Below are 54,931 nucleotides of genomic sequence, written 5' to 3'. Positions count from 1 at the left end.
AGCCCGTCCGGCGACGGCTGTACCGCGTATTGAATATTCATGCCCCACTGGTTGCCGTCGCCGAGCATCGACTCGAAGCGAGGCGTGTCCTGCGGCGTCGAGATCACGAGCACGTCACGAATGCCCGCGATCATCAGCGTGGACAGCGGGTAGTAGATCATCGGCTTGTCGTAGACCGGCAGCAGTTGTTTCGACACTGCATGCGTGATCGGATACAGCCGCGTGCCGGACCCCCCGGCCAGAATGATGCCTTTGCGCGCCATGATCAGCCCCTCACGCGCGCTGCGCGTAGTTTGTCTCGACCCATTTCCGGTATTCGCCGGAAGCCACTTCCTCCGCCCACGCCTCATTGTCCAGATACCACTGAACCGTCTTCGCGAGACCGGTCTCGAACGTTTCGGCCGGTTTCCAACCGAGCTCGCGTTCGAGCTTGCGCGCATCGATCGCGTAGCGGCGATCGTGGCCCGGACGGTCCTTCACATAAGTGATCTGATCGCGATACGAGCCGCTCGACTTCGGCTTCGCCTTGTCCAGCAGGTCACACAGCGTGTGCACTACCTCCAGGTTCTTTTTCTCGTTCCAGCCGCCGACGTTGTAGGTCTCGCCGGGCGTGCCGCGCGCAAGCACTTCGCTGATCGCGGAGCAGTGGTCGCCCACGTACAGCCAGTCGCGCACGTTCTGGCCATCGCCGTAGACTGGCAGCGGTTTGCCCGAGAGCGCGTTGGCGATCATCAGCGGAATCAGCTTTTCGGGGAACTGGTACGGCCCGTAGTTGTTCGAGCAATTGGTGGTCAGCACCGGCAGGCCGTACGTGTGATGATACGCGCGCACGAGATGATCGGAGCCGGCTTTGGTCGCCGAGTACGGACTGTTCGGTGCGTAAGGTGTGGTTTCGGAGAATTGTGGGTCGATTGCGGAGAGCGAGCCGAACACTTCGTCCGTCGAGACGTGCAGAAAGCGGAATGCCTGCTTCTCGTCTTCGTGCAGCTTGCTCCAGTACATCCGCGCGGCTTCGAGCAGCGTGAACGTGCCGACGACGTTCGTCTGCACGAACTCAGCGGGCCCGTGGATTGAACGGTCGACGTGGCTCTCGGCCGCGAAGTGCAAGACCGCACGCGGCTTGTGATTCGCGAGCAACGCGTCGATGGCGGCGCGGTCGCAGATGTCCGCGCGCGCGAACACATGACGGTCGTCATCCTTGAGCGACTTGAGCGTCCCCAGATTACCCGCGTACGTCAGCTTGTCGACGTTGAGCACGGGTTCATCCGAAGCTTTGAGCCAATCCAGAACAAAATTGGCGCCGATAAAACCGGCGCCTCCCGTCACGAGAATCATGAATATCCCTTTGAATTGCCTGCACACAGACTCCACCGCGGACTTGTCTGACCAGAGAGTGCGCCAACGCGCTCGAGCGCACCATGGTTTCCGGTGTCCCCCGGTCAACCTCTAAGTATAAAGCCAACCCATGCAGATGCCACACGCATAACAACTTGATACAGCCTGCGACTTATGTTGGACGCGTTGCGAATGTGTAACTGCCACCCGTATTTGTTTGAGCAAAACGGCAATTCAACGTCTGTTCCATAATGCGCGCATATTCCACATTTGAGCCGGCTGCGCCGCTTCTCATTTCGTTCACTTCCGATGACCGACGCCCTGACCTCCAGCATCGACGCCTCCCTTGCTCCCCTCGTCTTCGGCGACCTCCAGGGCTGCTGCGATCCCTTCAAGCGCCTCCTGAAAAAAGCCGCCCCCGCCCCCGACACACCGCTCTGGTTCGCGGGCGACCTCATCAACCGCGGTCCGAAATCATTGCAGACGTTGCGCGAGGTAATCGCCCTCGGCACGCGCGCGACGGTCGTACTCGGCAATCACGACCTGAATCTGCTGTCCGTCGCCGCCGGTCTGCGCAAACCGAAGAAAGGCGACACGCTCGACGAAATCCTCGAAGCACCCGACGCCGCCGATCTCATCGAATGGGTGCGCCACAAGCCCGTCGCGCATTTCGAGAACGACATCCTGATGGTCCACGCAGGCGTGCTGCCGCAATGGGACGCGACGATGACGATGGAACTTGCCCACGAACTCGAACAGGCTTTGCGCGCGCCGAACTGGAAAGAAACGCTCGCGGCGCTCTACGGCAACGAGCCGCATCGCTGGGACGATTCACTGAAGGGCGCGGACCGGCTGCGCGTAATCTATAACGCGCTGTCGCGCATCCGCTTCTGCACGCCCGAAGGTGCGATGGAGTTCGCGAACAACGGCGGCCCCGACGCCGCGCCGCCCGGCTATATGCCGTGGTTTGACGTACAGAACCGACGCACGCAGGACGTGACAATTGTGTTCGGCCATTGGGCCGCGCTCGGCCTGATGGTCCGCGAAAAAGTGCTGTGTCTTGACTCGGGCTGCGTGTGGGGCAACAAGCTATCGGCGGTATTGCTGACCGCTGATCCGGCCCAACGCGTAATCACGCAGGTGAGCTGCTCGGTCAATCACCCCGGCAAAGCCCGGAGCTTTTTGAAGCACTCGAAAGCTCGAGATTGACCAGACCTAGCACTGTAAGGCGCTACGTTGTGCAGAGACAGCAAACCCACCGTCGAATGCTTCCTCAGTTCGACGCTCTGGAACTCGCAGCAGCAGACAAGCCCCGGGTAGGTACGAAACGGGCTGCGACGGAAGCGAAGGCTTCACCTGCTGCACAACATGGTCGAGGGGAGCCATACCCGAAGGTGCGTCACTAGGCCCGTAAGGGCAACCGCGCCGAACGGACTTCGGCGGTGATCAAATAGGGGCTGCCTTGGCTGTTTTTGTTCTCGATCGGAATGGCAGAGCGTTGATGCCGTGCAGTGAAAAGCGCGCGAGATTGCTGCTCGCGCGGGACCGCGCGCGCGTGCATCGAGTGGTGCCGTTCGTTATTCGGCTCAGGGACCGCAACGCCAATTGCAGCGAATTCCAGCCGTCGCGCCTCAAGCTCGACCCCGGTAGCAAGACGACCGGTCTCGTGCTTGTGCGCGACATCGTAACGCCGAGCAAGGAGTCCGGCGAACTCATCCGCGGCGCAGCCGTACTCAATCTATTCGAACTGGTCCACCGCGGCCGGCAAATCAGTGAGGCGCTTACGGCGCGTCGGGCCATGCGTTGCCGGCGACGCGGTAAGCTGCGCTACCGTGCACCACGTTTCTCGAACCGCACGCGCTTTATCGGTTGGCTTGCCCCCTCGCTCCAGCACAGGGTTGATACTACAAAGGCCTGGGTTCATCGTATCATGCGCTGGGCACCGATCAGCGCATTCTCCAGCGAGCTCGTGCGCTTCGACACGCACCTGTCGAAAACCCTGAAGTCACTGGGGTGGGCTATCATCGGGGAACGCTGGCAGGCTACGAAATACGCGAATACCTTTTGGAGAAATGGGGCCGGCGTTGCTCATACTGCGACGCAAGTGGTACGCCGCTGCAAGTAGATCACATCGTCGCTCGGGCTCGCGGTGGCACCGATCGAGTGTCGAACCTGACGCTGGCCTGCGAACGTTGCAACCGGGCAAAGGGTGCGCTGCCTGCCGAAGTATTCTTAGCAAGCGGCCAACGCGATTGGCGAAGATCCTGTCCCAAGCGAAGCGTCCGCTGAAAGATGCTGCAGCAATGAACGCCACGCGCTGGGCATTGACCAACGCACTGGACACGATCGGCCTGCCCTTGGAACTTGCCTCAGGCGGGCGTACCAAATTCAATCGCTTGGCATTCGGTGTACCGAAAACACATGCACTCGACGCCGCTTGTGTCGGGGCACTATCTGTCGTAACAGACTGGATTAAACCGATCCTGTCTATCAACTGCACCGGTCGCGGCAGTTACCAGAGGACAAGGCTCGACCGCTATGGCTTCCCGCGCGGATATTTGACAAGGGCAAAGCGTGTACACGGATTTCAGACCGGCGACCTCGTGCGCGCCGACGTACCCTTTGGCAAGAAGGCTGACACATACGTCGGCAGGGTGGCGATGCGTGCTACCGGTTACTTCAACATTCAAAGAGCTGGGAAAGTTGTGCAGGGCGTCGCGCATCGGCATTGCCGGTTGGTTCAACGTAGCGACGGCTTCGCATACTCCCAGACAAGCCCGGCCCAGGCAGGCGCCCGCAGACGCGGTGATGGCCCGTCGCCCTATCCTTTGTGAACGTGAAGCCCTTGGTCTCTGGCGCAAGTGGTTCGAAGCTCAGCGGCGCGATCACTAAGGGCGACATCGGTCACAATAGCCGACGCGCCACACATGCGATCCAGCGCACCCTGCACCGCCGCCTGCGCCTCGCTCGCGAGTAAGCGCCGGTCCGCGCCCGGCGCAAGCGGATCGCATACGTACAGATGCGCGGTGATCGCCCCCGCGCGCAACAGCGCGTTCAGCGAATCGTCGAGCGACATATCGCCGATATACGCAGGCGCGGTCGATTGCCGCCCTTGCGCGTCCTCGTACATCAGGCAGATCGGCTGCACCGGACACGACGCCGACACCGCCGCCTGAAACATGTTGGCGTGAAACGGCAGCAGCGACGTGCCATCGGTGGTCGTGCCTTCCGGGAACACGCACATCATTTCGCCCGCGAGCAGCCGGTCGGCCAGCTCGTGCATGATGCGCTTCGCATCGCTACGCTTCTCGCGCTGCACGAACACCGTGCCGAGTTGCTGCGCCAGCCAGCCGACGACCGGCCACTTTCGAATCTCCGCCTTCGACACGAACGGTGTCGGGCGCCACGCGTTGATCACGTAGATATCGATCCACGAGATGTGATTGCCGACGACGAGCACGCCCGCATCGAGCCGCGCCTCGTCGTTATGCACGACGAGCTTCATCCCGGAAAGCCGCAGCATCTCGAGCGACCACACGCGATTCATCCCGGCGCGCTCGCTCGCGGACGCGCGCGGAAAGCGCCTCGCGACAACCCACATGCCGTACAGCAAGTGGGTAACGAGCCGCAGCTTGCGCCCAGCGAACATGATCAGCGGCTCTCGTACGCGACGTGACCGCCGACGATCGTCGCACGCACGCGCGCCGGCAACTCGTAGCCGAGGAACGGCGTGTTGCGGCCCTGGCTCTTCAGCTTCGTCGGATCGACGCGCCATTCGCCTGCCGCGTCGAACACGCAGAGATCCGCGATCGCGCCGGTCGCGATGCGGCCCGCGGGCAGCTTGAGCACATCGGCGGGCGAAGACGAGATGCGCGCGAGCGCCTTCGCGAGCGGCACGTTCGCGTCGAGCGCCCACTTCACCGTCAGCGACAGCAGCAGTTCTAGACCGGTCGCGCCCGGTGTGGCTTCGGCGAAGGGCAGCAGCTTTTCGTCGTCGTCGAGCGGCGTGTGGTCGGAGCAGATCGCGTCGATGGTGCCGTCCGCGAGGCCCGCGCGGATCGCGTCGCGGTCGCGCTGCGAGCGCAGCGGCGGATCGAGACGGAATTGCGAATCGAAGTAGCCGATGTCGATATCGGTCAGATGGACATGATTGACCGTCACGTCGCACGAGACCGCGAGACCCTCGGCCTTCGCCGCGCGCACGAGTTCGACGCCCGCAGCCGACGACAGATGCGACAGATGCACGCGCGCACCGGTCACGCGCATCAATTCGAAGATGGTATGCAGCGCGATGGTTTCCGCCGCCACCGGCACGCCCGACAACCCGAGCCGCGACGCCACCGCGCCGCTCGCCGCCACGCCGCCCTTCGACATGTAAGCGTCCTGCGGGCGCAGCCACACCGTGTAGCCGTACGTGGTCGCGTATTGCAGCGCGCGTTGCAGCGTGCGCGTATCGACGATCGGGTTATCGGCCTGCGAAAAGCCGATGCAGCCCGCCTCGGTCAACTGGACCATCTCGGTGATGGCTTCGCCCTTCAAGCCGACGGTCAGCGCGCCGAGCGGATACACATGCGCGAGATGCAGCTTCTGAGCGCGAAACTTGAGCATTTCGACGAGGCCCGGCTCGTCGAGCGTCGGGTCGGTGTCGGGCGGACACACGAGGCTCGTCACGCCGCCGGCCATCGCGGCGGCCATTTCGGATTCGAGCGTCGCCTTGTGCTCGAAGCCCGGCTCGCGCAACCGCGCGGACAAATCGACGAAACCCGGCGCGACGTAAAGCCCCGACGCGTCGATGATCTTCGCCGCGTTGAAATCCGCGGGCGCCGCGCCGATGCCGACGATCCTGCCCGCCGCGATGAAAACGTCCTTGCGTTCTTGCGTGCCCGCGGCCGGGTCGATGATCGTGCCGTTTTGAATCTGGATCTTCATGTCGTCTTCTTCAGTCGCTGTTGCCGGCCACGATGCCCATCACCGCCATGCGCACGGCGATGCCGAAGGTCACCTGATTCAGGATCACCGATTGCGGGCCGTCGGCCACCTGCGAGTCGATTTCCACGCCGCGGTTCATCGGGCCCGGATGCATGACGATCGCATCGGGCGCGGCGAGCGCGAGACGCTCGGGCGTGAGTCCCCAACTCTTGAAATACTCCTGCGCGGACGGCAGGAGCGCGCCGCTCATGCGCTCGTTCTGCAGGCGCAGCATGATGATCACGTCGACGCCCTTCAGGCCTTCGTCGAGATTGTGATAGACGTGCACGCCCATCTGGTCGAGGTTGCCCGGCAGGAGCGTGCGCGGGCCGATCGCGCGCACTTCGGGCACGCCCAGCGTGGTCAGCGCGTGAATGTCCGAGCGCGCGACGCGCGAATGCAGAATGTCGCCGACGATCGCCACGCGCAGCTTCGTGAAGTCGCGCTTGTAATGGCGGATCGTGTACATGTCGAGCAGGCCCTGCGTCGGATGCGCATGGCGGCCATCGCCCGCATTGATCACATGCACGTGCGGCGCGCAATGCTCGGCGATCAGATACGGCGCGCCGCTCGACGCGTGACGCACGACGAACATGTCCGCGTGCATCGCGGAGAGGTTGTTGATCGTGTCGAGCAGCGATTCGCCCTTGCTCGTCGATGACGCGTTGATATTCAGGTTCAGCACATCCGCCGACAAGCGCTTCGCCGCGATTTCGAACGTGGTGCGCGTGCGCGTCGAGTTCTCGAAGAAGAGATTGAACACCGACTTGCCGCGCAGGAGCGGCACCTTCTTCACTTCGCGGTCGGTCACGCTCACGAACTGCTCGGCGGTATCGAGAATGTGCGTGACGATCGAGCGCGGCAATCCTTCGATGGTCAGCAAGTGCTTGAGCTCGCCGTTCTTCGTGAGCTGCGGATTGCCCTTGAGGAAGCCGTACCGGAACTTGTCTTGGGTAGGCGCGCCCGTCTCGGTTGCGCCCTGAGTGGCGGTGTTCATGGTGATCCCGGGTGTTACTGGAAAGAAGCTGCGAGCGTCGCTCAGCGAGCTTCGGTCGTGAAAGTGAATCCGCCGTCCTCGCGACGCGCGAGCACGAGGTTCTGGTTCGCGGGCACTTCAACCGTCGCGCCCGTGAAGCGCGCGCCGATCGGCATTTCGCGCCCGCCGCGATCGGCGAGCGCCGCGAGGTCGATCGACGCCGGGCGGCCGTAGTCGTACAACTCGTTGATCGCCGCGCGCACCGTGCGCCCCGTCGACAGCACATCGTCGATCAGGATGATGCGGCGGCCGTTCACATCGAAAGGCAACTCGGTCGGGCGGGCCTGGCTGTGCAGGCCCTTTTTCGCGTAGTCGTCGCGATGCAGCGCGACATTCACCACGCCGAAGTGCGGTGCGTTCAGGTCCTTCGCGAGCCGCTCGGCAAGCCAAACGCCGCCGCTGTAGATGCCGGCGAGAACGGGGCCATCCGGTGCGGCAAGCGATTGTCCGAATGCAGCGCGAATCTGGTCGACCAGCGCGCGATAGAGCGACTCGGCGTCAATGGAACTCATGATCGTCGGGAAGTCCGTCGAGATATTGTTGAAGAATGACGCGGGCCGCTTCGGCGTCGATATCGTCGAAGCGGCCGCGTGCGTTGGTGCGCACGCCGCGTTCGCGCAAATCGGCTTTGGCGTCGACGGACGAGTAGCGCTCGTCCACCCATTGCACGGGCACGTTGAAACGGCCGTTCACCTGATTGCCGAAGCGCTTCGCGAGCGCGCTCATTTCATGCGGCGTGCCGTCGGGATGCATCGGCATGCCGACGACCACGGTATCGGGCTTCCACTCGTCGAGCAGCTTGCCCACTTCGACGAAGCGATATTCGCGATCGCGATTTTCCAGCGTGACGAGCGCACGCGCGTGTTTCGTGAGCGTATTGCCGACGGCGACTCCAATCCGCTTCTCGCCGTAATCGAATGCCAGCAGCGTGGCTTCGCGGCTCATGCGTGCCCTGCTTCGCCGGACAACATCGAGCGCGACACGCCGAGCAGCGAGAGCGCTGCTTCGAGGCGGTCTTCGGCCGGCACGTCGAAGATGATGCGCGGATCGGCTTCCACCGTGAGCCAGCCGTTCTTCGAGATTTCCTCTTCGAGCTGTCCCGCGCCCCAGCCGGCGTGACCGAGCGTGAGCAGGAAGCGTTCGGGGCCCTTGCCGCTCGCGACCGCTTCGAGCACGTCCTTCGACGTGGTCATGGCGAGACCGCCGGGCACGCTCATCGACGAACTGTACGGTTCGCCCTCGCCCGCTTCGTGCAGCACGAAGCCGCGCTCGGTCTGCACGGGACCGCCGAAATACACGGGCAAATGGACGAGCGGCTCGATCTCCAGCTTGAGATCGATGCGGTTGAAGAGCGACTGGAGATCGATATCGGTCGGCCGGTTGATCACGAGGCCGAGCGCGCCTTTCTCCGTGTGATCGCACAGGTAGACCACCGTTCCTGAAAACGTCGGATCGGCCATGTTGGGCATGGCGATCAGGAACTGATTCGTCAAATTGATGCGATCGGAAGTCTTGGACATAATTCAGAATTTTAACAAAGGCGCTGCGAGATGGCCGACTTTGATGTAGGTCTGGTCTGGTTTCGGCGGGACCTGCGCGCGGCAGACAATGCTGCACTCTATCATGCGCTTACACGGTGCCGCCGCGTGCTGTGTGCGTTCATTTTCGATCGCGATATTCTCTCGCCGCTCGAAAAAAAGGACCGGCGCGTGCCCTTTATCCATGCGAGCATCGTCGAACTGGATCGCACGCTACGCGAGGCCGGCGGCGCGCTGATCGTGCGGCACGGTCATCCGGTTCACGATATTCCGGAGCTCGCACGCGAATGCGGCGTCCATGCCGTGTTCGCCAACCGCGATTACGAACCGGCCGCGAAGGCGCGCGACGAGGCCGTCGCGAAGCAACTCGCGAGTCAGGACATCGCTTTTTTCACTTTCCGCGATCAGGCCGTTTTCGATCATTACGACGTGATGACATTCGCAGGCAAGCCCTACACCGTCTTCACGCCATACAAGCGCAAGTGGCTCGCCGCGCTCACGCCGGATGCGCTGAAGCCGTATGCGTCGGAGGATCATCTGAGCGCGCTCGCGAAGCCGCCGTCGGGCGTGAAGCACGCGGTTCCGTCGCTCGCCGCGCTCGGCTTTCCCGATGCGCACGGTCCCGCGTTTCCCGCGGGCACGAGCGGCGCCTATGAGCTATTCGACGATTTCCGCGACCGCATGACCGATTACGGCCGCACGCGCGATTTCCCCGCGCTGAAAGGCCCGAGCTATCTCGGCGTGCATCTGCGGCACGGCACCATGTCGATCCGCGCGCTCGCCCGCAGCGCGCACGATGCGCAGCGCCACGGCGACAAGGGTGCGGAAACCTGGCTCGGCGAATTGATCTGGCGGGAGTTCTATTTCTCCGTGCTGCACCATTTTCCGCATGTCGGCGTGGCGGACGATCATCGCGCGTTCAAGCCGGAATACGACCGCATACGCTGGGAAACGGGCGACGCCGCCGACGCCAGCTTCGCCGCGTGGTGCGCGGGTCAGACGGGCTATCCGCTCGTCGATGCGGCAATGCGGCAGATCAACACGTCCGGTTACATGCACAACCGGTTGCGCATGGTGGTCGCGAGTTTTCTGACGAAGGATCTCGGTATCGACTGGCGGCGCGGCGAGGCGTATTTCGAAGCGCTGCTGAACGATTTCGAGCTATCGAACAACAACGGCGGCTGGCAATGGGCCGCGTCGAGCGGCTGTGACGCGCAACCGTATTTCCGTATCTTCAATCCGGTCACGCAGTCGCGGAAATTCGATGCCGCGGGCAAGTTCATCCGGCATTACGTGCCGGAAATCGCGGGCCTTTCAGATCGCGATATCCACGCGCCGTGGCTCGCGAAGCCGGATGCGCTGAAGGCCGCGAAAATCTCGATCGGCGCGGATTATCCGCAGCCGATCGTCGATCACGACGCCGCCAGAAAGCGCACGCTCGCGCGCTATGACGTCGTGCGCAAGCCCGGCGCGAAAGACGCCGCGCCGCCCGAGGACGACTAACGCGCGACGAGCGCCGGCTTCTCGATCATCGCGGTGAGGGCGACGATCGACCCGCGCCCTTCCGAAGGCGCGATGCCGGCCGCCGCCTGATGCAGCATCGAACGCAGCATTTGCGCGGCGCGCTCGGGCACGGTGGCATCGATGCCGCGTGTCGCGCCTTCGGCGCCATCGGCGTGCGTTTCTCCGTGATGCGCGACGCGCCGCCACGCCAGGCCGAGCGTGTCCGCGAGCAGCGCGACATGCCCGAGGCCCAGCGCGCACGCCGCCGCGCCCAGCCGATGCGACGCGTCCGCCGCGGAAAGCGCCGCGGCTTCGTCGACCGTGCCGGTTTCGCTCGCCTGCGTGCCGCGCTCGACGAGCGCATCGATCGATGTCTCCGCGCTCTGCAGGAAATCCTCGTAGGCGGCCGCGTTCACGCGCAGCACGCCGAGATCGCGGGTCGCGGCATCGCGCGAGGCTTCCTCGCTCGCCTGCGCGGCGCCCGCTTCCCACGCGGCCTCCGATGCCGGCGTCGCGGCGACGTGCCATGCCACGGTCAGGCCGTAGTCGCGCAGCACGTCGACGTGCTCGGTGTCTTCGGGCGCCGCGCCGTATAGCGCGAAATCGCGCCACAGCAACGCGAGCGTCGCGCGCACGAGCGAACGCGGCGCGTACGTCAGCGCGTGCGCCTGGTCCGCCAGCACGAGGTTGAAGCGCGCGTAGAGACGCTTCGCGTCGGCGATATGGTCGAGCGCGCCGCCGCTGCGTTCGGCGCGCTCACGCAGCGCCCGCACCGTCGACGACGCGAGCCGCCAGAAATCGTAGGGATCGGAACCGCGCAGCTCGTCGAGACAGGTATCGAGGCGCGCGAAGGCATTGGCGGATTCTTCGGCCGATCCGCGCAGCAGCTTGAGCAGCGTCGCCTCGTAATGCGCCCGCAGGTGCGCGAGCCGCTCGGGCGCGATGCCGCGCAGCGTCGCCGGCGCGATCGCGCGGCCCGCGAGCGCGAGGTCGTCGTAGGAAACCGGCGCGACCCGCGTGTGCGCGGCCAGGAGCGCGTGCAGCCCGCGATAGTGATCGAAAAGCCCGGTCGAGCACGAGAGTTCGCGCAGATTGTGGCGCTCGACCGCGCCGCGGAACACCGCGATCGCTTCGGCGATGCGCGCGTGGCTTCCCTCCGATTCGTCGCCGAGCGGCGCGACGAGCGCGAGCGCCTCGGCGAAACGCTGCCCGGGCAGCCAGCCCGCAGAATGCAGCGCGGCGATGGCGCGCTTCAACGCGGCCCCGGTTTCGCCCTGGCGCTGGAACGCGTGCAGCGCGTCGGTCAGCGCCATTTCGGCGAGTCGCACCGACCCGCCGCGCGGATTGGGCAGGGCTTCGATGGGAACGGGCAGATCGGGACGAGATGTCATAACAAGCGCTCACAAGCCGGTTCGCGGGCGCGGTGATCGAACGCCGCCGTCGCACGCCGTTGAAAATGCGTCATCGGTAGGCGGGACGAGTGTCGCCGCGCCTGCTTCAAGCGTATGCCTCATCGAGTGGGAGCGGAAATCGAATGCGCCCGCCGAGGCTTTTCGCACCTTTCACCTTTGTTCGCCAACATCGCGCGACGCCGGAATCGCCGCAACGAACTTGCCTTACGCCACAAAAACCGAAAAATCGCGCAAACCGCACGGCGGCGGCACGCGCGCGGCACGCGCGCGGCACGCGTTGTCATATTCGAACGCGGTCCGCAAAAAACGCGCGCCGCATGACGCGAGTCATGCGGCGCGGCAGAACGACAAGATCAGATCTGAACCATCTCGAAATCTTCCTTGCGGGCTCCGCATTCGGGACAGGTCCAGTTGATCGGAACGTCCTCCCAGCGCGTGCCCGGCGCGATGCCCTCTTCGGGCAATCCCGCCTCCTCGTCGTAGATCCAGCCGCAGATCAGGCACATCCAGCTTCTGTATTCCATACTTATGCCGCGTCGATAGGTCGGTTGAAATTAGGACATGATGGTACCGTGTTGCCGTGTCGATGCCTAGCAAGCGGGCCGTCCGGGGTGCGCGCATCGTGATATCGGTCGAAACGGTCACCGCGCCGGCTTTCTGCGACCCAAGCTCGCACGCCCGAAAAAAGTGCGCAAAGAGAACAGCCGGGCGACATTAGGCCGCATAATCAGACATGACCGAGCGGGCATTCGCTCACGCGCACAAGGCGCGGGCGAGTGCCCTTAGAGCCGACCGTCCAATCAAGCAATCAATACCATAATGTCCGTTTTTGCCATGACCGGCGACTCCCCTCCGATCGTACTCACCTTCGGCCTTTTCGATCCCACGGGCGGCTCGGGCCTGCAAGCCGACCTGCTGACGCTCGCGAGCATGGGCTGCCACGGCGCGACCGTGCTCACCGGTTATGCGGTGCGCGACTCCGCCACTTGCGATGAAGTGACCGGGCTCGATCCGGACACGGTCGCGACCCAGGCGCGCATGTTGCTGGAGGACATGCCGATCGCCGCGTTCAAGATCGGTGCGGCGACGCGCGCGGAGCTGGTGTCGGCCATCGCCGAAGTCGTCTCTGATTACGACGATGTGCCGCTGATCCTCGCGCCCGATTTCACGCTCGACGACGAACACGTATTGTCCGCCGACGAACTCCGCGAATCGCTTGCCGATCTGCTCGTGCCGCAGACCACCATGCTGATCGCCGATCACGCCACGCTACTGCAACTCGCCCAGCCGGACAGCGACGCCGAATCGCCGACGCTCGATTCCGCGATTTCCCACATCCTGGCGCAAGGCTGCGAGTACGTGCTCGCGATGGAAACCGGCACGCACCGGCATGTGAACACGCTCTACAGCGAAGAGGGGCAAGTGCGGCAGGACACGTGGGAGCGCGGCGTGCAGCGCATCATGGGCCTGACCGATACGCTCGGTTCGGCCGTCGCCGCTTTGCTCGCGAACGGCCAGGAGCCCGCCGAGGCCGCGCGCGAGGCGCAGGAATACGTGTTCCAGGCCGCGCGCGCCGCTTTTCGGCCCGGCATGGGCGCGTATCTGCCGGACCGCTTCTTCTGGGCGCGCTCGAACGACGCTGACGAAGACGGCGAAACATCCGCGCTACCTGATGATCCGACGGGGCTGCCCGGAGAAGCCCGACACTGACACCCGAACAATAAGGGAGGCGACGCGAGCGCATGCCATATCGACTGCCCCATCTGCACAAGCCCGGCCCGCAAGGCGCAATCCGCATCGGCTGCGCGGGCTGGGGCCTGTCGAGCGCCGTCTCCGCGAGCTTTCCGCACGAAGGCACGCACCTCGAACGCTATTCGCATGTGCTGACCTGCGTCGAGATCAACTCCAGTTTCTACAAGCCGCATCGCGAGCAGACCTACGCGCACTGGGCGGAGAGCGTGCCCGAATCGTTCCGCTTTTCGGTCAAGCTGCCGAAGGCGATCACGCATGATGCGCGTCTCGTCGATACCGGTTCCCTGCTCGATGAATTCCTTCAGGCAGCCGGACACCTGGGCGACAAGCTCGGCTGCTGGCTCGTGCAATTGCCGCCGAGCCTGCCCTTCGATCACGACATCGCCGAAACTTTTCTCAAGGCCCTGCGCGAGCGCACGAAGCTGCCGGTCGCATTCGAGGCGCGCGAGCATAGCTGGTTCACGACGCACGCGGCGGCGCTGCTGAAGGCGCATCACATCGCGTACGTGGACGCCGATCCGATCCCCGATGAATGCGAGATCAAACATCGCGCGGACGCGTCGCTGGTTTATGTGCGGCTGCACGGCTCGCCCGAGCTCTACAAGTCTTCCTACGACTACACCTATCTCGACGACCTCGCGCGCACCCTGCATAATCGCGCGAAAAAAACGCCTGAAGTCTGGTGCATCTTCGATAACACCGCCGAGGGCCATGCGCAGCCCAACGCGCTGCATCTGATGGAACGCTTGCGGATTCATCACAAAGTCTGACCACGTTCGACGCTACGGAGGGTTTCCCGATGCATAAGCCGGCAGCACGAATCGCCCGTTTGCTTGGAGCCACGCTGTTCGTTTCGCTGTTCAATCTTGCCCTGCCCGCTCACGCCCAGATTGCCGCGCCGCCGCCTGGCGCCACGCCGGCGGGCGACGGCACGTTCCTGCTGACGATCTTCCTCAAGCACGATGAATCGAAGACGCTGCCGCAAATCAATCAGCAACTGAAGGAACAAGGCTACTTCAAGCAGTTTCCGCCGCCGGGCGTGGAAGTGGTGTCGTGGTACGTGATGATGGGCATCGGGCAGGTGGTGACGCTGCGCGTGCCCGCCGACCGGCTGCGCGAAGTGAACCGCGCGATCGAGACCACCGCGTGGGGCGGCTATCGAACGGAGTTTTATCCGACCTACGACTACAAGGCCGCCGCGCAGAAACTCCGCGACGAGATGAACAAATAGCCTTTGCATGGACGAAAAAAAACCCGCATCGCTGCGGGTTTTTTCTTGGCACGGCGCGAAACCTCTTTCGAAGTCCGCGCCGATGCAATCGGCCAAAGCCAGATTACATGTCCATGCCCATGCCGCCCATGCCGCCGGGCATGCCGCCAGGCATCGGCGAGTCTTCCTTCGGCAGTTCGGCAACGGCTGCGTCGGTCGTCAGCAGCAGGCCTGCCACCGATGCCGCGTTTTGCAGCGCGGTGCGCGTGACCTTCGTCGGGTCGACGACGCCGGCTTCAACCAGGTCACCGTACTCGCCGGTGGCCGCGTTGTAGCCGTAGTTGCCCGTACCTTGAGCAACAGCCGCCACCACGACGGAAGCTTCTTCGCCGCCGTTCGTGACGATCTGGCGCAGCGGCTCTTCCATTGCACGCAGAACGATCTTGATGCCTGCGTCCTGATCGGCGTTGGCGCCCTTCAGGCCGTCGATCGCACGACGAGCACGGATCAGCGCAACACCGCCGCCCGCCACGATGCCTTCTTCCACAGCTGCGCGCGTTGCGTGCAGTGCGTCTTCGACACGTGCCTTCTTTTCCTTCATTTCGACTTCGGTCGCAGCGCCGACCTTGATCACCGCAACGCCGCCAGCCAGCTTGGCCACGCGTTCTTGCAGCTTTTCACGGTCGTAGTCCGACGTCGCTTCTTCGATCTGCGTGCGCACTTGCTTCACGCGCGCTTCGATGTTCGCGGCTTCGCCAGCGCCATCGATGATCGTCGTGTTTTCCTTGCCCACTTCGATGCGCTTTGCCTGGCCCAGTTCAGCCAGCGTCGCCTTTTCGAGCGTCAGGCCGGTTTCTTCCGCAATCACTTGACCGCCGGTCAGGATCGCGATGTCTTCCAGCATGGCCTTGCGACGGTCGCCGAAGCCCGGAGCCTTGACGGCGACGGTCTTCAGGATGCCGCGGATGTTGTTGACGACCAGCGTAGCGAGCGCTTCGCCTTCGACGTCTTCCGCGATGATCAGCAGCGGACGGCCAGCCTTCGCGACTTGTTCCAGAACCGGGAGGAGGTCACGAATGTTCGAGACCTTCTTGTCGTGCAGCAGCACGAACGGGTTGTCCAGAACGGCGACTTGCTTGTCCGGGTTGTTGATGAAGTACGGCGACAGGTAGCCGCGGTCGAACTGCATGCCTTCCACGACGTCCAGCTCGTCTTGCAGCGACTTGCCGTCTTCGACGGTGATGACGCCTTCCTTGCCGACCTTGTCCATCGCTTCAGCGATGCGCTCGCCGATCGACGTGTCGCTGTTCGCCGAGATCGAGCCAACTTGCGCGATTTCCTTGTTGGTCGTGCAGGGCTTGCTGATCTTGCGCAGTTCTTCGATTGCTGCGGTGACGGCCTTGTCGATGCCGCGCTTCAGGTCCATCGGGTTCATGCCCGATGCGACGTACTTCATGCCTTCGCGAACGATGGATTGCGCGAGCACGGTAGCGGTCGTGGTGCCGTCACCTGCGTTGTCGCTGGTCTTGGAAGCCACTTCCTTGACCATTTGCGCGCCCATGTTCTGGAGCTTGTCCTTCAGTTCGATTTCCTTCGCGACCGAAACACCGTCCTTGGTGACCGTCGGGCCGCCGAACGAGCGCTCGAGCACGACATTGCGGCCCTTCGGACCCAGCGTGACCTTGACGGCGTTGGCCAGGATGTTCACGCCTTCGACCATCTTGGCGCGTGCGGAATCGCCAAAAGTGACTTCTTTAGCTGCCATATCCAAACTCCTTGATTCGATTCGATTTTCCGGCTTCGCCCAGCGCGCCCGAAACGGGCTGCGGCTTGTTGGCGAAGCCGAACGTGCAGGAAGGATGCTTACTTGACCAGAACGGCCATGATGTCTTCTTCGCGCATGACGAGCAGTTCCTGCCCGTCGACCTTGACGGTCTGGCCAGCGTACTTGCCGAACAGGACGCGGTCGCCGACCTTCACGTCGAGGGCGTTCTGCACGCCCTTGTCATCGCGCTTGCCCGGGCCGATGGCCAGGACTTCGCCTTGATCCGGCTTCTCAGCCGCTGCTTCCGGGATCACGATGCCCGATGCGGTCTTGGTTTCCTGGTCCAGACGTTTGACGATGACGCGATCGTGCAAAGGACGAAGGTTCATACACACTCCTCTCTTGATTGAGACTGAAACGCGGGAAAACCCGTCCGTTGAGAACAATCTCGCCGGACGGCAATCTTGTTAGCACTCTCGTGCAGTGAGTGCTAATTATATGGACCGAGTTTGACAATTTCAAGGAGGGTACGAGCGGGGAATCCCGTAGTGGCCGGATTTATCGAACTTTGCGCTTCGTGTTCGGGACGTGGCGCGGGGACTTCGTCGGACATTCCGCGCCTGAATAAGTTTTCGACGGAGCGCGAATGATCGGCATAGCTAGGGTAAACCTTGGGTACCACCGTGACTTTGCTATGCGGCGTTCCACGCCAGACGCATGAAGTTCACGCTCTCGCGCATCGACGCAAGCGGTTCATCCTTGAAGCCGCACTCCGCACTGAGCAAACCCTGATAGCCACATGCTTTGAGATGACCGAAAAAGCTCGGGTAATCGTAGGAGCCCGTGCCCGGATTCAGCCGGCCGGTGTCGGCGAGATGAATATGCGCGAGCCACGCGCAATGTTCGCGTAACTCGTCGAGCGGCTCGTTCTCTTCGTCCATGTGATAGAAGTCCGCCAGTCCGCGCACTTCGGGTCGGTTCAGCTTCCTCGCGAGCCGCGCGCCATCGCCGACGCTGTTCACCAGATTCGACTCCTTGCGATTCAACGGCTCGATCGCGAGCGTGGTGCCGCTGCCTCGCAAGGCGTCCGCGCACCATTCGAGCGCGCTCAGGAATTCGTCTTCCGCCTGCGCCTGAGTCCAGCCTTCGGGAATGTTGCGCGTCCAGCCGCTGCCGAGCACGACCACGCGCGCTCGCGCAATCGTCAGCAATTCGACGACGCGATCGAAATACGCACGATTGCGACGCTCGTCTTTCTCCGGACCGACGATGCGCGCATCGTGCGGGAACAAATAGCTGAAGGCGCTCGCGGGCAACGGCAGGTCAGCAACCCTCGTCTTTGCATCGGCGAACGATGCGTCGTCTTCGAGTTTCATCGGCACGAGCTGCGCCTCGATGTAGTCGAGCCCGGCCTCCTTCATCAAGCTCGCGTTTTGCAGCGGCCCGCACCAGCCGAATTGGGGTGTCGTCGTCATGTCGCTTTCTCGTAAGAGGATGGGCTCAAGCGCAGCACTTCCGGCGTCGTCGTCGGCTGCGCGCGCCGCGCAGTTGCCAAATGTGCGCGTTTGCATCGACTTCCTCAAGCAGGAACTTGCGCACGGCGAATTTGCCTTGTGGCAGGCGGCGTCGGCAACTGACGAACGCGACGCCTGATCGCGGCGCGATCTCGCTCACTCAGCGCAGGCTGCTGAATAGCTGCGCCATCAGATCGCGCAGCCAGCGATTGCCCGCTTCATGGTGATACCGCGCGTGCCAGTGCTGCCGGACCGCAAAACCCTCCACGGGAATCGGGCACGGATGAAGCGAAAGGCCATTGACCTTTGCGAGCGTCTGCCCGATGTGCCGCGGCAGCGTGGCGATCAAATCGGTTGTCTGGATGATCGCGCCCAGTCCGAGAAAGCCGGGCAGTTCCAGAACGACATCCCGCTCGATCTGCTCGCGCACGAGCGCCTGCTCCAGCAGTTGAGCGCCGGTGCCGGCCGCGATCGCGACGTGGCTTTCCGCACGGTACTGCTTCACACCGAGCTTTGCGCGCACACGCGGATGATGCGGATTGGTCAGGCACACCCAATCCTGCGTATAGAGCTGTTGCTGATAGATGCCGCAGCCTAGCCAGGGCACATGGCCGACGGCCAGATCGGCCTCGCCCGACTCCAGCGCACGTTCCGTGTTGCCGTCGATTCTCGCCGCCTCCAGACGAATGCCCGGCGCCTGGGCGCGGACATGCGCAAGCATTCGCGGCAGTAGCGTGATATGGCTCGCATCGGTCATGCAGATGCGAAACCGTCGCTTCGCCGTAGCGGGATCGAACGCGATTTCCCACGCGGTGAAGCGCCGCAACGATTCGAGAATCTCCCGGCACGGCCCGATCAGCGCATCGGCCTGCGGGGTCGGCGCCATGCCGCCTGGCGTACGGATAAACAACGGGTCTTGCAGATGCTCGCGCAGACGTCCGAGCCAGATGCTGATGGTCGGCTGACTCTGGCCAAGCTTCTCGGCCACGCGCGTGACGTTGCGAGCGTCGTAAAGAAGGTCGAAAAGCTGCAGCAGCTTCAGGTCCGGCAGTTCGGTCGGAATCATGGCGTTATTACCGTACGCAATGATGTCATTGTAGCCATTGCATTGCCATGATGAGCGGCAACTCCTATCGTGGCGTCAACACATCAGGGAGACGCCATTGAAGATCGCAATTCTCGGGGCCGGCGCGCTGGGCTGCGCCATCGGTTCCACACTCTCGCAGGGCGGTCACGAAACCTGGCTGATCGACCGCTCGCCGGCGCACGTCGATGCGATGCGCCGCGACGGCCTGCAAGTCGACGATACCGATGGTTCCCGACGCGTCAAAGTCCGCGCGGCCACTAAAGCCGCCGAAGTCGGCGCGGTGGATCTTGTCGTCGTGCTGGTCAAGTCCTTCCATACCGATTCGGCCATGCGCGGCGCGCTCGATCTCATCGGGCCTGAAACGCTGGTGCTTTCGTTGCAGAACGGCCTCGGCCATGAAGACGTGCTCGCCGACGTCGTGGGCCGCGAGCGCGTGCTGGCGGGCAAGACGTATGTCGGCGGCGTGCTGCGCGGGCCGGGACATATCCAGTCCGGCGTGAAAGGGAAACTGACCTACATCGGCGAACTCGACGGCCGGCTCACCGCGCGGGTGCAGGCGATTGCCGACGCCTTCAATGCGTCGGGGCTGATGACCACGGTGAGCGACAACATCCTCGGCACGATGTGGGACAAGCTGCTGATCAATGTCGCGACGGGCGCGATAACGGGCATCACCCGTCTCACTTACGGACAGCTCTACGAGGAACCCGTTCTCAAGGCGACCGCGCTCGCGGCCGTTGCCGAAGCGATGGCTGCAGCGAAGGCGGCGGGCGTCACGCTGTCCATCACGGACCCGGAACAGGCGTGGACGCTCGCGTCCGAAGGACTGCCCTCGGCCTTCAAGACGTCGATGCTGCAAAGCCTCGAAAAAGGCTCGATCACCGAGATCGACTTCATCAACGGAGCAGTCGTGCGCTGGGGTGAACGCCTCGGCGTGCCGACTCCGGTCAACGCCACGCTGGTTGCATGCATCAAGGGCATCGAGCGCGCCATGACGGACCTTCAACGTGAAGGAGCGCGAGCATGAGCGCATCGAAAGCCTATCTGGAGCATGTCGCCATCTTCGTGAAGGACATTCACTGGCACATCCGCTTCTTCGAAGACGTGCTCGGCATGACGATGCGCGAAGTCGACGGCTCCGTCGATGAACCTCGCCAGTACTGGACGCTCGGCGGCCTGCAATTCATTCATGACCCGAAGCACGAAGCGCCGGAAGGCCGGCTCGCGCATCTCGGCGTGATGTGCGAAGACCTCGAAGCCGCGTTGAGCGCCGCGGAACGCTACGACGCCACGGCGATGGCGCAGGGCCGCAACTGGCTGCGTCTGCCCGACGGTCTCGCCGTCGAACTGATCCAGGCGAAGCCGGCCTCGTGCGTTGCGCGGACCCTCGAAATCAATCCGCGTGCGGAGGCTTGAACATGAACATCATCGATAAATACTGGGACGATGCGCGCGAAGGCGACGAGTGCGTAAGCCCGACATACACCGTCACAAAAGCGCGCATTCTGGCGTACGCGGATCTCACCGGCGATCACACGCCCGTGCATGTCGACGAGGAATTCGCCAACGCGAGTCATTTCGGTTCGATCGTCGCGCATGGCCTCTTCGGACTCTCGATCGCCGATGGCCTCAAGACGCAAAGCGACTATCGCTTTCTGCCGGGCATGTCGCTCGGCTGGACGTGGGACTTCAATCTGCCGATCAAGGTCAACGACGTGCTGCACGTCAAATTCCGCGTGGGCGCGATGCGCGCGAGCAGGAGCCGGCCTGACTGGGGCATCGTCGTGTTGCCGTCCGAGCTGATCAATCAGCATGGCGAGGTCGTGCAGCATGGCGAGCATCGTCTGATGGTGCCGCGCCGTCCGGGAGCGTTCTGATGCAAGCCCGTCCTCTCGAAGGTATTCGCGTCGTCGATTACAGCCACTTTCTCGCCGGTCCGTATGTCGGACGCTGCCTCGCGGCGCTCGGCGCGGAAGTCATCAAGGTCGAACGTCCCGGCAGCGGCGATGCCGGACGCCAGCACGCCACCGTGCTCGACGATCAACAAAGCGCCTACTTCCTGCAGCTCAACATGGGCAAGCGCGGCGTGAGCGTCAACATGAAAGACCTGCGCGGCAAGGCGTTCATGCAGCGTCTGTGCGACTCGGCGGACGTGTTCATCGAAAACTACCGGCCCGGTGCGCTCGACAAGCTCGGGCTCGGTTATGCGGCGTTGTCGGAACGCAATCCGAAGCTCGTCTATTGCTCGATCTCGGCCTACGGTCATACGGGACCGGATGCGCATCGCGCGGGCTTCGGCCTGATCGCGGAAGCGAAGAGCGGCATCATGCAGATGATCGGCAATCCCGGCGAGCCACCGCCCTTGATGCGCATCTCGCTCGGCGACATGTACACGGGCATTCACGCGGTGGCCGCGATCAACGCCGCGCTGCTCGGCCGCGTGAAAAGCGGGCGCGGTCAGCACATCGACATGGCGTTGTACGACACGCTCGTGTCGATGCACGAATACGCCGTGCAGTGCTACACGACGCAAGGCGTGCTGCCCGAGCAGACCGGTCACGACATGCCGACATCGACACTCTACGGCGTATTCCGCGCCGCCGATGGCGATCTCGTGATCGCCGCTCAGGTCGATGATTCGTGGAAGCGTTTCGCCGCGCTGATCGAGGCGAACGGCGGCCCGGCAGGCTTCGGCGTCGATGCGCGATTCCACACGCTCAACGGGCGCAATGCGCATCGCGTGGAAATCCTCGACGCGGTGAAGCCCTGGGTGGCCGCGCGAGCGGTCGCGCAAGTGCTCGCGTTGCTGGACAGCGTGGATGTTCCATGCGCCAAGGTGCAGCGCATCGACGAAGTGCTGGCCGATCCGCAGATCGTCGCGCGCGGCATGGTGATCGAGCAGCAGCATCCGCGCTTCGGCACGCTGCGCCTGCCGAACTTGCCCTTCCGCTTTTCCGATTGCGACACGACGATCCGCGAAGTCGGGCCGGACCTCGGTCAGCACAATGCGGAAGTCGCGGCGTCACTCGGTTTCGATGCAGCCGAGATCGACGCCATGCAGACCGAAGGCGTTCTATTTTCGAAGTGAGGCGACGATGACGGACCAGTACGCGGTGATCGGCAATCCGATCGGACACACCAAATCTCCCCTGATTCATGGCCTTTTCGCCGAGGAAACGCAGCAGGACATGGCTTATACGGCGATCGAAGGACCGCTGGAACCCGAGCAAGCCTTTGCCGAAACCGTGCGCGCGTTCGCGGCGGCGGGCGGCCGGGGCATGAACGTCACCGCGCCGTTCAAGCTGAAGGCCTTCGCGATGGCGGACGAACGCAGCGAGCGCGCGGAACTCGCCGGTGCCGTCAACGCGATGAAGTTCGAGGGCGGCCGCATCATCGCAGAGAATTTCGATGGCATCGGACTCGTGCGGGACATCGAAGTCAATCTGGAACTGCCGATGGCAGGCAGGCGCGTCCTGCTGCTGGGCGCAGGCGGCGCGGCGCGCGGAGCGTTGTTGCCGTTCCTGTCGGCGCGGCCGGCCGAGCTTGTCATCGCCAATCGTCACGTGGACAAGGGCCAGGCGCTTGCGGCGCAGGTGGCTGCGCGCGGTCCGATCGTCGCTTGCGGCTACGGCGATCTCGAAGCAATGGGACGCTTCGATCTCGTGGTCAACGCGACATCGGCCAGTCTCACGGGTGACCTGCCGCCGGTTCCGCCGAGCGTGTTCAGCCATGAAGGCGCGGCTTATGAACTGGCCTACGGAAAACGGCTGACGCCCTTTCTGCGGCTCGCGCGCAATGCCGGTGTGCGCAACGTCGCCGACGGCGTCGGCATGCTGGTCGAACAGGCAGCCGAAGCGTTCGACTGGTGGCGCGGCGTCCGTCCGAAAACGCGAACCGCAATCGATCGGCTCACGGTGCCACTGGACTAACGCGTACGACGGAGCGACGAATGAAGAACATCCTGATGCTGCACGGTATCAACCACAACATGTTCGGCAAGCGCGACCCGGTGCAGTACGGCACCATCACGCTGGCTGAGATCGATACGCGGCTGCGGGCGCTCGGCGCCGAACTCGGCGTGCAGGTCGAATCGTTTCAGACGAATAGCGAAGGCGCGATGTGCGAGCGCATTCACCAGGCGTTCGAACAGCGTTGCGACGCCGTGCTGATCAACGCCGGTGCATGGACCCACTATAGCTACGGCATCCGCGATGCGCTGGCCATTCTCACGTGCCCGGTCGTGGAACTGCACATGTCCAACATTCACGCGCGTGAGGCGTTTCGGCATCACTCGGTATTCGCCGAGGTCGTCGATGGGCAGATTTGCGGCTTCGGCGTGGAGAGCTATCTGCTGGCGTTGCGGGCAGCGGTCGCTCACAGCAAGAGCAACTAAGGTAATCGCGCCTCACTTGCTCATGTATTTGAGCGCCAATGCCTCGTACAGCGGCGGCGCGAAGAGCCGCGACACCTGACTCGAAATCAACGCGGTGGCCATCAGCGACAGCACGAGCGCGTGACCATTGATCATCTCGATGACGATCACGAATGCCGTAATCGGACTCTGCGTGACCGCCGCGAGATAGCCCACCATGCCGAGCGCGATCAGCATCGGCAACTGCATGCCGCCGAAGACCTGGTGAAGCGCGTTGCCGATGCCCGCACCGATCGCGAGCGACGGCGCGAAAAGGCCGCCGGGCGCGCCGGGAAGATACGAACCGACCATCGACGCCATTTTCAGCAGCGGATAGCTCGCGCCGAGCGTGGAATTGCCTTCGAGCATGCCGCGCGCTTCCGCGTAGCCGCTGCCGAACGTGTGACCGCCCGCGACCACACCGATCACGGCGATGAACAAGCCGCACGCCGCGCCGAACGCCACCGGATGCGACTGACGCCAGCCGACGAGCCACGCGGGCATCCAGCGCTGCGTGTTCAGCAATAGCCAGCAGAATATCCCGCCTGCGACGCCCGTCACGGCGCCGAGCAGGATGACCGCGAGCGCGAGCGAATCGGGGAAATGCCCGTCCAGACTGATCGTGCCGAAATAGGTGTAGTTGCCTTGCAGCGCGAGCGACACGATACCGGCGAAGATGATCGCCGTGATCAGCACGCCGCTCGTGCGCTGCTCGAAGCTGCGCGTGAGCTCTTCGATGGCGAAAACCACGCCGGCCAGCGGCGCATTGAACGCGGCCGACAATCCGGCGGCCGCGCCCGCAAGCGCCAGCTTGCGCTCCATCGCGCCGCCGCGAATGCTGAGCAAGCGCGACGGATAGAAACGACGCAGGCTGTACATGAGCGCCGCGCCGACATGGATGGTCGGCCCTTCGCGCCCGATCGTGAAGCCGCCGAGAATCGACAGAAACGATATGGCGATCTTGCCAACGAGAATACGGATGGTAAGCAGCCGAGGCCCGAGTTCCCGCCCTTCATGCAGTGTCGCGATGACCTGCGGAATGCCGCTGCCTTCCGAACCTGGGAAAAAACGGCGCGTGAGCCAGACGCAGAACGCGGCGATGGCAGGCGTGATCACCAAAGGCAGCCACCAGTAGATGGCCGTGAAGCGCAGGAACGTGTCGTACCCGAAGTCGATCAGCCGCGCGTACATGACCGCGATGAGCCCGGTCGCGACCGCGCCGAGCCAGAACACGCCGTAGTGCAGCCATAGCCGCCTGCCGCGCAATATCGTGCGTCGGTCGATCAATCCGGGAATGCGCATCACAAATAGTCGAACTTGAATTTAAGGCACATTGTGACATAAATTCGAATCGGCCCGGCGCGTGCGCTATCGGCTCATTCCTGTCTTTCGTTGAACACCCAGCCGAACGATCCGTAGTGCGTCTTGTGCTCGGCCGCGAGCTTGAGCAGACATCGCTCGCCTTTTGCCGTCAGATGCACTTGCACCTGCCGGCGATCGGTCTTGTCGGTTTTGCGCGTGACGAGGCCCGCCGCCTCGCAACGCGACACCAAGGCAGCGGTTCCGTTGGGCGCGGCCTGCAAACGTTCCGCGAGTTCGCCGACGGTCGCCCACTGCCGCTCGGGAAATCCGCGAACGTGCAGAAGCAACTGATATTGAAGCGACGTGATTCCGGCGACATTGGAGATTTCTTCCGACACACGCAGGAACTTGCGCAGCTCGTAGCGGAAGAGGGACATCGCTTCCAGATCGTGCTTGTCCGGAAGCGTGGTTTTGGGTTTGGTGCTCGATGACATAGGTGATCCTGATTCGACATCATATCGGCGGATCATACCTAGTTTTGATTCGCGGCCAGCAGCGCCCGCAACTTTGCTTCGTCATGCAAAATTTTAGTGCGGGAACCCGGACGTGCAACGCCCGGTCCCGCTCTCCTTCGTCTTACTGCGACATCGCGCCCGATGCGGGATGATCCATGCCCATCGCATCGTTCTTCTTCATCTTGTCGCCCTTGCCCATCGAGTCCTTGGACATGGCACCCTTTTTCATCGATTCGTGAGACATGTTGTCTTTCTTCATCGTGTCGTGGGACATCGCGTCGTTCGACATCGCGCCGCTTGCCTGTGCGAACACGGACGATGCACCCATTGCCAGCGCCGCTGCGAATACTGCCGTCATCAGTTGCTTCATGGTTTCTCTCCTTGGTGAGTCAAAAATGGCATCCGGACAATCCGGAACCGTTGATCGATTCGGCGCTCAGGATCCGCCGAACCAGTTGTACCCCTGGTCGACCCAATAGCCGCCCGGATAGGTGTTGGTCACGAATATCTCGACGATGTGCTTCGGGTTTTTGTAGCCGAGCTTGGTCGGCATGCGCAGCTTCATCGGATAGCCATATTTCGCCGGAAGACGCTGGCCGTCGTACTCGAACGTGAGGAGCGTCTGCCGATGCAGCGCCGTCGGCATGTCGATGCTTTCGTAGTAGTCGTCGGCACAGCGGAAGCCGACGTACTTCGCCGTCGTGTCCGCGCCCACGCGCCGCAGGAACTCGGAGAACGGCGTGCCGCCCCAGCGCCCGATCGCACTCCAGCCTTCGACGCAGATGTGCCGCGTGATCTGCTCCTCGTGCGGCAGCGCATACAGTTCCGGCAACGTCCACACGCGCTGTCCCGTCACGAGCCCGCTCACCTTCAGGCGATAGTCGCTGCCGTTCACCGCAGGCACCTCGTCGATCCCGTAGAAGGCATTGAACGGAAACGGCCGCGTGAGCTGCGCTTCGGTGTAGGTCGGCGCGAGCTGCTTCGGGTCGAAGAGAAGCGCCTGCGCGCGATCGTTCAGGCGCGATACGGCGGTGAGAAACTTGTTGACGGAATCGTCGTCCGTGATCGAGCAGCCGGTCAGGAGCGAAAGGCCGCCCAAGGTCAGCATGCGCTTGCCGAAGAGCCGTCGCGACGGCATGTCCAGTTCGCGGCGCGCATCCGCCAGCACGGAAGCACGATCGACCGTGATGATTCGCTTGTCGTTGGATTTCATGGCATGTTCCTGAAATACATCAGCGGCCGCGCAACATCGTCAGGAGCGAGCGCGGCACGAGCGCGACCATCGCCACATGCACGACGACGAACGCCGCCATCACCGCCATCGCGCAGAAGTGCACGACGCGCGCGCTGTCATAACCGCCCATCAGTTCGCGCAAGAGCGGGAATTGCACGGACTTCCAGATCGCGAGCCCCGAAAGCACGAGCACGATCAGATCGGCGACGACCACGAGATACGCGAGCTTCTGCACCGCGTTGTACTGGCGCAGATCGGCGTGCGCGAGCTTGCCGCGCAACGCCGCGACGAAATCGCGCAGCACCGCGCGCGGCGACAAGGGAAAGAACTTCGAGAAGAACCGGCCGCTCGCGACGTTGAGCGCGACATAGACGATGCCGTTGAACACGAGCAGCCACATCGCCGCGAAATGCCACTGCAATGCGCCGCCGAGCCAGCCGCCGAGCGTGATCGAAGGCGGAATGACGATGTCCCGGAACACGGGCGACGCGTCGTAAATGCGCCATCCGGACAGCATCATGATCAGCGCCGCGACTGCATTGAGCCAGTGCGTGACGCGCAGCCACAGCGGATGGATCGGTGTTGTTTCGGACGCTGACGCCAGTGGCGCTTTCATCGTTTCCATGTCGGTCCCCTGAATCTCGAACTACCAGTTAATTCGTCGCCGAGGCATCGCCGGTTACAGCGTTCGATCGATTAATTCGATGCGCGAAAAATTACAGACCATGTGTAACCCGTGGAGGGCAGAGAACGAACTAGCGATAGGCAGGAGGGAACTGACGAACATGAATCAGGACGGCGTCATTGCAGCGCACCACGGCTTCGGATACTGTGTGATGACCGAACCAAAGCACAGCGCGGCGCTCGCTCCGGCAGCGGCGCGCAAAACTTCGTCCCGTAATCCCGCCCATACAGGAACCATGTCGCACGACGCGGAAAGCCGGCTGAAAGCGTTGTTCATCAGCGGACTCGATGGCGATCAGAACGCATATCGCGGCTTTCTGCAGGCGCTCACGCGGCATTTGCGGGGCTATCTGCGAAAGCGCATTCCGCATCGGCTCGACGATGTCGAGGACCTCGTCCAGGAAATTCTGCTGGCCGTGCATAACGCGCGACACACCTATCGGCCGGACGAGCCGTTGACGGCGTGGCTGCACGCGATCGCGCGCTACAAGCTGATGGACTTCTTCCGCTCCCACGCGCGACGCGAGTCGCTGAACGTTCCGCTCGACGATCACGAGGAACTGCTCGCCGCCGCCGACGATGAACCCGCCGAGGCGCGGCATGACATCGGCAAGCTGCTTGAACATCTCCCGGACAAGCAGCGTCTGCCGATCGTTCACATGAAGCTCGAAGGGTTGTCGGTGACGGAAACCGCGCGCCTCACCGGGCTTTCCGAATCGGCGGTCAAGGTGGGCGTGCATCGCGGACTCAAGGCGCTCGCGGCTAAAATCCGGGGACTAAGATGAAGACCGACGAACTCATCTCCCTCCTTTCGAATCAGGTGACACAGGTCGACCGTGCGGCCATCGCACGCCGGTTCGTCCAGGCGTTGCTGATCGGCGCGGCGGGCTCGCTGGTTTTGATGAGCATCGTGTTCGGCATTCGTCACGATCTCGGCAGCGTCGCGCGTACGGGCATCTTCTGGGCGAAGCTGGCGTTTCCGCTGGCGGTTGCCATCGGCGCGATGTTCACCATCGCCCGGATCGGCCGGCCCGGTGCACGCGCGGGGTATTCGTGGGCGCTCGTCGCGTTGCCGTTCGCCGCGGTGTGGATCGCGGGCTGGATGGCCGTCGACAGCGCCGGCGCGAATGCGCGCGCAGCGCTGGTGCTCGGCCAGACGTGGCGCACCTGCCCGTTCAATATCCTGCTTCTTTCGATACCGACCTTCCCCGCCGCGTTCTGGGCCATGCGCTCGCTCGCGCCGACGCGGTTGCGGCTCGCCGGTGCCGTCGCCGGGTTGCTGGCAAGTGCGACGGCGACGATCGTCTATTGCCTGCATTGCCCCGAAATGAGCCCTGCGTTCTGGGGCGTGTGGTACGCGATCGGCATGCTGATGCCGGCGCTCATCGGCGCATGGCTGGGCCCAAGGCTTCTGCGCTGGTAATGCGCTAGCCGAAGACGCGCGCCCATGCCACCCGGATGCGGCGCGCCCGATCTTCGAGAAGATACGAAGCGAGCAGCGCCAGAAGTCCCGAGACGACGCCCGTCAGTACGTGCTCGACGTAGGGCAAACGGTAATGGCTCGCGTGCGCGTAGGTATCGCCGATCGCAGTCAGCAAGCCGACGATCGCCGCATTGCCATAGCGGTTTTCATAGAGCTTCGCGGCGGGCGTGAAAGTCAGAAGCACCGCCAGAAGGCCCGTGAGCAGTCCGGTCTTGAAGGCTACCGACCAGTGCGCCATGCTCGCGATGTTGCTCCAGCTTCCCGGCATGCAGGTCATGCACGCGCTGGTCGGCTGCCAGAAACGTTGCACGAACAATTTGACCCGACGCTTCAACTCGATTGACATGATCGACGTCCCACACTCGTTGATCAATGAAGATTCGACTCGCCCGAGAGCGCGCCATCGATGGCTTCCAGCGCGTAAATGAAACCGGACTTCCGGCCCTCGTGCCCGATCCGCTGAAGCTCGTTCATCAGCGCAGCGTCCCTATCACCCCTTCCATACGAGACGAGCGCATGTGCGCGCGCCACGTAGAACCGGGAAAAGAGCGATGGTTCACGGCACGCATATTCCTCGAAAGCCGCGGCGTGATGCGCGGCCGCATCCCAGCGACGCCGGTCGATGCACGCTTCTATCGCGTCACGTCGAAAGAGAAAGTGATTGTGGCTGACCGCACCGGCCGCGAGCAGCGCCTCGCCTTCCGCCAGCGCGTCTTCGAAGACATCGATGTCGTCTGTCGCACGCGCGAGGACGCCGAGATAGTGTGCGCCCAGATAAGCCATGCCGGTCTCGCGGCTGATCGACAGCGCTTCTGCGATATCGTCCAGCGCTTCGCGCCTTCGCCCGGCGACCCGATGCAACTCCGCGCGCAAAGCGAGCGCTTCGCCTTCGAACCTTCGCGACTTCAACTCGCGCGCACATTGCAGCGCAGGATCGACATGTTCTGAGGCGCGATCCCATTCGGCGAGATCGTGCAGGCAATGCCACGCGGCGTGATGAGCGACGGCGAGCGCCCGCAGATGCCTCACTTTCTCCGCCGCCGCGACACTCGCGAGCGCGGCATCGAGGCCGGCCTCCGTCTTGCCTGCGAACCATGCCGTGATGGCGCGCATCGGAAGATTGGCCACCTCGATTCGTCCGAACCCGTGGCGTTTGCACAGCTCGATGCATCGGCTGAACGCGTCGTGGGCACTGATCATCCGGCCGCGCATGTACTCCGCGTCGCCGAGCCCGCCCAGCGCCGCCGCCTCCTGCTCGGGGTCGTCCGCTTCGCGCGCGAGTGCGAGGCTGCGTCCGTGTTCGCGCACGCAGCCTTCGATATCGCCGCGCGGAAAACATAGATTGCCGCGCAGGAAGTGGATGCGCGCGGCGTCGCGCTGAAGACCGTGGGCCGCGGCGGCGTCGGCGGCGAGGTGAAGATCGGACCATGCGCCGTCGAGATCGTCCGTGACGCGTTTGACGGTAGCGCGCCCGATCCAGGCCGCGCAACGTTGCGCATCCGACTCCGCGACGTCGAGCGCGGCTTCGAATGCCGCGAGCGCCGATCGCATGTCGCCGGCGTCATGCAGGATATCGCCGCGAAGACATTCGAGTTCGACGCGGTCGCTGCTTGCGTTCGCGAGCTGAAGCCCGCGTTCGACGAGCCGCAGCGCGGATTCATGGCGGTACGCGCTCGCCTGCGAGCGCGCCGCGTCGCAATAGGCGCGCGCCGCCTCGCTATCCGCCGCGCGATCGAGGTGTTCGGCCCGCAGGAGCGGGTCGCGTCCGGCGTACCACTGCGCGGCGCGACGATGCAACTCGCGTCGCCGGCTTTTCAGCAAGCCGTCATAGACTGCATCGCGAATGAGTGCGTGATGGAAGATGAATCCGGCGCCCTGACGTCGCAACAAGAGACTCATCACGAGCGGCTCCATTGCGGCGCCGGCGCCATCGACGAGATATTCGACCGCGTCTTTATCGAAGAGTTGACCGAGTACCGAGGCCGCCTGCAGGACGGTCTTGTCGACGGCATCGAGCCGATCCAGCCGCGCCTGCACGAGACTTCGCACCGTGCCCGGCACGCCGGTTTCGTCGCTTTCCTCCGCATTGCCAAGCAGTTGCTCCAGAAACAGCGGATTGCCCGCCGCCCGCTCGATGCAGCGCGCCGCCAGATCCGCCGCCGCACCGGGAAACGATGCGGCCATCACGTGCGCCTCGCTGGCGCTGAGCGGACCCAGATCGACGAGCGAATGCGCTGCGCCGCCCGCCGCGCGCCATGATTCATCGAACATCGCATCCGATGGCCGCGCGGTCAGCACCAGCATTGCCGGACATGCCGCCACCGTCGCCGACAGTCCGGCGAGGTCGCGGAACGTCGATCCATCCGACCAGTGGATGTCCTCGACCGAAAGCAGTCGAGGCTGCCGCCGGCTCGCGCGCTCGACGAGCCGCGTCACGACATTTCGCCGTCCGCTGACGCGCATCGCGTTGTCCATTGCCTCGTAGATCGTGCGGTCGTCGAGCGACATCGGCATATCGACCAGATCCTTGAGAAAAAGCGCGTCGGCGCGATCGATCAGGCCGTCGCCGATCGCACGCTCGACACAGGCATTTGCATCGGTCGAATCGTCGAGCGCAAGAAGCCCGCGCACGATGGACTGAATCGCGCCCCGTCCCGTGGCCGCGCCGAAATCGAGCACGAGGCCGCCGTGGCAAAGGAAGCCTGAATCGTGCGCCTCGCGTTTGAATTCATCGAGAAGGCGCGTCTTGCCGATTCCGGCCTCGCCGCGCAGCAGCATGATGCGTCCGGTTCCGGCGTCGCGGCACGCGTGCAGCATCGCGCGAAACTCGTGCAGTTCGTCGATGCGGCCGATGAAAGGCCGATCCGGCGCGCCGTGCCGAAGACCCGCGATACACCACACCGAAACCGGCTCCGCGAAACCCTTGACGGCCAGCGCGCCGCGTTCGACGCATTCGACGCGCCCGGCCAGAGAGCGTCGCACGGCCGCGGAAATCAGTATCTCCGACCGCCCGGCCGCGTCGGTGAGACGCGAGGCGAGATTGACCGTATCGCCGGTCACGGTGTACTTGCGGTGCGCGGCGCTTCCCGTGCCGCTCGCGACGACCTCGCCGCCCGCAATGCCGATATGCACCGAGAGCGAACGAGCGAGCACGCGAGACAGCGCGGGCATCGCGTCGCCGATCGCGAGGGCCGCGCGCACGGCGCGTTCGACATCGTTGCCATGCGAAACCGGCGCGCCGAATACCGCCATGATCGAGTCGCCGACATGCTTGTCGATGTAGCCGCCGTGCTGCTCGACGATGCGATCGACCTTTTCGAAGTACCGGTCGAGCACGGCGACGATTTCTTCCGGATCGGCTTCCCGGCTCATTTTCGTGAAGCCGCACAGATCGGCGAAGAGCACCGTGACCTGCCGCCGTTCTCCCGTCGCCTCATTCGAGCTCGTGACAGCGCCTGCGGGTGCGGTTCGCGCGCGCAACGCGTCGAGCGCGTCGAGCAACTTCCGGCGATGCCCGACCGATGCGACTCCGAGATCCTTCAGATCGTCGGCGGTGAGGCTGCGCAGCACGTCGGCGTCGATGGCGTTCTCGACGAACGCCGCTTCGTACCGTTCCATTCCGAGGCTGCGCAGCCAGGCGGCGACGTCCACGATATCTCCGGGCGAACGAATCCGAGTCACTTAAAAGATAGCATGCCGGCCTGCCGTCAATCGGCGGACCGTTTTGATTGAAGCGATTAGTGTCAATCCGGGAATTCTGATTTGGGTAAATCAGGGTTTTTACCTACAAAACCGCGTCCTACACTGCCTCTCAACGACGAAGCAAGTGGAGAGAAACCTCACCACACCGCGACGTTCCCCAAGTCAGCACTCGGAGGTCATCATGTTCAAGTCCATCGTTCCCGCCATCGCCATCGTTGCCGTTCTCGCCGCTCCCGGGTTCGCCCAGGCGCGTGAAGACGGCCCGGTCACCCGCGCGCAGGTTCGCGCCGAACTGGTTCAACTCGAACGCGCGGGCTACAACCCGGCGGCCGATCAGACCACTTACCCGGCCGATATTCAGCGCGCCGAAGCCCGCGTCGCCGCGCAGCAAGGCGCTGCCGCGTCGTCCTACGGCGGTGCGAGCGAAGGCGCGTCGGCGTCGGGTCACGCTAGCCGGTCGGGCTTTCTCAATCGCATCGTCCGCCCGGAGGCCGCGAATCCGGTCGACTTCAATCGTCCGTAAGCCGCTTCTCGCGCAGTAACGAACGCCCGGCCGCGCGCCGGGCTTTGCGCTTTCCAGACCGATGAATCGACCCGTCCGGCTCGCTTTCATCACGCTGTAAACCTCGGATTCGACGATGTTTTCAGACTGCGCTTTTTCATCGGCCAGTCCGGCGGCACTACAATTTGTGTCTGCCGTTGACACAAATTTTGGATCCGCTGCCTCATGCCCATGCCGTCGCTGCGCCTCGTTTTCGCTTCCCTCGGACTCATCTCCCTCGCTGCCTGCGGAGGCCGAGGCTCGGTCGCGCCGAGCTATCAGCAGGAACTCTTCAACACTGGCGCGAGCCCATTTGCGCGCAATTTCGACGCCACCGTGAACGAAACCTGCGAGGCCGCGCGCCGCGCGCTGCTGTCGCAAGGCTTTCTCACGACGATGGGCCAGCCCGACACCGTCGACGCGACCAAGAACTTCCAGCCGAGCGCCGAAACGCACGTCGTCGTGTCCTTCCATGTGGTGTGCACGCCCGGCGAGAACGCGACCAATCAGAGCATCGCATATGTGAACGCCGTGCAGGACGGCTATGCGCTCAAGAAAAGCGATACGTCGGCGAGCGTCGGGTTGAGCGTGCTCGGCTCGCTGTCGCTGCCGATCCGCTCGAATAGCGACGCGATGGTCAAGATTTCGAGCGAGACCGTGCCCGCCGGCAAGTTCTACGACCGCTTCTTCAACCTGATGGGTCACTATCTGAACACGGTGCCGCGCAGCGCGCCCGTCGCAGCCGACGAAGTGAAGAGCAAGCCGCTCGTGCCGTCGCTCATCGTCAGTTCGCCCGAGCTCACGCCGACACCGATCGTCGTGCAGACGCCCGCCGCCGCAACGGCGATCCAGGCGTCGGATGCGGTTGCCGCGGGTGCGTCGGACGTTCCCGCGGCTGCGGCGGCCGCGGCGCCCGCCGCGCCGCGAACCACCGCGACTCAATAAGCCACGCGCCGCGTCAGTTCGGCACGTTGACGATGCCGCCCGCCGTCGTGATGGCGTTCGCGCCCGGATCGGTGGCGATCGGCGGCAGATTCGACGTCGTTAGCGCGGGCGCCGATCCCGCCGCGCCGCCCCGCGCGACCGTGCGCACCACCTGGGAAGGCGGCAGCGGCGCGTTGTTCTTCAGGTGATTCCACATCAGGTTGAGCGCCTGAATGTTGTAGTAGTGGACCGGAATGAAGCGCGTGTCGAAGCCGGCCACGCTCAGGAACGCGTCGAAGTGCTGACCGTTCGTGATTTCGTAAAGCGAAAGCTGGCTGTTGTTGCCCTCCGCCACGCGATTCGCGCCGAGATACGGCCGCGACGCATGGTTGATCGGCACGAGCGCATCGGCGCGGCCCTGCACGATGATCGCGGGCTTGCCGCGCAGGTTCGCGTTCACGCGGATCGCGTTCACGCTGCCCACCATCGTCGCATTGCCGTTGGTCCACAGCGAGCGCAGGCATGCGGCGCCCGCGTAGCTGGCATCGGGCGTCGCCAGCCGATGATCCGCCGCGCCCGTCGTCCCCGCGTTGTAGACCAGGTTGATGCCGTTCGTCGGCGGCACGCCGTTGCCGTTGCCGAAGAGCGTCGGCATCGGCGAGACGAGCGGCGCGACGCCCGCCGCGCCCGTCACCGCGTTGGTCGTGCCGAAGCTGAAGTTGCACAGGTTGTCGAGCACGCTCGCCGTCATGTACGCGTCGGCATAGGTGACGGCGACGGCCGGCACGGCCTGCGAATCCCACATCGGCGCATGGAGCGTGTCGGAGTCGGTCTCGTAGCCCGCCTGATGCAACTGGTTGAGCGCGTCGGTCGCCTGCGCGACGGTATTGCCGCCCGTGATGAGCCCGCTCGCGGCGAGCGTCGCGCAGCGCGCCGTGCGGATCGCGTTGGTGGTCGCCAGGGGCAGCGCCGTCAGATACGGCGCGCCGGCCGCGGCGGGCGCGAGCGCCGCGCAGGGCTGCAGCAGATTGGCGAGCGTCATGTAATCCGCGAGCGGCCGCCCGAACGAGCCGACCGGCAAGCCGCCCTGCCGCACCGAAACCTGCGACGGCAGATTCAGATTGATCTGCGGCTCGCCGACGACGACCGCCGTGATCCAGCCATCGCTATCCTGCTCCGCCGCCGCCAGCGACGCGCCGCCGCCGTTGCTCACCGACGCCGCGATCGTCGTGATGCTGCCCTTGTTGTAGCGCACCTGATGGCTCGAACCGCTGACCGCGCCGAACATGTCGTTGAGCGCCCAGTACGCGAACTGAATCGCCTGCAAGGTGTTCTTGCCCCAGTCCTTTTCCGGATTCTGTTGCGAATGCGCGTGCTTGTACGCGTAGCGATTCGGGAACGCCGAATTGAACGACGACAGCGCCGACGCGCTCACGTTCGCCTTGAAGATCGCCTTGGTCCCGGCGATGCTGGCGCCGGCGAGCGTGCCGTCGATCAGCGTGACGAGATCGGTGGCCAATTCGTGGCCGCCGTTGCCGCTGCCCTTGTCGGTGTAGGCCACCGCGCAGCCGCGCTTCAGGCCCCACTCGCCCGCCGCCGAGATCGCGCCATAGACGCCGCGCGATCCCGACGACGTCGCCGTGACGATGCACGGCTGATCGGGGTTGAAGCTTTGCGGAATCTGCACGAGCAGGCTGACGTTCTGCATGCCGCTGCCGTCGTCGGCGTAAGCGATGTATTCCTTGCCCGCGATCTTCCCTTCGCCGAGCGTGTCGTTGCCGTTCAGATCGACATTCGGTCCCCAGAAGCGCCCATAGCCGCCGTTCGCCGACATATCGACGAGCGCGCGGTAGTTCGAATAGATCGCGAGCCGGCGCAATTCGGCTGCCGTCGGCGCTGCCGGCTTGGCGAACGAAGGCGTGGTCGCCGACGCGAGGCCCGTCTTGCCGAGACCCGCCGTGAGCAGGTCGTCCGATACGCCGTCGTAAGTCTGCGTGTTGACCGAGCCGGAGACGAAGCTCGGCAAGGTGTTGGTCGGCTGGCTGCTGCCGCCGTTATCGTCGTCGCCGCCGTGACATGCGGCGAGCGTCACCGCGACGAGCACCGCCAGCGCGCCGAGCGCGGCCGTGCGCGGTACGTTCTGCAAAGTCTGCAACCTCTGGGTACGCGCGAATCTTTTCATTGTGGGTCTCCGCCATACGTTCCGATGAGTGGTGCAACCTGATGACTGCAACGCGTCCGATAGTGCAAGTATCGCGCGTTATCGTCGCTCGCCGTAGCGAACGAAAGCGCCAAACGACAACGGGCTCCGGCGGGAAAGCCGGAGCCCGTTTCAAGCACCCGCGTGACGAGCGAAGCCAGCGGCAGTCGCGCGACGCCGCTGGCTTCTACTGACTCGCGCTATTAACCTCCGCCGCCTTGCACGCCGAGGGTGATCTTGTTGGAAACCGACTTCACGCCCGGCACGCCCTTCGCCACTTCTTCGGCCTGGGCGATCTGGCCGCCTTCCGGCACCGTGCCGGTCAGCGTGACCGCGCCGCTGCGTGCGCGCACGAACACATTCGACACATCGAAGCCCTGCGCCTTCGACAACGCGCGGCGCACGTCGTAGCCGAGCTTGCGGTCGGTCTTCTTGGTCGCGGATTTCTGGGCTTTCGCCTGCGCCGCCGAATCGGCGCTCGTGGCCGCCGCGTCGCTCGATTGGGCGTAGGCGCTCGAAGCCACGGCCACGCACACCACGACACCCAGCGCCTTTAACAGATCGACTGCTTTCATGATTTCTCCTTTTGTTTCGCTTGTTGACTTCGCACAGTTGCTACTTCGCTCGGTTTGCACTTCAAAACCGGGCCGCATTCCCAGCGGCAGGGCGACGACTTCGAGCGACTGCCCGTGGCCACGCGCGCCCGAGGCCCGAAAAGGCGCAGGCATGACGGCGGCAAGCCGGCGAATGCGGCTCACGGTGCTGCGAGAGACTGGCGAAAGAAACAAACTGCGGCCGGTTGGTCGGGCGAAAAAACCCGTCGGCTCGAATATGACCTGCCGCATGGCGGCTTCCCGGCGCGACTCACGAACCCACATTCCGGGTTGCGGCGCGCGAAGCCTTGTCGTGCGGTGGCGAACGTCAATTTAGCCCAGCGCGGCAATAAGCGCAAAGCTTTTAACGACGCGGCCCTGCGCGAAGCCGCGCTCGCGCAACAGCATCGCCGGCGCGGACACACATCCGTCACACGCCGCGCGCGCCGGGCGGCGCGTCCGGACGCCCATCGATCTCATGTACCATCGACGCCATGCCGGCCGCCCGGACGCGCCGCTCGCGCGTCATGCAGAAGCCGTTCGAGGAGATGTCCGCGCATCGCGATCGGGTAAGCTCGCGGGCACACAGTTTTGCAATTACCGACGAGATGACCCACCCTTCAGGAAACAATCCGGGCACCGATCCGGACGTCCCACCGCGCGGCAAGCCGCAGCAGCGGATCGTCGCGCGCTTTGTCGCGATTTCCTGGCGCGACCTCGCGCTCACCTTCGGCCCGATCCTGCTCGTCTGCGCGGTCGCGCTCTATGTGGCCGTGCGGCTGATCCAGCCCGCGCCGCCGAGCACGCTGACCATCGCCGCCGGGCCGAAAGGCAGTTCGTTCTGGTCCAGCGCGCAGAAATACAAGGCGATCCTCGCGCGCAACCGCGTGACGCTCAACGTGCTGGAGACGCAAGGCTCGCTCGACAACCTGACGCGTCTCGAAGATCCGAAATCGAATGTCGATGTCGGTTTCGTGCAGGGCGGCCTGACCAAGCCCGGCGCGACGCACGACAATCTGGAATCGCTCGGCAGCGTGTCCTACGTGCCGCTCGCGGTGTTCTATCGCGGCGCGACGCCCGTCACCCGTTTGTCGGAGCTGAAGGGCAAGCGGCTCGCGATCGGCGCGGAAGGCAGCGGCACGCGCGTGCTCGCGCTGAACATGCTGAAGGCGAACGGCATCGAACCGGGCGGCGACACGGAACTGCTGCCGCTCGCCGGCGACGAAGCCGCGAAAGCGCTCGAAGACGGCCGGATCGACGCCGTCTTTCTGACCGGCGATTCCGCCCAGCCGCCGACGATGGCGAAACTTCTGCGCACGACGGGCATCCGCTTCATGGATTTCGTTCAGGCCGATGCTTACGCGCGCCGCTTTCCGTACCTGACGGAATTCGAGCTGCCGATGGGCGCGTTCGATTTCTCCCGCAACCTGCCGCCGCGCCCGGTCCACATGATCGCGCCGACAGCCGAGCTGGTCGCGCGCGACAGCCTGCACCCGGCGCTCTCCGACCTGCTGATCGAAGCCGCGCGCGAGGTGCACGGGCGCGCCAATCTGCTGCAGCGCGCCAACGAATTCCCTGCACCGCTCGTGCACGAATTCCGCATCAGCGACAACGCCGAGCGGTATTACAAATCGGGCAAGAGCTTCCTGTACCGCACGCTGCCGTTCTGGCTCGCGAGTCTCGCCGATCGCGTGCTCGTTCTGCTGGTGCCGCTGATCGTGGTGCTGATTCCGGGCTTGCGGCTCGTGCCGGGGCTGTACCGCTGGCGCGTGAAATCGCGTATCTATCGCTGGTATGGCGCGCTGATTGCGATAGAGCGCGAAGCGATCAGCGGCCCCGATACCGCTCAGCGCGATGCCCTGCTCGACCGCATCGACGCGATCGAATCGGCGGTGAATCGCATGAAGATGCCGCTCGCGTTCGCGGATCAGTTCTACGTGTTGCGCGAGCACATCGGCTTCGTGCGGCAGCGACTCGCGCACGCGCCCGTCGCGCAGGCCGATCAAGCCCCTACGCGCAACGTGGCGCAACCGGATACGTCCGGTGTCGCTGCGCGGGCAGACACGGAACAAGGCAGCACGTAATATCTATTGAAGGGATGCAGCGCCGCGCGCGTCGCATCCGCCATGCAGGACACGACAAAAAACGAACAGATGAGGCTCGGGCGAGCGCTGGCGCGAGCAGAGCCAAGGAATCTCAGGGAGAAGGGAACATGAGTGCCCCGCATTCGACCAGTCATGGTCAGCCGTACTTTTTCTTCGACTTCATTTCGCCGTTTTCGTACTTGCTGCTGGAACAGCATGAAAAATGGCCGGACATTCCGTTCGAGCTCGTGCCCGTCCAGTTGATGAAGCTGCTCGACCGCTGGGGCCAGCCGCACGCCGCGACGATTCCCTCCAAACGCGTCTTCACCTACCGGCACGCGCTGTTCCGCGCGGAACAACTGGGTATTCCGTTCAAGATGCCGCCCGCGCATCCGTTCGATCCGTCCAAGGCTCTGCGGCTCGCCGTGCTGGCGAACGGCGAGATCGCCCGCGTGCGCGAAATCTTCCGCTACATCTGGCGCGAGGGGCGCGATCCCGCGACGCCGGAGGGCTTCCGTGCGCTATGCGAGCGCGTCGGCATGCCGGAAGGCGAAACGCGCATCGAGGACGAGGACATCAAGGCGAAGCTGCGCGACAACAACGACCGCGCCGTGTCGATGGGCGTATTCGGCGTGCCGACCTTCCTCGTCAACGACCAGATCTTCTGGGGCGAGGACACGCTGCCGATGGTGCTCTACGTCGCGCGCTCGCCGAACTGGCTCGACGGCGCGGAGGTGAAGCGCATCAGCGCGCTGCCGATCGCGCCGCGAGACGCCGATTTCGGCTGAATGCCGCAGGGCTGGCGGGCGCGCCTATGCCGTGCATAGCGCGCTCGCTATGGCGTCAAAAATGGATAAGCGTTTAACTTCGGGTGAGGGATCGCGAGTTCGCGCCCGCGCGTCCTGAATACAACCGCTTCGCAGGCCATGAACGATCCCGCCGACTCACTCGACATCTGGCTCATCCGCGTATTGCGCACCCTGTTGCTGGAGCGCAGCGTGACCCAGACCGCGCAGCGGCTGAACCAGACGCAGCCGGCGATCAGCACCGCGTTGCGGCGCCTGCGCGAAATCCTGAACGATCCGATTCTCGTGCGCGGCAAGCAGGGCATGGTGCCGACCGAGTACGGCGAGTCGCTGCTCGCGCCCGCGCAACGCGCATTGCGGGAAGTGGAATTCGTCGCGACGCCGCATGGCGATTTCGATCCGGAAAGCTCGCGCCGCACCTTCCGCGTCGCCGCGCCCGATTATCTGAACGATTTCTTCATGCCGACGCTCGTCGCGGCTTTTCGCGACGCGGCGCCCAATGCGCGTCTGGAGATCGAGTCGCTGACGCCGATGCGCGACCACGAGCGCATGCTCGACGAAGGCGAAATCGATCTGATGGTCGCCAACTGGACGAAGCCCGAGCCGCGCTTCGAGCGCCAGGACCTGTTCACCGACGTATTCGTCTGCCTCATGCGGGCGAACCATCCGCTCGCGCGCGAGCCGCTGACGGCGGAACGCTATGCGCTCGCCGCGCATCTCGCGCCGACGCCGTATAGCGGCGGCAGGCGGCATCCGATCGACATCGGCCTCGCGCGCGCGGGCATCGAGCGGCGCATCGTCACGACGATTCCCTATTTCGGCCTCGTGCCGCAGGTGCTGTTGCAGTCGGACCTCATCTTCACCGCGCCGCGCCGCTTCGCGCAGCACTATGCGGCGATGCTGCCGCTCGCGGTGCTTGACTCGCCGGTGCCATTTCCGCGCATCAAGTGCTATCAGCTTTCGGTGCCGCAGCCCGATCAGCCGACGGATGTCGCTTGGCTGCGCACGCTGATGTCGACGGTGTCCGATTCGCTCACCGGCAAGAAGGCCGTCGCGGCGTCTTCGGCAGACGAAACCCGCGAACTGGGCGAAGTCGAGAAGTAACGCACGCCTGGCGGGACTTCGGTACTATCCGGAACGATATCCTCGGCCCGACCTGCTCTCATGGACGCACTCGACAAACTGATCCAGCTCGCGAGCCTCTCCGGCACGCTCGATCTGCGCTGCCTGTTGAGCGGCCCGCTGGAGCTCGATCACGCGCCCGCGCCCGCCGGCGAAGCGGTGTACCACGTCGTGCTCGATGGCGCGTGCATGGTGCTTCGGAAAGGTCATGCGCCGCTGGAGCTGCGGGCGGGCGACATTTTCTTTCTGCCGCGCGGAGACGCGCACGTGCTGAGCATTCAGCCTCGCGAAAAAGGCGCGGCGAAGACGGAGATGGAAGTGCGCCACAACGGCGCGGTCACGGTGGAGAGCAATTGCGGCGGGCGGCAGCCGGGCGTGGACTTGCTGTGCGGGCGATTCCTCTATGCCCCGCGCGCGCTGCTGATCGATGTGCTGCCGAACGTCGTGCATGTGTCGTTTGCCGACGCATCGGCGACCTACCTCGCGCCGCTCGTCCAGACGATGCGCCGCGAGGCGGAAGAGGCGCAACTGGGCGCGCCGTCGATCGTCACGGCGCTGTCGACCGCGCTCTTCACGATGGTGCTGCGCGCGTGGCTCGACGGACAGCCCTCGCTCGCGGGCGTGCTCGGCTTGCTGGCGAATCGACGGCTCGGCGCGTCGATCATCGCGATGCTGGAACGGCCCGCCGAGCCGTGGACGCTGGAAATGCTGGCGAAGGAAGCGGCGATGTCGCGCGCGACGTTCATGCGCGCGTTCTCGGCGCATTCGGATAGCTCACCGCTCGCGTTGCTGAGCCACGTGCGCATGCAGCTCGCGAGCACGATGCTCACGCATACGAAAAAGAGTATCGCGGATGTGGCGGCGGATGTGGGTTATCAATCCGAGGCGGCGTTTTCGAAGCGGTTCAAGGAGCTTTATGGGGTTGCGCCGGGAAGGTTTCGGGCGGCGAATGGCTTGGCTTAATACTGAGGGGCAACGGTGAGAGGACGACCGCTGCCTTCCCGCATCAGCCGCCACACCGAGCTCACCCGCGCAATTGCTTACATGTTGTTCAGAGCCGCCCATGGAGCCAAGGGTGTTGCGCTACTCGGCATGTTTGCCCACGAAAAAGTACGCGTGATGCTTTTTCCCAATGGCTGGTCGAAGGTCGTCCTGTACAGCACATCGCCTTTACCCGTACTCGCATCGATCGCAAAGGCGGCGATGTCCGATCCGCAAAAGTGCGCTTTGCAGCCCTCCGCAAAGTAGAACCCGTTCTTTAGTTGAATCCCGCTTGCGTCACTTACATCCAGGCGTTCTGAGATTCGCCTCCACTCTTTTGGTCCAACCCTGCTGAATGCCGCACGAAATCGCGGGTCGTCGACTACGGCCGAAGGCGCCTTGCCGATCAGCCATTCGAAAGCGGGCATCGGTTCGTTTGCCCGCAGAGTCGCCGCGGGGGCAGATTGCCCTGACGAGTTAGCCGCGGCTTGCTGCCGCGCGGAATGCGAAACATCAGCCGCCCCCCGCTGGACCCCAAAAATCAACGCAGTCGTCGCGGTGATTGCGCTAATTACTCCCAGCGCCGTCGCTTTCACCTTGGCTCGGTCCTCACCCTTTGAGAAGACCGGCCTTTCCGAAATCTCATCTGTTACCAATGACTCGAATTGCCCGTTCGCTTGGATAATTCGCGCCAGCACTTCGCGCTTGCTGCGCTCGAACGCTCTCAACCTGCTGGCCCCCAGCAGCACCGCAATCGCCAAAAGCGTAAGACCAAAAGGATAGCTGCGCGCATATAACGCCCCGCATCCGATGAACGCCAGAATTGCAAGGCCGATAAAGCGAGGTTGACCTGGCCATGCGCGGATGCTCTTTTGCAGAGAAACAGCGGCGCCCTCGAGTGCGCGACGGTCGCCATGTGCATCGGCACACTTCGCTTCAATTTCATACAGTGCCGTCATCGCTTTCTGCTTTTCGGCCAGCGATATAGAACCTATATCCGCCGCGAGACGCACTGCCCTATTCGTAATCTCGAACTCGTCAGCGAGCCTCGCGAGAAACTGCTGTTGCTCCGGCTGAGCGAGCGCTTTCGAGAGGTCCGATCTCAGGACGAACACGCCTTGGGAATAAAGATACTGATGTAATGCGATTACGATCCGCCCTTGAACCGAATGCGTGAAGTCCCTGGCTGACTGCTCTCGTTTGGAGAGCTCTTCAGTGCTCTGCGGATTTACGAGGGTGACGGCGGTTATCGCGGCCCTGACCGCATGCTGAGTTCGCCGAAGGGCGTTAGCGCGATCAGCGTTGCCAAGCCCGTTGCCCGACGCAACTGCTTCGCCTTTATTGTCTGTGAAATCCATTTTCGGTCCCTCATGTTATCGGCCTCGCCGCGCTCGCCTACAAAAAAAGCGAGTCGGAGACGGCTCATTCGCCGTCCGGGTCGAGAGATGATAAGGACCAGAAACGATGCTCCACAGCCGATATCTCTTAATTCGTATTATTTGACGCTTTCGCAGCGTCGCACCTCATCGAACGAATTCACACCAATATTCGATTTACCTTCCCCGCCGACATCCCCAACCGCGCCGTCATCTCCCTCACCCTCAGCAACTGCGCCGCGACCGCCAGCCCGATCGACCACGGCGCTTTATCGACGATTCCTTCCACGCCGATCGGACACGTGATCTCCGCCAGCCGATCCGCCGCCACACCGCGCTCCATCAAACGCCGCTCGAACTTCACGCGCTTCGTCTTCGAGCCGATCAACCCAAAGTACGCGAAGTCATCGCGCCGCATGATGCGCTGCGTGAGCGAAAAGTCGAGCGAGTGATCGTGCGTCATCACGATGAAGTACGCGCCCGCCGGCGCCTCGTCGACGATCGCATCGGGCAGATCGGTCGCCTCGATCTGCACGTTCGCAGAAACTTCGTCGGGGAAGAGTTCGTCGCGCGCATCGACCCATTGCACGACGCACGGCAGCGTGCCGAGCACCTTCACGAGCGCGTGGCCGACGTGACCCGCGCCGAACAGAACGACGTGCATCATGACCGTGCGCCCCTCACCGCGTTGACCGCTTTCAGGATTTCTTCCGCCGTCGCGGGTGCGTTCAGCGGCGGATTCACCTTGTGATCGCCGACCGCGGAAACGGCGTCGCGGATCGCGAAGAACACCGAGAACGGCAGCAGAAGCGGCGGCTCGCCCACGGCCTTCGAGCGATGGATGCTGTCCTCCACGTTGCGGTTCTTGAACAGATCGACGCGGAAATCGGCGGGCATGTCGTTCGTCGTCGGAATCTTGTAGGTGGACGGCGCGTGCGTCATCAGCTTGCCCTTGTCGTTCCACCAGAGTTCTTCCGTCGTCAGCCAGCCCATGCCCTGCACGAACGCGCCTTCGACCTGGCCTTTATCGAGCGCCGGGTTCAGCGATGCGCCCACGTCATGCAGCGCATCCGCGCGCAGCACGCGCATTTCGCCAGTCAGCGTATCGATCACCACTTCCGACACCGCCGCGCCATACGAATAGTAGAAGAACGGGCGGCCCTGCATCGTCGCCTGATCCCAGTACAGCTTGGGCGTCGCGTAGAAGCCGTCGGACCACAACTGCACGCGCGCGAGATACGCCTTCTGCACGACTTCGCCGAACGGAATCGCATCGTCGCCGACGATCACGCGATCGTTCGCGAAGCGCACCTGCGCGGGCGTCACGGTGCCGCCGCCGAACTTCTCGGCCGCGAACTTGGCGAGGCGTTCGCGCAACTGGCGCGCGGCGTCCTGCGCGGCCTTGCCGTTCAAGTCCGTTCCCGTCGATGCCGCCGTCGCCGAAGTATTCGCGACCTTGCTCGTGTCGGTGGCCGTCACGCGCACGCGCTCGAAATTCACGCCGAGCTCATGCGCGACGACCTGCGCGACCTTCGTGTTCAGGCCCTGGCCCATCTCGGTGCCGCCGTGATTCACGAGCATCGAGCCATCGGTATAGATGTGAACCAGCGCGCCCGCCTGATTGAAGTGCGTCACGTTGAACGCGATGCCGAACTTCACCGGCGTCAGCGCGAGCCCCTTCTTCAGGATTTCATTGTTCGCGTTGAATTCGTTGATGGCCGCGCGCCGCCGACGATAATCGCTCGTCTCTTCGAGTTCGGCGATCAGCTCGTGGATGACGTTGTCTTCCACCGTCTGGCCATACGGCGTCTTGTTGTTTTCCGTCTTGCCGTAGAGATTCGCGCGGCGCACGTCGAGCGAGTCGCGGCCGACCGAACGCGCGACGTTATCCATGATGTATTCGATCGCGAACGCGCCCTGCGGCCCGCCGAAGCCGCGGAATGCGGTGTTCGACTGCGTGTTCGTCTTGCCGCAATAGCCTTCGATCTTCACGTCCGACAGCCAGTACGCGTTGTCGAAGTGGCACACGGCGCGCGTCATCACCGGACCGGACAGGTCGGCGGAGAAGCCGCAGCGCGAAGTCATGTCGACGGCGACGCCATCGATCCTGCCGTCGTTGTCGTAGCCCACTTCGAAGTCGTACACGAAGTCGTGGCGCTTGCCGGTGATCATCATGTCGTCGTCGCGGTCCGGACGCAGCTTCACCGGGCACAGCAGCTTCCACGCGGCGAGCGCCGCGCAGCACGCGAAAATGCCCGACTGCGATTCCTTGCCGCCGAACCCGCCGCCCATGCGGCGGCATTCGACCAGCACGTTGTGCGAATGCACGTTGAGCACGTGCGCGACGAGATGCTGCATTTCCGTCGGGTGCTGCGTCGAGCAGTAGACGTGCATGCCGTCGTCGTCCTTCGGCACGGCGTACGCGATCTGGCCTTCGAGATAGAACTGTTCCTGGCCGCCGAGCTTCATCGCGCCGCGCTCGTGATGCGAGGCTTTCGCCATGCGCCCTTCGGCATCGCCGCGCGACAGCTTCAGCGGATTCAGCACATACGATTCGGCCTTGCGCGCGTCCTCGGGCGTCAGGACCGGCACGAGGTCTTCGAACTCGATCGTCGCGCGGCGCGCGGCGAGACGCGCGGTATCGTGCGACGTCGCGACGACGATGAACATCGGCTGGCCGACGAACTGCACGATGCCCTGCGCGAGCACCGGATCGTCGTGGATGATCGGGCCGCAATCGTTCACGCCGGGAATGTCCTCGGCGGTGAAGACGGCGACGACGCCCGGCGTCGCGCGCACGGCGTCGAAGTTCATCGACACGATCTTCGCGTGCGCCTTCGGGCTCGTGCCGAGCGCGGCGTGCAGCGTGCCCGCGATCGGCGGAATATCGTCGGTGTAGCTCGCGCGGCCGCTGACGTGCAGATGCGCCGACTCGTGCGGACGCGACACGTGGACCTGCTTGAAAGCGTCGATTTCGTTCGCGAGCGACTGGGCTTCGGCGAGAAAGGCTTCGGCTTGCTGATTCATTGTCTTGTTCTCCCTTTCGCTTACTTCGCTTCGACCAGTTCGATTGCACGCACATCCAGCTTCGATTTATCGAGCGGATTGTGCGGACGCGTCTCCAGCCAGAAGCGATACAACAGGCTCTTCGCGGTGTCGAGCCGATAGTCGCTGCTCGCGCGCATGTCGGTGAGCGGCTGGTAATCCTTCGAGAGCGCGATCATCGCGGCCTGGGCGGTGGCTTCGTGCCAGTGCGCGTCCGTCAGAACGGCTTCGGCGTGCGATGCGCGCTTCGGCGTCGCGGCCATGCCGCCGTAGACGAGGCGCGGCTCGCGGATCATGTCGCCATCGGCGATGAAGCTGTACGCGGCGTACACGGCGGAAATATCGGAGTCGAAACGCTTCGACAGCTTGTATGCGCGGAACTGAAGATTCGCGCGCTTGCCGTGGCGCGTCGGCACGCGAATGGCCGCGACGAACTCGTTCGGGTGCATGTCCTTCTTCTGATACGCGATGTACAGGTCTTCGAGCGGCATCTCGCGCGTGCCGTCGACGCTTTGCAGCACGACGCGTGCATTCAGCGCGATGAGGCCGGGCATCGAATCGCCGATCGGCGAGCCGTTCGCGACGTTGCCGCCGAGCGTGCCCGCATTGCGGATCGGCAGCGACGCGAAGCGCAGGCGCGTTTCTTCGAGCTCGGGATAGATCTTCACGAGTTCGTCATACGCGCGATCGACCGGCACGCCCGCGCCGATCTCGACCCACTCGTCCGTCGTCTCGACGTGCTTGAACGATTCGATCTGCCCGACATAGACGATATCGCCCAGATCGCGCAGTTGCTTCGTCACCCACAAACCGACGTCGGTGCTGCCCGCGAGAATCCGCACGTTCGGATTCTTGTCCTTGATCGCGGCGAGCGCCTCGGCGGTGCGCGGCGCCTCGAACTGGCGGCCGGCGTGCTCGTAGTGGAACGTATCGTCGCGCCGGATGCTTTCGAGCGTGCGGGCCAGCGCCGGCACGTTGACGGGCGCGAGCGGCGCGTGATCGAACATCTGCTCCGCCGCTTCGATGATCGGCCGGTAACCCGTGCAGCGGCACAGATTGCCCGTCAGCGCGTCGCTGATTTCCTGGCGCGACGGTTTCGTCTTCTCGCACTTGCCCGCGCAGCCGGTCGTCGCATGGCCGTGCTTTTCGTAGAGCGCGAACATCGACATCGCGAAACCCGGCGTGCAGAAACCGCACTGCGAGCCGTGGCAATCGACGAGCGCCTGCTGCACCGGATGCAGCGTGCCGTCCGGCTGGCGCAGGTCTTCGACGGTGAAGAGCGCGCGGCCATCGAGCGTCGGCAGGAACTGCACGCACGCGTTCACGGCCTTGAACGCGACGCCGCCCGCGCCGTCCGGCTCGCCGATGACGACCGTGCACGCGCCGCAGTCGCCTTCCGCGCAGCCTTCCTTGGTGCCGGTGCAGCGCGCGTCTTCGCGCAGGTATTGCAGGACGGTGCGCGTCGTCGACGCGCCGCTCACTTCCTGGATCGCATTGCGGTGATAGAAGCGGATCGGCTGGGTCATGGGATGTCTCGGGGCTCTTCGATGCTTTTTTGCTGGTTGCGCGGGATACGCAGCCGGTGGCATTCGCGACTTCGGGGACTTTTTCGGACTGGTCCTGTCGCTTCGATGATTCGAAAGCTATCACCACCAAAAACCACAACCCATAGCCGGCATTGCATGAACGACATATTCTTCGTCCGATATGTGCGCTGAGCCTTGTGCAGCAAGCCTCTGGAGGCTGCCGTCCGATCGTTCGGGCAGGCGATTTGTTCCACCTGGTTACAAAACGCGTGCGACGTTGCGTCGCGAGATATGGGACAATCACGCCTTCGCGCCAAATACAACCCCGCAATTTCCCTATGTCCTCCGAGCCTCGCACCAAGCCGCAGGGCGATTTCGCAGTCACGCTGCGAATTCTGCCTGTCGTGCTGTACACGTTCCTTTGCTACCTGACGATCGGCATTCCGCTCGCGGTGTTGCCGGGTTACGTGCATACGGATCTGGGCTACGGCTCGGTCATGGCGGGCGCGGCGATCAGCGTCCAGTATTTCGCAACGCTGATGTCGCGGCCGCTCGCGGGTCGCACCGCCGATACGCTCGGCCCCAAGAAAACCGTGCTGTACGGTCTCGCGGCCTGCGCGGCGAGCGGCGTGCTGCTGCTCGCCTCGGCGCTCGCGGCGCAATGGCACGCGGTAAGCCTCGTGCTGCTGGTGATCGCGCGGCTCGTGCTGGGCTTCGGCGAAAGCTGGGTCGGCACGGGATCGATCACGTGGGGCATCGGGCGCGTCGGGGTGATCAATAACGCGAAGGTGATTTCGTGGAACGGCATCGCGACTTACGGCGCACTGGCGATCGGCGCGCCGCTCGGCGTCGCGATCGATCATTCGCTCGGGTTCGCATCGCTCGGAGTGATCGTGATCGCGCTCGGCGGCTTCGGCTACTGGCTCGCGACCCGCATGGCGAGCGTGCCGATCGTGCATGGCGAGCGCATGTCCTATCGCAGCGTGTTCTTCCGCGTGTTGCCGCACGGGCTCGGGCTCGCGCTCGGTTCGGCGGGCTTCGGCTCCATCGCGACATTCATCACGCTCTACTACGCCGCGCACAACTGGCCGAACGCGGCGCTGTCGCTCACGGTGTTCGGCACGATGTTCATCGGGGCGCGGCTGCTGTTCGCCAATACGATCAAGGCGTATGGCGGGTTTCGCGTCGCGATCGTCTCGTTTGCTTTCGAATGCGGCGGGCTGTTGATGTTGTGGCTTGCCGCAGAGCCCACTTTTGCGCTCGCGGGCGCGGCGTTGACCGGCTTCGGCTTTGCGCTGGTGTTTCCCGCGCTGGGCGTCGAGGCGGTTGGACTCGTGCCGCCGGCGAGCCGCGGCGCGGCGCTTTCCGCGTATTCCGTGTTTCTCGATTTGTCGCTCGGCCTGACCGGGCCGCTCGCGGGCTATGTCGCGGGTGAGTTCGGGTATGGGTCGGTGTTTCTGTTTGCCGCGCTGGCGGCAGCCGCGGCGGTGGCCCTGTCGGTTGCGCTTTATATGCGCGCGGGGCGCGGGGTCGGTGGGCCAGCTACGGCCTGATGCGGTTTGCCTGCCGGCGCGTCATCGCGACGCATCGGATGCGGGCGAAACACACGCGAGCGGGCCCGCGAGCGCGGCATCGAGCGCTTCGGCTTGCGCGATGAATGCCGCAAACGAAGCCGCGATGCGCGCGTCGTCGTCGCCGTTGCGATCTTCATCGACGGCAAGGTCGCAGTCGTGCTGCAACGTGACGCACGCGCGCATGAACGGCGTCGCGCCGATCACTGCCGCCGCGCCCTTCATGCGATGCGCGATATCGCGCAGGTGCGCGTGGTCGCACGCGTCGAAGGCGGCGCGCGCGTCGGCCAGATCCTGCGCATTGGCGGCCTTCAACGTATCGATGAGCGTACCGGCCTGATCGCCGAAACCGGCCAGCAACGCGCGGTCGAACACCGGTGCGTCCGAATCCGGCTCAACTGCGGACACCTGCGCAGCCGCCGTCGAAGCGCCCGGCACGCGACCGTCGCGCGTCGCGTCGAGCAAGGCGGCGCGCAGACCGTCGAGACCGAGCGGCTTCACGAGACACGCCGTCATGCCCGATGCGACCGCGCGCATCGCCGCGTCGGGTTGCGCGTTCGCCGTCAGGCCGACGATCGGCACGGCGCGTAGCCCCGATCCCTCTTTCGCCTCGTCCTCCCGGATCGTGCGCGCCAGTTCCTCTCCGCTCATTTCGGGCATCGAACAATCGGTGAGAATCACGTCGAATGCGTGCCGCGCGGCGCGCCAGCGTGCGAGTGCGCTCCTGCCGTCGACGGCCATTTGCGCGTTGCCGCCGAGCAGCCTGATCTGCCCTTCGAGCACGATGCGATTGGCGGGATGATCGTCGACGACGAGCACGCGCAGTCCCGCGAGCGATCCGGCAAGCGCGCCCGCCGGCGCGGACGGCGCATCGCCCGTCGACGCCATCGCCTCCGTCTCCGGAAAATCGATGCGCACGGTAAAGCGCGTGCCGCGCCCCGGCTCGCTCGACAGTTCGATAGTGCCGCCCATCATCGTGGTGAGCCGCTTGCTGATGGTGAGGCCGAGCCCGGTGCCGCCGAGGTTGCGCGCGCGGCCATCGTAGGCCTGCACGTATGGCGTGAACAGCATCGCCTGCTTCTCGGGCTCGATGCCGATGCCCGTGTCGCTCACCGTGAGCGTCACCGCACGCTTGCCGTCCTGTGGCGGCGCGACCCGGTATTCGAGGGTGACCGCGCCGACATCGGTGAATTTGATCGCGTTCGAAAGCAGATTGCCGACGATCTGCCGCAGACGCTGGCCATTGGCGAGCAGCCAGACCGGGCCCGCATCGGAGCGGCGCCTGACGACGAGCGCGAGCCCCTTCGCGCGCGCGGCCGGCTCGTAGATCGCCGCGACGCCCGCAACCCACGCGTCGATTTCGAGCGGCGCGGGCGCGAGCACGAGGCGCTCGGCCTCGATCTTCGCGACATCCAGCAGATCGTCGATCATGCCGAGCAGATCGCGAGCGGCGCGATGCGCGATCGACAGCGCGCGCTCGGTCGCGGCGCGCTCGCCCGGGGCGCGCAGTTCCATTTCCAGCACACCGAGCACGGCATTCATCGGCGTGCGGATTTCGTGGCTCATCGTCGCGAGAAAAGTGGATTTCGCGCGATTCGCCGTTTCCGCTTCTTCCTTCGCGGCGCGCATCGCCCCTTCGGCGGCGATCCGGCGCGCGACCTGCACGCGCATCGTCAGCGCCCAGCCCGCGAGCACGAGCACGAGCGCCACGCCGAGCAGCGCGCCGAGCTCGACTTGCGGACGATGGCGCTCCCAAAGCATCTCGGGATGCTCGGAGAGCTTCCAGCGCGCGCGGATCGTCTCCAGCTCGGGCGGCGGCAGACTCTCGATCGCGCGATTGACGATGCCGAGCAGCACCGGTTCGCTCGCCGCGACGATCAGGCCGTGCGGGACCGGCTGCGTCGACAGCGTGCCGCTCAGCACGAGCGAATCGCGAAACGGGTTTTCTACCGCATAGTTGGCGATGGCCAGATCGGCGATGGTCGCATCGGCATTGCCATTCGCCACGGCGCGAAACTGGCCCTCGAACGGTTGCGTGTTGACGATCCGCACGTCGGGCGCGCTCTGTCGCAGAAGCGGCTCCAGCAGCGACGAAGCCGGCAGCGCGACACGTTTGCCCTTGAGCGCGGCGGCGTCGCGCAGCGGCGGCTGGCTGGCTGACGTCACGATCATGAAGATGCCGTCGCCGGTCGGCTTGCTGAGCACGGCGCCGGGCAGCGCCTACGTCTCGCCCACGCCGTAGGGCAGAATCGCGGAGGCGCCGCTGCGCAGGTCGGCCACCAGTTGTTCGGGCGTATCGCGCATGCGGGGCTCGAAGCGCAGGCCGGTCACGCGCGAGATCGCATCGAGGATATCGGCCGCGATGCCCGCCGGCTCCCCGCGCGCATCGCGAAAGGTCCACGGCGCGCCCTGCACGAGCATCGAATAGTGCACCACCGGATGCGCGCGCACCCACGCAAGCTCTTGCGCCGTGAGCTCGATCGGCCTCTCCCGCGTGACCGCGAAGGCGCCCGGATTCCAGCGTGCGCGCGCGAGAAGAATGAACTCGGGCGGCAGCCCCGCGAGGGCGCCGTCGACCCGCTGCCGCAACGCGAGCGCGCTTTGACGATCCGCCGCGAAGGCGAAGCGGTAGCCGTCTCCATCGAAGGCGGCAAGGTCGGTAATGGTCAGATTCGGCAGGTAGTAATGGGTGATCGCGTAGCCGGAAGCAATCATGTCGCCCACGAACGCGTCGGCGTCACCCAACGAGACGGCGAGCAGCGCGCCGATCAGGTCTGGATACGCGACCGGCCGTATCGACGGATAAGCGGACTGCAGGCGCGCCGGCGAATTCTGCGCGTCGAAGTAAGCGAGTCGGTGCCTCGACGGACGTTTCGCGAGCGGCTCGACGTAGATCTGCTTGATCGGCAGGTACTGGCGGCTGTATGCGAGCGCGGCGCCGCTGTCCACGCCGGTCGCGCCCGTCGCCATGTCGATGTCGCCGCGCGCGAGCGCCGCCATCAGCGCGGCGCGGTGTCATGCGGGTACGCCATGTCGAGCGGCGGCGCGACGCCCGGCGCCGCGCCGACGACGATGCGCTCCTTCGCGCCCGCCGCCGTCGCGCACAGCGCCCAGGTCAGAACGATGACGACGACGCCCATGCACGCGCGCCATTGCACGCGCGCGCCCCGCGCATCGCCGCCACGATGTCTTGCACGATCGAACAAGCCCTCTCCCCGGAATGAGCGGTACGGCCAGTGTCTCAAAAAGACTGGGGTGCGTATATCGGCGGTGGGGCCATGGTCGCACGTATCATTGCGAGGCACGAAACGCCGCGCCGTTACGCGGATCGGGCCGCATGTCTTAAAATCCTCGCTTGGCCCATTAGCGTCCGCTTTATGAACCCGACCTCGGAAGACCGCTGGTGCGACTTGCGCCCGGACCCGGACAGCGACACTCCGCTCTATCTTCAACTCGCTCGCAAGCTCGCCAACGCCATCCACGACAATCGGTGGAACGCCGGCGAAGCGCTGCCTTCCGAGCGCGTGCTTTCGGAAGCGCTCGGCGTCTCGCGGATCACGTCCCGGAAAGCGATCGCGCTGCTCGTCGAGCAAGGGCTGATTCGCCGCGAGCAAGGCGCGGGCAGTTTCATCACGCCGCGCTACGAAGATCCGCTCTCGCGTCTGTCGAGCTTTTCCGAGATGCTGCGGCGGCGCGGCTTCAGGCCCAGCTCGAAATGGCTTTCGCGCACCATCGAGCCCGCCAATCGCGATGAAGTCATCCAGCTCGGCCTCTCGCCCGCGGCCACCGTCACGCGCCTGAAACGGCTGCGCCTCGCCGACGACATCGTGATGGCCGTCGAGAACTCCACGTTTCCCGCGTCGTGCATCCCCGATCCGCAGGCCATCGGCGATTCGCTGTACAGCTATCTCGATGCGCGCGGCCTCTCCATCGTGCGCGCGCTTCAGCATTTTCGCGCGGTGAACGCGAGCCCGGAAATCGCGCAGCAAATGGGCATCGCGCCGCACGACGCGCTTCTGCTCATCACGCGCGTCGGCTACACGGCCGATCAGCGCGCGATCGAGCTTACCGATACCTACTGCCGCAACGACTACTACGATTTCGTCGCCGAGCTGCGAAAGTGATCTCCGCCCAATGACCGACACCGCCGCAGCCCAGCCGTCCGACCGATCGCTTTCCATCATGCTGTGGCTCGTCGCCACGGGCTTCTTCATGCAGACGCTCGATTCGACGATCGTCAATACCGCGCTCCCCGCGATGGCCCGCAGCTTAGGCGAAGCGCCATTGCGCATGCAGGGCGTCGTGATCGCCTACTCGCTCACGATGGCGATGATGATCCCCGTCTCCGGCTGGCTCGCCGACAAGCTCGGCACCAAGCGCGTGTTCTTCAGCGCGATTCTCGTGTTCACGATCGGCTCGCTGTTGTGCGCGAAAGCGCAGTCGTTGCAGGCGCTCGTCGCGTATCGCGTGGTTCAGGGCGTGGGCGGCGCGATGCTGCTGCCGGTCGGACGTCTCGCCGTGCTGCGCGTGTTTCCGGCGGAACGGTATCTCTCGGCGCTCGCGTTCGTCGCGATTCCGGGGCTGATCGGCCCGCTGATCGGCCCGACGCTCGGCGGCTGGCTCGTGCAGATCGCGTCGTGGCACTGGATCTTTCTCATCAACGTGCCGGTCGGCGTGATCGGCTGCATCGCGACGAATCTGTACATGCCGGACAGCCGCAATCCGGCGACCGCGCCCTTCGATCTCGCCGGCTATCTGCTGCTCGCCGTCGGCATGGTCGCGCTGACGATCTCGCTCGACGGTCTCGCCGATCTCGGCCTGCAACATGCGATCGTCATCGTGCTGCTCGTGCTCTCCTTCGGCTGCTTCGTCGCCTACGGCCTGCACGCGACGCGCGCCGCCCAGCCGATCTTCTCGCTCGATCTCTTCAAGATTCACACCTTCAGCGTCGGGCTGCTCGGCAATCTGTTCGCGCGTATCGGCAGCGGCGCGATGCCGTATCTGATTCCGCTGCTGCTGCAGGTGAGCCTTGGCTACACGGCGTTCCAGGCCGGCATGATGATGCTGCCCGTCGCCGCCGCCGGCATGGCGTCGAAGCGCGCGGTCACGCGTCTCATCGAAAAGCACGGCTACCGCCGCGTGCTGGTCGTGAACACGGTGCTCGTCGGGTTGATGATGGCGAGCTTCGGACTCGCGAGCGCGCACCAGCCGCTGTGGCTGCGGCTCGCGCAACTGGCGGTCTTCGGCTCAGTCAATTCGATGCAGTTCACCGCGATGAACACGCTCACGCTGAAGGATCTCGGCACCGGCGGCGCGAGCAGCGGCAACAGCCTTTTCTCGCTCGTGCAGATGCTTTCGATGAGTCTCGGCGTGACCGTCGCGGGGGCGATACTGTCGACGTTCACGGGACTCTTGCCGCAAGTCACCGAAACGAACTCGTTGCCCGCGTTCCACGCGACATTCATGTGCGTCGGCATCATCACGGCTGCGACGGCGTGGATCTTCGGGCAACTCGCGCCGGAAGTGCGGGCAACGCGCAGGAAGCCCGATCCGTCCGAATCGAACTGAATCCGACGGTTCGGCAAAGGATCGCGCACCACGGCGGTGCCCCCTGCGCACGACTGCGCGGCGCGCGTTCCCGCGTCTGCGGCACGACCGTCCAATCCGCACACGAATAGGCGCGCCCGACGCACCCGATAACCGCTGCGGCC

56 protein-coding genes (1 of these 56 running past the window's edge) are annotated in these 54,931 nt (G+C 64.4%); 26 read left to right on the top strand and 30 right to left on the bottom strand.

Features of this window, described 5'->3' with window-relative positions; all coding sequences use genetic code 11:
* Positions 1-263 carry the 5' portion of a glucose-1-phosphate thymidylyltransferase RfbA gene (gene rfbA / locus PQR08_RS07380; RefSeq protein WP_408161191.1) on the bottom strand. Its footprint begins 631 nt before the window's first position, so only the first 263 of its 894 coding nucleotides appear in the window; the start codon lies at positions 261-263; the stop codon falls past the left edge of the window.
* 10 nt (positions 264-273) lie between these two features.
* Positions 274-1,335: a dTDP-glucose 4,6-dehydratase gene (gene rfbB / locus PQR08_RS07375; RefSeq protein WP_408161190.1), complete on the bottom strand. Its 1,062-nt coding sequence runs from the start codon at positions 1,333-1,335 to the stop codon at positions 274-276.
* Between the two features lie 309 nt (positions 1,336-1,644).
* Here rfbB and PQR08_RS07370 point away from each other — a divergent pair, with 309 nt between their 5' ends.
* From PQR08_RS07370 to PQR08_RS07355, 4 genes are all read left to right on the top strand, one after another.
* Entirely contained in the window at positions 1,645-2,544 is a 900-nt protein-coding gene (locus PQR08_RS07370; protein ID WP_408161189.1) for a symmetrical bis(5'-nucleosyl)-tetraphosphatase, read from the top strand.
* A 253-nt stretch (positions 2,545-2,797) separates the two neighbouring features.
* Positions 2,798-3,460, top strand: coding sequence for an RNA-guided endonuclease IscB (gene iscB, locus PQR08_RS07365; protein WP_408161188.1), 663 nt, complete (start codon positions 2,798-2,800; stop codon positions 3,458-3,460).
* Positions 3,349-3,624, top strand: a complete 276-nt coding sequence (locus PQR08_RS07360; RefSeq protein WP_408161187.1) for an HNH endonuclease — start codon at positions 3,349-3,351, stop codon at positions 3,622-3,624. The genes iscB and PQR08_RS07360 overlap by 112 nt, the downstream gene beginning before the upstream one ends.
* Positions 3,588-4,169, top strand: coding sequence for a hypothetical protein (locus tag PQR08_RS07355; protein ID WP_408161186.1), 582 nt, complete (start codon positions 3,588-3,590; stop codon positions 4,167-4,169). Before PQR08_RS07360 ends, PQR08_RS07355 begins: the two co-directional genes overlap by 37 nt.
* Here PQR08_RS07355 and PQR08_RS07350 read toward each other — a convergent pair.
* Genes PQR08_RS07350 through PQR08_RS07325 form a run of 6 tightly spaced genes read right to left on the bottom strand, consistent with a single transcriptional unit; the run spans position 4,157 to position 8,859 of the window.
* Entirely contained in the window at positions 4,157-4,987 is an 831-nt protein-coding gene (locus tag PQR08_RS07350; RefSeq protein ID WP_408161239.1) for a lysophospholipid acyltransferase family protein, read from the bottom strand. The two genes, PQR08_RS07355 and PQR08_RS07350, sit on opposite strands and share 13 nt — an antisense overlap.
* On the bottom strand, positions 4,987-6,264 hold the full coding sequence (locus PQR08_RS07345) for a dihydroorotase (RefSeq protein WP_408161185.1): 1,278 nt from the start codon (positions 6,262-6,264) through the stop codon (positions 4,987-4,989). Before PQR08_RS07345 ends, PQR08_RS07350 begins: the two co-directional genes overlap by 1 nt.
* Positions 6,265-6,274: 10 nt before the next feature.
* The gene (locus tag PQR08_RS07340; RefSeq protein WP_035500867.1) at positions 6,275-7,300 is read right to left on the bottom strand and encodes an aspartate carbamoyltransferase catalytic subunit; all 1,026 of its coding nucleotides are present in this window, start codon (positions 7,298-7,300) and stop codon (positions 6,275-6,277) included.
* 41 nt (positions 7,301-7,341) lie between these two features.
* Positions 7,342-7,851 (bottom strand): bifunctional pyr operon transcriptional regulator/uracil phosphoribosyltransferase PyrR, encoded by a 510-nt coding sequence (pyrR, locus tag PQR08_RS07335; RefSeq protein WP_408161184.1) that lies wholly within the window; start codon positions 7,849-7,851, stop codon positions 7,342-7,344.
* Complete coding sequence (ruvX, locus tag PQR08_RS07330; RefSeq protein ID WP_250484029.1) at positions 7,838-8,284, bottom strand: Holliday junction resolvase RuvX; 447 nt, start codon at positions 8,282-8,284, stop codon at positions 7,838-7,840. The genes pyrR and ruvX overlap by 14 nt, the downstream gene beginning before the upstream one ends.
* Positions 8,281-8,859: a YqgE/AlgH family protein gene (locus PQR08_RS07325; RefSeq protein WP_008342667.1), complete on the bottom strand. Its 579-nt coding sequence runs from the start codon at positions 8,857-8,859 to the stop codon at positions 8,281-8,283. Before PQR08_RS07325 ends, ruvX begins: the two co-directional genes overlap by 4 nt.
* 30 nt (positions 8,860-8,889) lie before the next feature.
* Here PQR08_RS07325 and PQR08_RS07320 point away from each other — a divergent pair, with 30 nt between their 5' ends.
* Positions 8,890-10,380: a cryptochrome/photolyase family protein gene (locus PQR08_RS07320; RefSeq protein WP_408161183.1), complete on the top strand. Its 1,491-nt coding sequence runs from the start codon at positions 8,890-8,892 to the stop codon at positions 10,378-10,380.
* Here PQR08_RS07320 and PQR08_RS07315 read toward each other — a convergent pair.
* Together PQR08_RS07315 and PQR08_RS07310 are read right to left on the bottom strand one after the other, a co-directional pair.
* Positions 10,377-11,771 (bottom strand): FimL-related protein, encoded by a 1,395-nt coding sequence (locus PQR08_RS07315; protein WP_408161182.1) that lies wholly within the window; start codon positions 11,769-11,771, stop codon positions 10,377-10,379. The genes PQR08_RS07320 and PQR08_RS07315 overlap by 4 nt on opposite strands.
* Before the next feature lie 374 nt (positions 11,772-12,145).
* Positions 12,146-12,316, bottom strand: a complete 171-nt coding sequence (locus PQR08_RS07310) for a rubredoxin (RefSeq protein WP_025527884.1) — start codon at positions 12,314-12,316, stop codon at positions 12,146-12,148.
* Between the two features lie 310 nt (positions 12,317-12,626).
* Between PQR08_RS07310 and thiD the strand changes: the two genes are divergently transcribed.
* The 3 genes from thiD to PQR08_RS07295 are packed head-to-tail and all read left to right on the top strand — an operon-like array spanning position 12,627 to position 14,775.
* Positions 12,627-13,502: a bifunctional hydroxymethylpyrimidine kinase/phosphomethylpyrimidine kinase gene (thiD, locus tag PQR08_RS07305; protein ID WP_187605938.1), complete on the top strand. Its 876-nt coding sequence runs from the start codon at positions 12,627-12,629 to the stop codon at positions 13,500-13,502.
* A 32-nt stretch (positions 13,503-13,534) separates the two neighbouring features.
* Positions 13,535-14,314: a DUF72 domain-containing protein gene (locus PQR08_RS07300; protein ID WP_250484032.1), complete on the top strand. Its 780-nt coding sequence runs from the start codon at positions 13,535-13,537 to the stop codon at positions 14,312-14,314.
* Between the two features lie 29 nt (positions 14,315-14,343).
* Complete coding sequence (locus PQR08_RS07295) at positions 14,344-14,775, top strand: hypothetical protein (protein ID WP_408161181.1); 432 nt, start codon at positions 14,344-14,346, stop codon at positions 14,773-14,775.
* Positions 14,776-14,878: 103 nt separating this feature from the next.
* On the opposite strand, the gene groL is transcribed toward PQR08_RS07295, so the two are convergent.
* The 3 genes from groL to PQR08_RS07280 all read right to left on the bottom strand — a co-directional run bounded on the left by groL (position 14,879) and on the right by PQR08_RS07280 (position 17,994).
* Entirely contained in the window at positions 14,879-16,519 is a 1,641-nt protein-coding gene (gene groL, locus PQR08_RS07290; RefSeq protein ID WP_187605941.1) for a chaperonin GroEL, read from the bottom strand.
* Between the two features lie 98 nt (positions 16,520-16,617).
* Positions 16,618-16,908 carry a co-chaperone GroES gene (locus PQR08_RS07285; RefSeq protein WP_035500852.1) on the bottom strand — a complete coding sequence of 97 codons (291 nt, stop codon included), beginning with the start codon at positions 16,906-16,908 and terminating at the stop codon, positions 16,618-16,620.
* 303 nt (positions 16,909-17,211) lie between these two features.
* Entirely contained in the window at positions 17,212-17,994 is a 783-nt protein-coding gene (locus tag PQR08_RS07280; RefSeq protein WP_408161180.1) for a sugar phosphate isomerase/epimerase family protein, read from the bottom strand.
* On the opposite strand from PQR08_RS07280, the gene PQR08_RS07275 reads away from it, so the two are divergent.
* Complete coding sequence (locus tag PQR08_RS07275) at positions 17,993-18,172, top strand: hypothetical protein (RefSeq protein WP_408161179.1); 180 nt, start codon at positions 17,993-17,995, stop codon at positions 18,170-18,172. The genes PQR08_RS07280 and PQR08_RS07275 overlap by 2 nt on opposite strands.
* Before the next feature lie 21 nt (positions 18,173-18,193).
* Here PQR08_RS07275 and PQR08_RS07270 read toward each other — a convergent pair whose 3' ends face one another.
* The gene (locus tag PQR08_RS07270; RefSeq protein WP_408161178.1) at positions 18,194-19,099 is read right to left on the bottom strand and encodes a LysR family transcriptional regulator; all 906 of its coding nucleotides are present in this window, start codon (positions 19,097-19,099) and stop codon (positions 18,194-18,196) included.
* A 97-nt stretch (positions 19,100-19,196) separates the two neighbouring features.
* On the opposite strand from PQR08_RS07270, the gene PQR08_RS07265 reads away from it, so the two are divergent.
* The 6 genes from PQR08_RS07265 to aroQ are packed head-to-tail and all read left to right on the top strand — an operon-like array spanning position 19,197 to position 23,513.
* Positions 19,197-20,147, top strand: coding sequence for a ketopantoate reductase family protein (locus tag PQR08_RS07265; protein WP_408161177.1), 951 nt, complete (start codon positions 19,197-19,199; stop codon positions 20,145-20,147).
* Entirely contained in the window at positions 20,144-20,536 is a 393-nt protein-coding gene (locus tag PQR08_RS07260) for a VOC family protein (RefSeq protein WP_408161176.1), read from the top strand. Before PQR08_RS07265 ends, PQR08_RS07260 begins: the two co-directional genes overlap by 4 nt.
* A 2-nt stretch (positions 20,537-20,538) precedes the next feature.
* The gene (locus PQR08_RS07255) at positions 20,539-20,997 is read left to right on the top strand and encodes a MaoC family dehydratase (RefSeq protein ID WP_238212677.1); all 459 of its coding nucleotides are present in this window, start codon (positions 20,539-20,541) and stop codon (positions 20,995-20,997) included.
* Complete coding sequence (locus PQR08_RS07250) at positions 20,997-22,208, top strand: CaiB/BaiF CoA transferase family protein (RefSeq protein ID WP_408161175.1); 1,212 nt, start codon at positions 20,997-20,999, stop codon at positions 22,206-22,208. Before PQR08_RS07255 ends, PQR08_RS07250 begins: the two co-directional genes overlap by 1 nt.
* Before the next feature lie 7 nt (positions 22,209-22,215).
* Positions 22,216-23,049 carry a shikimate dehydrogenase gene (gene aroE / locus PQR08_RS07245; protein WP_408161174.1) on the top strand — a complete coding sequence of 278 codons (834 nt, stop codon included), beginning with the start codon at positions 22,216-22,218 and terminating at the stop codon, positions 23,047-23,049.
* A 20-nt stretch (positions 23,050-23,069) separates the two neighbouring features.
* A complete protein-coding gene (gene aroQ, locus PQR08_RS07240; protein WP_408161173.1) occupies positions 23,070-23,513 on the top strand; it encodes a type II 3-dehydroquinate dehydratase in 444 nt (147 codons plus the stop codon).
* Positions 23,514-23,525: 12 nt separating this feature from the next.
* Here the strand turns inward: aroQ and PQR08_RS07235 are convergent, their stop codons facing one another.
* From PQR08_RS07235 to PQR08_RS07215, 5 genes are all read right to left on the bottom strand, one after another.
* Positions 23,526-24,833 (bottom strand): chloride channel protein, encoded by a 1,308-nt coding sequence (locus PQR08_RS07235; RefSeq protein ID WP_408161238.1) that lies wholly within the window; start codon positions 24,831-24,833, stop codon positions 23,526-23,528.
* A 74-nt stretch (positions 24,834-24,907) separates the two neighbouring features.
* On the bottom strand, positions 24,908-25,327 hold the full coding sequence (locus tag PQR08_RS07230; protein ID WP_187605951.1) for a MarR family winged helix-turn-helix transcriptional regulator: 420 nt from the start codon (positions 25,325-25,327) through the stop codon (positions 24,908-24,910).
* Between the two features lie 142 nt (positions 25,328-25,469).
* Positions 25,470-25,718, bottom strand: coding sequence for a pentapeptide MXKDX repeat protein (locus PQR08_RS07225; RefSeq protein ID WP_408161172.1), 249 nt, complete (start codon positions 25,716-25,718; stop codon positions 25,470-25,472).
* 66 nt (positions 25,719-25,784) lie between these two features.
* Positions 25,785-26,561 (bottom strand): molybdopterin-dependent oxidoreductase, encoded by a 777-nt coding sequence (locus tag PQR08_RS07220; RefSeq protein ID WP_238212683.1) that lies wholly within the window; start codon positions 26,559-26,561, stop codon positions 25,785-25,787.
* A 19-nt stretch (positions 26,562-26,580) separates the two neighbouring features.
* Entirely contained in the window at positions 26,581-27,207 is a 627-nt protein-coding gene (locus PQR08_RS07215) for a cytochrome b/b6 domain-containing protein (RefSeq protein ID WP_408161171.1), read from the bottom strand.
* A gap of 295 nt (positions 27,208-27,502) precedes the next feature.
* On the opposite strand from PQR08_RS07215, the gene PQR08_RS07210 reads away from it, so the two are divergent.
* The gene (locus PQR08_RS07210; RefSeq protein WP_187605955.1) at positions 27,503-28,051 is read left to right on the top strand and encodes a sigma-70 family RNA polymerase sigma factor; all 549 of its coding nucleotides are present in this window, start codon (positions 27,503-27,505) and stop codon (positions 28,049-28,051) included.
* Complete coding sequence (locus PQR08_RS07205) at positions 28,048-28,689, top strand: DUF1109 domain-containing protein (protein WP_408161170.1); 642 nt, start codon at positions 28,048-28,050, stop codon at positions 28,687-28,689. Before PQR08_RS07210 ends, PQR08_RS07205 begins: the two co-directional genes overlap by 4 nt.
* A gap of 4 nt (positions 28,690-28,693) precedes the next feature.
* Here the strand turns inward: PQR08_RS07205 and PQR08_RS07200 are convergent, their stop codons facing one another.
* Together PQR08_RS07200 and PQR08_RS07195 are read right to left on the bottom strand one after the other, a co-directional pair.
* Positions 28,694-29,095 (bottom strand): hypothetical protein, encoded by a 402-nt coding sequence (locus PQR08_RS07200; RefSeq protein WP_238212686.1) that lies wholly within the window; start codon positions 29,093-29,095, stop codon positions 28,694-28,696.
* 23 nt (positions 29,096-29,118) lie between these two features.
* Positions 29,119-32,400, bottom strand: coding sequence for an adenylate/guanylate cyclase domain-containing protein (locus PQR08_RS07195; protein ID WP_408161169.1), 3,282 nt, complete (start codon positions 32,398-32,400; stop codon positions 29,119-29,121).
* A 232-nt stretch (positions 32,401-32,632) separates the two neighbouring features.
* On the opposite strand from PQR08_RS07195, the gene PQR08_RS07190 reads away from it, so the two are divergent.
* Together PQR08_RS07190 and PQR08_RS07185 are read left to right on the top strand one after the other, a co-directional pair.
* A complete protein-coding gene (locus PQR08_RS07190; RefSeq protein WP_187605959.1) occupies positions 32,633-32,974 on the top strand; it encodes a DUF4148 domain-containing protein in 342 nt (113 codons plus the stop codon).
* Between the two features lie 204 nt (positions 32,975-33,178).
* A complete protein-coding gene (locus PQR08_RS07185) occupies positions 33,179-33,937 on the top strand; it encodes a DUF2242 domain-containing protein (protein WP_238288380.1) in 759 nt (252 codons plus the stop codon).
* A 13-nt stretch (positions 33,938-33,950) separates the two neighbouring features.
* On the opposite strand, the gene PQR08_RS07180 is transcribed toward PQR08_RS07185, so the two are convergent.
* Complete coding sequence (locus PQR08_RS07180) at positions 33,951-36,098, bottom strand: D-(-)-3-hydroxybutyrate oligomer hydrolase (RefSeq protein ID WP_408161168.1); 2,148 nt, start codon at positions 36,096-36,098, stop codon at positions 33,951-33,953.
* A gap of 221 nt (positions 36,099-36,319) precedes the next feature.
* Positions 36,320-36,691 carry a BON domain-containing protein gene (locus tag PQR08_RS07175; RefSeq protein ID WP_187605961.1) on the bottom strand — a complete coding sequence of 124 codons (372 nt, stop codon included), beginning with the start codon at positions 36,689-36,691 and terminating at the stop codon, positions 36,320-36,322.
* A gap of 626 nt (positions 36,692-37,317) precedes the next feature.
* Between PQR08_RS07175 and PQR08_RS07170 the strand changes: the two genes are divergently transcribed.
* From PQR08_RS07170 to PQR08_RS07155, 4 genes are all read left to right on the top strand, one after another.
* The gene (locus PQR08_RS07170; RefSeq protein ID WP_408161167.1) at positions 37,318-38,793 is read left to right on the top strand and encodes a TAXI family TRAP transporter solute-binding subunit; all 1,476 of its coding nucleotides are present in this window, start codon (positions 37,318-37,320) and stop codon (positions 38,791-38,793) included.
* 128 nt (positions 38,794-38,921) lie between these two features.
* Positions 38,922-39,581, top strand: a complete 660-nt coding sequence (locus tag PQR08_RS07165; RefSeq protein WP_408161166.1) for a 2-hydroxychromene-2-carboxylate isomerase — start codon at positions 38,922-38,924, stop codon at positions 39,579-39,581.
* 138 nt (positions 39,582-39,719) lie between these two features.
* Positions 39,720-40,703 carry a LysR family transcriptional regulator gene (locus PQR08_RS07160; protein WP_408161165.1) on the top strand — a complete coding sequence of 328 codons (984 nt, stop codon included), beginning with the start codon at positions 39,720-39,722 and terminating at the stop codon, positions 40,701-40,703.
* Positions 40,704-40,763: 60 nt separating this feature from the next.
* Complete coding sequence (locus PQR08_RS07155; RefSeq protein ID WP_250484069.1) at positions 40,764-41,684, top strand: AraC family transcriptional regulator; 921 nt, start codon at positions 40,764-40,766, stop codon at positions 41,682-41,684.
* Between the two features lie 77 nt (positions 41,685-41,761).
* Here the strand turns inward: PQR08_RS07155 and PQR08_RS07150 are convergent, their stop codons facing one another.
* The 4 genes from PQR08_RS07150 to xdhA all read right to left on the bottom strand — a co-directional run bounded on the left by PQR08_RS07150 (position 41,762) and on the right by xdhA (position 47,649).
* Positions 41,762-43,060: an Ivy family c-type lysozyme inhibitor gene (locus PQR08_RS07150; protein ID WP_408161164.1), complete on the bottom strand. Its 1,299-nt coding sequence runs from the start codon at positions 43,058-43,060 to the stop codon at positions 41,762-41,764.
* A gap of 178 nt (positions 43,061-43,238) precedes the next feature.
* Positions 43,239-43,745, bottom strand: coding sequence for a xanthine dehydrogenase accessory protein XdhC (xdhC, locus tag PQR08_RS07145; RefSeq protein ID WP_408161163.1), 507 nt, complete (start codon positions 43,743-43,745; stop codon positions 43,239-43,241).
* Entirely contained in the window at positions 43,742-46,105 is a 2,364-nt protein-coding gene (gene xdhB, locus PQR08_RS07140) for a xanthine dehydrogenase molybdopterin binding subunit (protein WP_250484073.1), read from the bottom strand. Before xdhB ends, xdhC begins: the two co-directional genes overlap by 4 nt.
* Positions 46,106-46,125: 20 nt before the next feature.
* On the bottom strand, positions 46,126-47,649 hold the full coding sequence (gene xdhA, locus PQR08_RS07135) for a xanthine dehydrogenase small subunit (RefSeq protein ID WP_408161162.1): 1,524 nt from the start codon (positions 47,647-47,649) through the stop codon (positions 46,126-46,128).
* A 338-nt stretch (positions 47,650-47,987) separates the two neighbouring features.
* On the opposite strand from xdhA, the gene PQR08_RS07130 reads away from it, so the two are divergent.
* Entirely contained in the window at positions 47,988-49,202 is a 1,215-nt protein-coding gene (locus PQR08_RS07130; protein WP_408161161.1) for an MFS transporter, read from the top strand.
* Positions 49,203-49,223: 21 nt separating this feature from the next.
* On the opposite strand, the gene PQR08_RS07125 is transcribed toward PQR08_RS07130, so the two are convergent.
* From PQR08_RS07125 to PQR08_RS07115, 3 genes are read right to left on the bottom strand one after another with little or no spacing between them, the layout of a single operon-like run.
* Complete coding sequence (locus tag PQR08_RS07125; RefSeq protein WP_408161160.1) at positions 49,224-51,425, bottom strand: ATP-binding protein; 2,202 nt, start codon at positions 51,423-51,425, stop codon at positions 49,224-49,226.
* Between the two features lie 15 nt (positions 51,426-51,440).
* Positions 51,441-52,220 carry a type 2 periplasmic-binding domain-containing protein gene (locus tag PQR08_RS07120; RefSeq protein WP_408161159.1) on the bottom strand — a complete coding sequence of 260 codons (780 nt, stop codon included), beginning with the start codon at positions 52,218-52,220 and terminating at the stop codon, positions 51,441-51,443.
* Positions 52,220-52,426: a hypothetical protein gene (locus PQR08_RS07115; protein WP_250484075.1), complete on the bottom strand. Its 207-nt coding sequence runs from the start codon at positions 52,424-52,426 to the stop codon at positions 52,220-52,222. Before PQR08_RS07115 ends, PQR08_RS07120 begins: the two co-directional genes overlap by 1 nt.
* 171 nt (positions 52,427-52,597) lie before the next feature.
* Between PQR08_RS07115 and PQR08_RS07110 the strand changes: the two genes are divergently transcribed.
* Entirely contained in the window at positions 52,598-53,344 is a 747-nt protein-coding gene (locus PQR08_RS07110; protein ID WP_408161158.1) for a GntR family transcriptional regulator, read from the top strand.
* 10 nt (positions 53,345-53,354) lie between these two features.
* A complete protein-coding gene (gene mdtD / locus PQR08_RS07105) occupies positions 53,355-54,788 on the top strand; it encodes a multidrug transporter subunit MdtD (RefSeq protein ID WP_187605972.1) in 1,434 nt (477 codons plus the stop codon).
* Positions 54,789-54,931 lie beyond the last annotated feature (143 nt).

The sequence above is a fragment of the Caballeronia jiangsuensis genome (assembly GCF_046030135.1).
Taxonomy (GTDB): Bacteria; Pseudomonadota; Gammaproteobacteria; order Burkholderiales; family Burkholderiaceae; genus Caballeronia; species Caballeronia jiangsuensis.
This window is presented reverse-complemented; position numbering and strand designations above follow the sequence as displayed.

What these genes read in the sequence shown, in the direction of transcription:
- PQR08_RS07205 (WP_408161170.1), top strand. Translation starts at nt 28,048, where the DNA reads ATGAAGACCGACGAACTCATCTCCCTCCTTTCGAATCAGGTGACACAG.
- PQR08_RS07370 (WP_408161189.1), top strand. Translation starts at nt 1,645, where the DNA reads ATGACCGACGCCCTGACCTCCAGCATCGACGCCTCCCTTGCTCCCCTC.
- rfbB (WP_408161190.1), bottom strand. Translation starts at nt 1,335, where the DNA reads ATGATTCTCGTGACGGGAGGCGCCGGTTTTATCGGCGCCAATTTTGTT.
- PQR08_RS07160 (WP_408161165.1), top strand. Translation starts at nt 39,720, where the DNA reads ATGAACGATCCCGCCGACTCACTCGACATCTGGCTCATCCGCGTATTG.
- ruvX (WP_250484029.1), bottom strand. Translation starts at nt 8,284, where the DNA reads ATGAGCCGCGAAGCCACGCTGCTGGCATTCGATTACGGCGAGAAGCGG.
- PQR08_RS07215 (WP_408161171.1), bottom strand. Translation starts at nt 27,207, where the DNA reads ATGGAAACGATGAAAGCGCCACTGGCGTCAGCGTCCGAAACAACACCG.
- PQR08_RS07320 (WP_408161183.1), top strand. Translation starts at nt 8,890, where the DNA reads ATGGCCGACTTTGATGTAGGTCTGGTCTGGTTTCGGCGGGACCTGCGC.
- PQR08_RS07285 (WP_035500852.1), bottom strand. Translation starts at nt 16,908, where the DNA reads ATGAACCTTCGTCCTTTGCACGATCGCGTCATCGTCAAACGTCTGGAC.
- PQR08_RS07280 (WP_408161180.1), bottom strand. Translation starts at nt 17,994, where the DNA reads ATGACGACGACACCCCAATTCGGCTGGTGCGGGCCGCTGCAAAACGCG.
- xdhC (WP_408161163.1), bottom strand. Translation starts at nt 43,745, where the DNA reads ATGATGCACGTCGTTCTGTTCGGCGCGGGTCACGTCGGCCACGCGCTC.
- PQR08_RS07260 (WP_408161176.1), top strand. Translation starts at nt 20,144, where the DNA reads ATGAGCGCATCGAAAGCCTATCTGGAGCATGTCGCCATCTTCGTGAAG.
- PQR08_RS07235 (WP_408161238.1), bottom strand. Translation starts at nt 24,833, where the DNA reads ATGCGCATTCCCGGATTGATCGACCGACGCACGATATTGCGCGGCAGG.
- xdhB (WP_250484073.1), bottom strand. Translation starts at nt 46,105, where the DNA reads ATGAATCAGCAAGCCGAAGCCTTTCTCGCCGAAGCCCAGTCGCTCGCG.
- PQR08_RS07175 (WP_187605961.1), bottom strand. Translation starts at nt 36,691, where the DNA reads ATGAAAGCAGTCGATCTGTTAAAGGCGCTGGGTGTCGTGGTGTGCGTG.
- PQR08_RS07250 (WP_408161175.1), top strand. Translation starts at nt 20,997, where the DNA reads ATGCAAGCCCGTCCTCTCGAAGGTATTCGCGTCGTCGATTACAGCCAC.
- aroE (WP_408161174.1), top strand. Translation starts at nt 22,216, where the DNA reads ATGACGGACCAGTACGCGGTGATCGGCAATCCGATCGGACACACCAAA.
- groL (WP_187605941.1), bottom strand. Translation starts at nt 16,519, where the DNA reads ATGGCAGCTAAAGAAGTCACTTTTGGCGATTCCGCACGCGCCAAGATG.
- xdhA (WP_408161162.1), bottom strand. Translation starts at nt 47,649, where the DNA reads ATGACCCAGCCGATCCGCTTCTATCACCGCAATGCGATCCAGGAAGTG.
- PQR08_RS07185 (WP_238288380.1), top strand. Translation starts at nt 33,179, where the DNA reads ATGCCCATGCCGTCGCTGCGCCTCGTTTTCGCTTCCCTCGGACTCATC.
- mdtD (WP_187605972.1), top strand. Translation starts at nt 53,355, where the DNA reads ATGACCGACACCGCCGCAGCCCAGCCGTCCGACCGATCGCTTTCCATC.
- pyrR (WP_408161184.1), bottom strand. Translation starts at nt 7,851, where the DNA reads ATGAGTTCCATTGACGCCGAGTCGCTCTATCGCGCGCTGGTCGACCAG.
- PQR08_RS07325 (WP_008342667.1), bottom strand. Translation starts at nt 8,859, where the DNA reads ATGTCCAAGACTTCCGATCGCATCAATTTGACGAATCAGTTCCTGATC.
- PQR08_RS07345 (WP_408161185.1), bottom strand. Translation starts at nt 6,264, where the DNA reads ATGAAGATCCAGATTCAAAACGGCACGATCATCGACCCGGCCGCGGGC.
- PQR08_RS07225 (WP_408161172.1), bottom strand. Translation starts at nt 25,718, where the DNA reads ATGAAGCAACTGATGACGGCAGTATTCGCAGCGGCGCTGGCAATGGGT.
- PQR08_RS07275 (WP_408161179.1), top strand. Translation starts at nt 17,993, where the DNA reads ATGTCGCTTTCTCGTAAGAGGATGGGCTCAAGCGCAGCACTTCCGGCG.
- PQR08_RS07300 (WP_250484032.1), top strand. Translation starts at nt 13,535, where the DNA reads ATGCCATATCGACTGCCCCATCTGCACAAGCCCGGCCCGCAAGGCGCA.
- PQR08_RS07220 (WP_238212683.1), bottom strand. Translation starts at nt 26,561, where the DNA reads ATGAAATCCAACGACAAGCGAATCATCACGGTCGATCGTGCTTCCGTG.
- aroQ (WP_408161173.1), top strand. Translation starts at nt 23,070, where the DNA reads ATGAAGAACATCCTGATGCTGCACGGTATCAACCACAACATGTTCGGC.
- PQR08_RS07255 (WP_238212677.1), top strand. Translation starts at nt 20,539, where the DNA reads ATGAACATCATCGATAAATACTGGGACGATGCGCGCGAAGGCGACGAG.
- PQR08_RS07210 (WP_187605955.1), top strand. Translation starts at nt 27,503, where the DNA reads ATGTCGCACGACGCGGAAAGCCGGCTGAAAGCGTTGTTCATCAGCGGA.
- PQR08_RS07180 (WP_408161168.1), bottom strand. Translation starts at nt 36,098, where the DNA reads ATGAAAAGATTCGCGCGTACCCAGAGGTTGCAGACTTTGCAGAACGTA.
- PQR08_RS07110 (WP_408161158.1), top strand. Translation starts at nt 52,598, where the DNA reads ATGAACCCGACCTCGGAAGACCGCTGGTGCGACTTGCGCCCGGACCCG.
- PQR08_RS07120 (WP_408161159.1), bottom strand. Translation starts at nt 52,220, where the DNA reads ATGGCGGCGCTCGCGCGCGGCGACATCGACATGGCGACGGGCGCGACC.
- thiD (WP_187605938.1), top strand. Translation starts at nt 12,627, where the DNA reads ATGACCGGCGACTCCCCTCCGATCGTACTCACCTTCGGCCTTTTCGAT.
- PQR08_RS07310 (WP_025527884.1), bottom strand. Translation starts at nt 12,316, where the DNA reads ATGGAATACAGAAGCTGGATGTGCCTGATCTGCGGCTGGATCTACGAC.
- PQR08_RS07270 (WP_408161178.1), bottom strand. Translation starts at nt 19,099, where the DNA reads ATGATTCCGACCGAACTGCCGGACCTGAAGCTGCTGCAGCTTTTCGAC.
- PQR08_RS07340 (WP_035500867.1), bottom strand. Translation starts at nt 7,300, where the DNA reads ATGAACACCGCCACTCAGGGCGCAACCGAGACGGGCGCGCCTACCCAA.
- PQR08_RS07130 (WP_408161161.1), top strand. Translation starts at nt 47,988, where the DNA reads ATGTCCTCCGAGCCTCGCACCAAGCCGCAGGGCGATTTCGCAGTCACG.
- PQR08_RS07150 (WP_408161164.1), bottom strand. Translation starts at nt 43,060, where the DNA reads ATGGATTTCACAGACAATAAAGGCGAAGCAGTTGCGTCGGGCAACGGG.
- PQR08_RS07170 (WP_408161167.1), top strand. Translation starts at nt 37,318, where the DNA reads ATGACCCACCCTTCAGGAAACAATCCGGGCACCGATCCGGACGTCCCA.
- PQR08_RS07190 (WP_187605959.1), top strand. Translation starts at nt 32,633, where the DNA reads ATGTTCAAGTCCATCGTTCCCGCCATCGCCATCGTTGCCGTTCTCGCC.
- PQR08_RS07165 (WP_408161166.1), top strand. Translation starts at nt 38,922, where the DNA reads ATGAGTGCCCCGCATTCGACCAGTCATGGTCAGCCGTACTTTTTCTTC.
- PQR08_RS07155 (WP_250484069.1), top strand. Translation starts at nt 40,764, where the DNA reads ATGGACGCACTCGACAAACTGATCCAGCTCGCGAGCCTCTCCGGCACG.
- PQR08_RS07315 (WP_408161182.1), bottom strand. Translation starts at nt 11,771, where the DNA reads ATGACATCTCGTCCCGATCTGCCCGTTCCCATCGAAGCCCTGCCCAAT.
- PQR08_RS07200 (WP_238212686.1), bottom strand. Translation starts at nt 29,095, where the DNA reads ATGTCAATCGAGTTGAAGCGTCGGGTCAAATTGTTCGTGCAACGTTTC.
- PQR08_RS07295 (WP_408161181.1), top strand. Translation starts at nt 14,344, where the DNA reads ATGCATAAGCCGGCAGCACGAATCGCCCGTTTGCTTGGAGCCACGCTG.
- PQR08_RS07230 (WP_187605951.1), bottom strand. Translation starts at nt 25,327, where the DNA reads ATGTCATCGAGCACCAAACCCAAAACCACGCTTCCGGACAAGCACGAT.